This is a genomic window from Bacteroides sp. 90-K9/2 (assembly GCF_047310725.1).
GTDB classification, from domain to species: Bacteria; Bacteroidota; Bacteroidia; order Bacteroidales; family Bacteroidaceae; genus Bacteroides; species Bacteroides vicugnae.
In genome coordinates this window covers 323,132-366,555 of sequence record NZ_JBCGVL010000006.1, presented here as the reverse complement: position 1 = coordinate 366,555, position 43,424 = coordinate 323,132, and the positions used below count along the sequence as shown (strand labels likewise).

Annotated in this window: 36 protein-coding genes and 1 tRNA gene (1 of these 37 cut by a window edge); 13 read left to right on the top strand and 24 right to left on the bottom strand. The window is 43.3% G+C overall.

Annotated elements, in window-relative coordinates; translation table 11 throughout:
* Nucleotides 1-246: 246 nt before the first annotated feature.
* The 4 genes from AAHJ11_RS15900 to AAHJ11_RS15885 all read right to left on the bottom strand — a co-directional run bounded on the left by AAHJ11_RS15900 (nucleotide 247) and on the right by AAHJ11_RS15885 (nucleotide 6,716).
* The gene (locus tag AAHJ11_RS15900; RefSeq protein WP_195649402.1) at nucleotides 247-1,437 is read right to left on the bottom strand and encodes a THUMP-like domain-containing protein; all 1,191 of its coding nucleotides are present in this window, start codon (nucleotides 1,435-1,437) and stop codon (nucleotides 247-249) included.
* 68 nt (nucleotides 1,438-1,505) lie between these two features.
* Nucleotides 1,506-2,282 carry a M15 family metallopeptidase gene (locus AAHJ11_RS15895; RefSeq protein ID WP_322019574.1) on the bottom strand — a complete coding sequence of 259 codons (777 nt, stop codon included), beginning with the start codon at nucleotides 2,280-2,282 and terminating at the stop codon, nucleotides 1,506-1,508.
* A gap of 163 nt (nucleotides 2,283-2,445) precedes the next feature.
* The gene (locus AAHJ11_RS15890; protein ID WP_413579803.1) at nucleotides 2,446-5,373 is read right to left on the bottom strand and encodes a DUF6493 family protein; all 2,928 of its coding nucleotides are present in this window, start codon (nucleotides 5,371-5,373) and stop codon (nucleotides 2,446-2,448) included.
* The gene (locus AAHJ11_RS15885) at nucleotides 5,361-6,716 is read right to left on the bottom strand and encodes an SWIM zinc finger family protein (RefSeq protein ID WP_413579801.1); all 1,356 of its coding nucleotides are present in this window, start codon (nucleotides 6,714-6,716) and stop codon (nucleotides 5,361-5,363) included. The genes AAHJ11_RS15890 and AAHJ11_RS15885 overlap by 13 nt, the downstream gene beginning before the upstream one ends.
* Nucleotides 6,717-7,311: 595 nt before the next feature.
* Between AAHJ11_RS15885 and AAHJ11_RS15880 the strand changes: the two genes are divergently transcribed.
* From AAHJ11_RS15880 to AAHJ11_RS15840, 9 genes are all read left to right on the top strand, one after another.
* Complete coding sequence (locus AAHJ11_RS15880; RefSeq protein ID WP_148365742.1) at nucleotides 7,312-7,815, top strand: RNA polymerase sigma factor; 504 nt, start codon at nucleotides 7,312-7,314, stop codon at nucleotides 7,813-7,815.
* Between the two features lie 216 nt (nucleotides 7,816-8,031).
* Entirely contained in the window at nucleotides 8,032-8,808 is a 777-nt protein-coding gene (locus AAHJ11_RS15875; protein ID WP_217721027.1) for a Cof-type HAD-IIB family hydrolase, read from the top strand.
* A gap of 437 nt (nucleotides 8,809-9,245) precedes the next feature.
* Entirely contained in the window at nucleotides 9,246-10,745 is a 1,500-nt protein-coding gene (locus AAHJ11_RS15870) for a tyrosine-type recombinase/integrase (protein ID WP_413579799.1), read from the top strand.
* A gap of 155 nt (nucleotides 10,746-10,900) precedes the next feature.
* The gene (locus tag AAHJ11_RS15865) at nucleotides 10,901-12,193 is read left to right on the top strand and encodes an ATP-binding protein (protein ID WP_413579797.1); all 1,293 of its coding nucleotides are present in this window, start codon (nucleotides 10,901-10,903) and stop codon (nucleotides 12,191-12,193) included.
* 20 nt (nucleotides 12,194-12,213) lie between these two features.
* On the top strand, nucleotides 12,214-13,620 hold the full coding sequence (locus AAHJ11_RS15860; RefSeq protein ID WP_413579795.1) for a DUF6043 family protein: 1,407 nt from the start codon (nucleotides 12,214-12,216) through the stop codon (nucleotides 13,618-13,620).
* A gap of 141 nt (nucleotides 13,621-13,761) precedes the next feature.
* Nucleotides 13,762-14,067, top strand: coding sequence for a helix-turn-helix transcriptional regulator (locus tag AAHJ11_RS15855; RefSeq protein ID WP_373171670.1), 306 nt, complete (start codon nucleotides 13,762-13,764; stop codon nucleotides 14,065-14,067).
* Nucleotides 14,068-14,083: 16 nt separating this feature from the next.
* Nucleotides 14,084-15,277 carry a primase-helicase family protein gene (locus AAHJ11_RS15850; RefSeq protein ID WP_413579793.1) on the top strand — a complete coding sequence of 398 codons (1,194 nt, stop codon included), beginning with the start codon at nucleotides 14,084-14,086 and terminating at the stop codon, nucleotides 15,275-15,277.
* 172 nt (nucleotides 15,278-15,449) lie between these two features.
* Nucleotides 15,450-16,286, top strand: a complete 837-nt coding sequence (locus tag AAHJ11_RS15845) for a toprim domain-containing protein (protein WP_413579792.1) — start codon at nucleotides 15,450-15,452, stop codon at nucleotides 16,284-16,286.
* 255 nt (nucleotides 16,287-16,541) lie between these two features.
* Nucleotides 16,542-18,071 carry a mobilization protein gene (locus AAHJ11_RS15840; protein ID WP_413579790.1) on the top strand — a complete coding sequence of 510 codons (1,530 nt, stop codon included), beginning with the start codon at nucleotides 16,542-16,544 and terminating at the stop codon, nucleotides 18,069-18,071.
* A 91-nt stretch (nucleotides 18,072-18,162) separates the two neighbouring features.
* Here the strand turns inward: AAHJ11_RS15840 and AAHJ11_RS15835 are convergent, their stop codons facing one another.
* The 9 genes from AAHJ11_RS15835 to AAHJ11_RS15795 form a co-directional block, all read right to left on the bottom strand.
* Entirely contained in the window at nucleotides 18,163-18,852 is a 690-nt protein-coding gene (locus tag AAHJ11_RS15835) for a hypothetical protein (protein WP_413579788.1), read from the bottom strand.
* Between the two features lie 2 nt (nucleotides 18,853-18,854).
* Nucleotides 18,855-20,339, bottom strand: a complete 1,485-nt coding sequence (locus AAHJ11_RS15830) for a hypothetical protein (RefSeq protein WP_413579785.1) — start codon at nucleotides 20,337-20,339, stop codon at nucleotides 18,855-18,857.
* 1 nt (nucleotide 20,340) lies between these two features.
* Nucleotides 20,341-21,048, bottom strand: coding sequence for a DUF6939 family protein (locus AAHJ11_RS15825; protein ID WP_413579784.1), 708 nt, complete (start codon nucleotides 21,046-21,048; stop codon nucleotides 20,341-20,343).
* Entirely contained in the window at nucleotides 21,045-22,244 is a 1,200-nt protein-coding gene (locus tag AAHJ11_RS15820; protein ID WP_413579782.1) for a DarT ssDNA thymidine ADP-ribosyltransferase family protein, read from the bottom strand. The genes AAHJ11_RS15825 and AAHJ11_RS15820 overlap by 4 nt, the downstream gene beginning before the upstream one ends.
* 580 nt (nucleotides 22,245-22,824) lie before the next feature.
* A tRNA-Ile gene (locus AAHJ11_RS15815) sits at nucleotides 22,825-22,898 on the bottom strand.
* 90 nt (nucleotides 22,899-22,988) lie between these two features.
* Nucleotides 22,989-23,300: a DUF4491 family protein gene (locus AAHJ11_RS15810; protein WP_148365852.1), complete on the bottom strand. Its 312-nt coding sequence runs from the start codon at nucleotides 23,298-23,300 to the stop codon at nucleotides 22,989-22,991.
* A gap of 5 nt (nucleotides 23,301-23,305) precedes the next feature.
* The gene (locus tag AAHJ11_RS15805) at nucleotides 23,306-23,770 is read right to left on the bottom strand and encodes an Lrp/AsnC family transcriptional regulator (RefSeq protein WP_004302580.1); all 465 of its coding nucleotides are present in this window, start codon (nucleotides 23,768-23,770) and stop codon (nucleotides 23,306-23,308) included.
* 158 nt (nucleotides 23,771-23,928) lie between these two features.
* Entirely contained in the window at nucleotides 23,929-24,798 is an 870-nt protein-coding gene (locus tag AAHJ11_RS15800) for an FKBP-type peptidyl-prolyl cis-trans isomerase (protein ID WP_009001118.1), read from the bottom strand.
* A gap of 20 nt (nucleotides 24,799-24,818) precedes the next feature.
* A complete protein-coding gene (locus AAHJ11_RS15795) occupies nucleotides 24,819-25,403 on the bottom strand; it encodes an FKBP-type peptidyl-prolyl cis-trans isomerase (protein WP_008775241.1) in 585 nt (194 codons plus the stop codon).
* A 474-nt stretch (nucleotides 25,404-25,877) separates the two neighbouring features.
* Between AAHJ11_RS15795 and AAHJ11_RS15790 the strand changes: the two genes are divergently transcribed.
* Complete coding sequence (locus tag AAHJ11_RS15790) at nucleotides 25,878-26,576, top strand: SIR2 family NAD-dependent protein deacylase (protein WP_413579809.1); 699 nt, start codon at nucleotides 25,878-25,880, stop codon at nucleotides 26,574-26,576.
* A 20-nt stretch (nucleotides 26,577-26,596) separates the two neighbouring features.
* On the opposite strand, the gene AAHJ11_RS15785 is transcribed toward AAHJ11_RS15790, so the two are convergent.
* From AAHJ11_RS15785 to AAHJ11_RS15775, 3 genes are all read right to left on the bottom strand, one after another.
* A complete protein-coding gene (locus AAHJ11_RS15785) occupies nucleotides 26,597-26,821 on the bottom strand; it encodes a hypothetical protein (protein WP_004311131.1) in 225 nt (74 codons plus the stop codon).
* A gap of 13 nt (nucleotides 26,822-26,834) precedes the next feature.
* Nucleotides 26,835-27,185 (bottom strand): helix-turn-helix domain-containing protein, encoded by a 351-nt coding sequence (locus AAHJ11_RS15780; RefSeq protein ID WP_004302575.1) that lies wholly within the window; start codon nucleotides 27,183-27,185, stop codon nucleotides 26,835-26,837.
* A 70-nt stretch (nucleotides 27,186-27,255) separates the two neighbouring features.
* Nucleotides 27,256-28,032: a class I SAM-dependent methyltransferase gene (locus AAHJ11_RS15775; protein ID WP_122135737.1), complete on the bottom strand. Its 777-nt coding sequence runs from the start codon at nucleotides 28,030-28,032 to the stop codon at nucleotides 27,256-27,258.
* 440 nt (nucleotides 28,033-28,472) lie between these two features.
* On the opposite strand from AAHJ11_RS15775, the gene AAHJ11_RS15770 reads away from it, so the two are divergent.
* Together AAHJ11_RS15770 and AAHJ11_RS15765 are read left to right on the top strand one after the other, a co-directional pair.
* Entirely contained in the window at nucleotides 28,473-29,330 is an 858-nt protein-coding gene (locus AAHJ11_RS15770) for an SGNH/GDSL hydrolase family protein (RefSeq protein WP_074556639.1), read from the top strand.
* 92 nt (nucleotides 29,331-29,422) lie between these two features.
* Nucleotides 29,423-31,816 carry a glycosyl hydrolase 115 family protein gene (locus AAHJ11_RS15765; RefSeq protein ID WP_413579781.1) on the top strand — a complete coding sequence of 798 codons (2,394 nt, stop codon included), beginning with the start codon at nucleotides 29,423-29,425 and terminating at the stop codon, nucleotides 31,814-31,816.
* Here the strand turns inward: AAHJ11_RS15765 and AAHJ11_RS15760 are convergent.
* The 8 genes from AAHJ11_RS15760 to metG form a co-directional block, all read right to left on the bottom strand.
* A complete protein-coding gene (locus tag AAHJ11_RS15760; RefSeq protein ID WP_148365688.1) occupies nucleotides 31,803-32,552 on the bottom strand; it encodes a glycosyltransferase family 2 protein in 750 nt (249 codons plus the stop codon). The two genes, AAHJ11_RS15765 and AAHJ11_RS15760, sit on opposite strands and share 14 nt — an antisense overlap.
* On the bottom strand, nucleotides 32,545-33,810 hold the full coding sequence (locus tag AAHJ11_RS15755; protein ID WP_148365686.1) for a glycosyltransferase family 4 protein: 1,266 nt from the start codon (nucleotides 33,808-33,810) through the stop codon (nucleotides 32,545-32,547). The genes AAHJ11_RS15760 and AAHJ11_RS15755 overlap by 8 nt, the downstream gene beginning before the upstream one ends.
* Nucleotides 33,811-33,820: 10 nt before the next feature.
* The gene (locus AAHJ11_RS15750; protein WP_320978907.1) at nucleotides 33,821-34,939 is read right to left on the bottom strand and encodes a glycosyltransferase family 4 protein; all 1,119 of its coding nucleotides are present in this window, start codon (nucleotides 34,937-34,939) and stop codon (nucleotides 33,821-33,823) included.
* A complete protein-coding gene (locus AAHJ11_RS15745) occupies nucleotides 34,912-35,934 on the bottom strand; it encodes a hemolysin activation protein (RefSeq protein ID WP_258978690.1) in 1,023 nt (340 codons plus the stop codon). Before AAHJ11_RS15745 ends, AAHJ11_RS15750 begins: the two co-directional genes overlap by 28 nt.
* Nucleotides 35,931-36,794 carry a LicD family protein gene (locus AAHJ11_RS15740; RefSeq protein WP_320978908.1) on the bottom strand — a complete coding sequence of 288 codons (864 nt, stop codon included), beginning with the start codon at nucleotides 36,792-36,794 and terminating at the stop codon, nucleotides 35,931-35,933. The genes AAHJ11_RS15745 and AAHJ11_RS15740 overlap by 4 nt, the downstream gene beginning before the upstream one ends.
* A 79-nt stretch (nucleotides 36,795-36,873) precedes the next feature.
* On the bottom strand, nucleotides 36,874-37,935 hold the full coding sequence (locus AAHJ11_RS15735) for a hypothetical protein (RefSeq protein ID WP_320978909.1): 1,062 nt from the start codon (nucleotides 37,933-37,935) through the stop codon (nucleotides 36,874-36,876).
* Entirely contained in the window at nucleotides 37,922-39,379 is a 1,458-nt protein-coding gene (locus AAHJ11_RS15730) for a lipopolysaccharide biosynthesis protein (RefSeq protein WP_148365678.1), read from the bottom strand. The genes AAHJ11_RS15735 and AAHJ11_RS15730 overlap by 14 nt, the downstream gene beginning before the upstream one ends.
* Before the next feature lie 72 nt (nucleotides 39,380-39,451).
* On the bottom strand, nucleotides 39,452-41,491 hold the full coding sequence (metG, locus tag AAHJ11_RS15725; protein WP_320978910.1) for a methionine--tRNA ligase: 2,040 nt from the start codon (nucleotides 41,489-41,491) through the stop codon (nucleotides 39,452-39,454).
* 897 nt (nucleotides 41,492-42,388) lie between these two features.
* On the opposite strand from metG, the gene AAHJ11_RS15720 reads away from it, so the two are divergent.
* Nucleotides 42,389-43,424 carry the 5' portion of an acetate--CoA ligase family protein gene (locus tag AAHJ11_RS15720; RefSeq protein ID WP_320979509.1) on the top strand. The gene runs 1,025 nt beyond the window's last position, so only the first 1,036 of its 2,061 coding nucleotides appear in the window; its start codon is at nucleotides 42,389-42,391; its stop codon lies off the right edge, out of view.

The following is a 43,424-nucleotide window of genomic DNA, read 5'->3' as shown; positions in this document are numbered from 1 at the left end:
AAGCTATTCTTTTGTTACGATGGTGCAGCGGTTCACATACGTTACTCATATCGGTCAGCCTAACAGCCTATACATTGAATATTTCTGCATAGAACCATATTGTCAAGAGGGCTTCGCACCAAACAATTACTCGTAAAGCACGCCTCTTTAGGCTACTGTTGACGGAACAACAGGTTCAGACATTATGCTGAACAATTACTTGTACGACTTCTTGTCGCACCTTTTTTTGCAAAAATAGAAAATAGTTCAGACTTTCTCACAGCGGATCAGAACTTTTTGCCCATTATTTAATGTGCTGGCAAATAAGTAGGTATCTCCTCCTTCAGCCAAATGGATTCGTTTGCGGAGTTCGGCTACTGTGGCGGGGAAGTTACGGACTGTCACATTTGCTTTTTTCAGGTCTGCCAGATTCTCCTTTACTTCTTTTTTATTGAAACTGCACTGGTTGACAATACGGAATATTCTTCCGGGGAAGTTTTCAATGAAAGTATCGGAAGTATAAAGATGGCTGTTGGGATGCAATTTGCGGACAGGGTAAGCTGCTGCAATGCTACGGAAAGCACCGGCTTTCAGAAGGGAGGCATTCGGTTCGTAAAGATAGGTTTCTAAAGAATCCGTATACGTACATTCGCTGCATTGCTCCTGTTCGCGGGTAAATACAAAGTGTTGTTCTTCTTGAGTCCCTTTCGTGGAGAGGTTCACGCAATGAATGGAGATTTCTGACGGTGATGTTTGTCCGAGTAAGATTAGTAATTCCTTACATTCGTTGTTGACGGACAGAATGTGAACTTCTTGTGTATGTTTCAGCTCTTTCAGTGCCAACGAAAGATCGAGCATGGGGGAAAGTTTGATCATTACCCGGTTGGCTTTATGAAGTAAAAGCTCTTCAAGTTCGGCTACATTCGGTTCGCAGTCGGAGATGGCAACCGTTTTTCCGCCGTGCTCATTGCGGCGCGCGGGGTCGAGGAAGAGGCAGTCTACGGGGGACATTGCTTGCAGGTAGGCTACTCCGTCTTCGTTTCTTATGTTTATATGGTTTAGATTCAGTACGGGAAAGTTATGTGCCGCTATTTCGCAGAGTTCTTCCTGACGTTCTACGTAAGTGGCGGATTTGAATCCGGTGGCAAGAAAAGAACAGTCAATGCCGAATCCGCCGGTGAGGTCGGTCAGAGAATCTCCCTGCAAAAGACGTGCTTTGTAGCGGGCGGTGATTTCTGAAGAGCATTGCTCCAGCGACAGATGTTTCGGATACCATATCTTTTCCATCTCCCACCATGAGGGAATCTTTTCAGCCGCTACCTTCCTTCCTGCAATTTGGGTGATGGCAGTCGGCATATCTATATCCGGGTACTTTTTAGCTTGTAAAGCCAGTGCACGTACATCGTCCGATGAATGTTCTCGAATAAAAAGTTGGGTTTCAGGGGAGATTTGCATCATGGTGTTATTGTGTTATAGGATATTACAATGAATCGTCGAGCTCTGATTATGGGGTTGTTGAATGTCGGTTATGGTATTAACTTATACTTCTGTTTGGCTACGTCCCGGCTGCAAAAATTGAAATGCCACCATTCGCTGGGTAATGCACGGAATCCGGCCTCTTTCATCACCTTTCGTAGCAGTAACCGGTTCTGACGCTCCGTTTCACTTATTTTTCCATTATGTACCAATCCGATCTCGTCTGTGATGTGTGCTTCCACGCCTAAATGGTCTACTTTGGTTCCCATAGGCAGGGGCTGTCCCAGAGAGTCTTGGATACTGATGTCTACTGCCAGTCCGTAGTTGTGTAATCCGCCTCCACGGTTGGGGTTGGAGACATATTTATATTTGGACGTTCCTTTCACTACGTTCCACATCTTTTTCTGTACTGACATTGGACGTGCCGCATCGTAAATGATAAGACTGTAAGACGGGTGTAGTCTCTTCAATACTTTTTGTGCTTCTATCAGAGCGTATGCCGCATCCGGATGCAGGTAGGCTTCCGTTAAGTTGTCGTAAAGCACTTCACCCGTGAAATTATCAGCCTGTGTATACATTAGTTTTACGACGAGGCTGCTGTCCAGATCAGCTATATTGATGAGTCCTAATGAGTCCATGTAGAGAGCCATTTCGCTTCGCTCCGGTGGCGAGACGGTGGAACATTCTTCGCACGGTTGTATATTCTCCGGCGTATGTTCGTATTCTACGAGGGGGATGCTTTCCTTTTCTTCTTTATGACTCGAAAGGAAAGAGCATCCTGTCAGTAGCAGACAGAGGATGGGTAAACTATACTTCAGAATGATCATTCAGCCTTTTGTATTTAGTGTGCCAAAGATACTTCTTTTAGGCTTTAGCTTCAATAAGCTGCCTTTAAATTCTGGTTGTTTAAGTGATCGGGTAGTACCATCTTACTGTCACAATTGTACTAATACTGTGGCATAAAGTAAGGGATTAAGTCTTTTCAATCCATTATAGATTGCTGAGTGAAGTTGCCACCTTCTTCAGGTTGCTGTTCGTTGCCCATTCTTGCAGATGTTGTAAGAGTTGTTCGTCTGTAACTTTGCTATGGTTGATAGTCAGTAGTTCCAGATAGAGTTCGAGCAGCTGTTTGAGTCCGGTGACGGGTTTGTCAGGCAATCCGCTGATAAAGACTGTGAGTAGCTCTTCCAATTGACGGTTGTGGAAAGTACTTCGTTTGTACATGCTTTCGTATACTTGGGTGGTGAAGCGCTTTAGCGGAGCAAGCTCCATCGTGATGAGGCGAGCCAGGATTTCTCCTACCCGGCGGTTGTTTATTCTTCTTGCGGCAAGTCCCTCTACCCATAATTCCGCTGCATAGGAACGGACTGTCTTGTCTACGAAAAGTAGTGAACCGCCTAATAAGAGCAGGCTCATCTCCCGAAGCGGGCAGTGGAAAGAAAGGAGCATCCGCAAAGCACAGGTGAGGGTGCGTTTGCTGTCTTCCTGCGGAGTGCCGAAAGCCATGTAGCAGGTGATGATCTGGGCTATCAACGGTTCCGGCCGGTTAGGGAAGTAACATAGCAGAGGTTCCATGTAGCGGGAGTCGTCTATATTATATTTACTGTTGATAATCAGATGTTCCTGCCATAGCTGATGGCTGTTGAATTCGACGTATTTGTGCCATTTGTAGGAATCGAGTTCAAGCAGACGCCTGTCCGTTTCGTATGATTTCTCTTTTGGTTTCAATTTGTTCCACCCATAGTCTCCTGCCAGATAGTTGTGTGGCAACGTGCAGCAGGCGAAGGACTTGAATACTTCGAATTCAGTTTCCGGTGCTTTTACCAGTCCGGCGGCTACCCAGCCGGTCGGATGGTTGTAGGGCGGTTCGGGTTGTGTGTTCTCATCCAACAAGAACAGGCAGAGATGGAGGTATTCATCTTGCAATAGTTGCCGGGCGGTGGTGACGGCTTCTTCTTTGCCTTCCATGGCACAGCGGGCAATCGCTAGTTGGAAATCCCATGGACAGGGCTTTGTGCCTGCTTCCTGATATGCGGCGAGGCGGCGTATCAGTTCGGTGGCCTGTATGTATGCCGGAGTATGGGTAGGAGTGGAAAGTAAGGGCAATGTATTATTCTCCTTTAGTTGACGGATTACATTCAGCCATAACTGTTGGACGGGTGTGAAACAGGTTGCGTCGCTGTAGCCGGGTTTCCAGTCGGCAAGTCGTTTGAAAGAACGCTCGTCATAAGCTCCCCTGTTTTGATCTCTTCCTTTCAGTCTTTCTTCCAGCCGGGTGAACATATTTCTCAAGAATCCTGTGCGGGAGGTGTCTGTCGTCTGTGTCCATAGACGTTGATATTCCAACAGGAAGGTAGCCAGAAGCTCCTCGTATGGTTCCCAACTGTTGGCTACGATATTGGTTGCCCGTTGGAAAACAGGTCCCATCCGGTCGAAATCTTCTTTGTTCAGTTGAGGATGGAAGGCGATAATAGCGGCAACTGTTGTTTCTATCTCCCAGCTTTCCTCCATATCGAACAGGCGGCTAAGTTGGAACAGAAAATCTTCTTTGCTGGCAGGAAAGGGAATATGGTTGTCTTCCCTGCAAATGCGGACGGTTGCCGAAGACGGCTCCTCGTTAAAGGAGGTTTCGTCTGTAATATTTCCTCCGGTATGAATGATTTCTTCAAGATTCATGTCTGTCGCATTTGATACTCCGGCAGACTGTACTCTGAAAGATATGAGTATTGCTTGTACGCTTTGAAACATCTCCGGCTGATAGGATTGTAATGTCTCTTGGAGACTGGACGAAGAAGCGTCTCCATATTTTATGATGAAGTCGGCGGCTTTCTTTTGTAGGTTCTCGTCCTTCTTCAGGAACAGTTGGCAGAGAGTGATGCAGCAGACTTCTCTCATTTTGGGATGCCGTGCAACGATCTTCTCAAAGATAGTATGGATGGTAAGTAGCGAGTTTTTGGGGCTGGAGAAGAAAAGGGGAGCTGCACGTTCGATGAATTCCTGATAACGGAATCCCTCTTCGGATGCGATACTTTTCAGTTGTTGCAACATCACATTCACCGGTTTTGTATAAGAAGAGGTGAATATTTGCATCATCTCTTCTTGCAAGGATAACAGTTCTCCGGTAGTTGGTTGTAGAGTTTCAAAGAATCCGGCAAACCATCCTGCCATGTCTTTTTTGAAGCTCCGGTGAAAAGTGGCGAGTGTGGCTTTTAGTAGGCGTTCTCTATCCAGATGGCCGTCCAGCGAGAAACGGTAGAGGGCAGCACTGATACTTTCATCCTGTGCGGTAACTCCTTTTTTATAAGCCTCTTTGGCGCAATCATCCTGATAGCTGATGGACGATTCGTATTCGAAAATCGTCCAGATATGTTCTTTCAGGGTGATATCCCGCTTGAGTAATAACTCACTGTTGAAAGTATCGTTTCCTTTGGGCTCTTTATTTCTGATACGGGTAATCCAGGGGAATACATGTGCAATGCGGCTTGGAGCAATATCTTTGAGGTATCCCATATCCATGAGCTGCGTCAGCTGTTCGTAATTGAGATCGAAATTAAACCAAGTTTTGTCATCGTTGATGAAATCTGTCAGCCAGGTGGGGTAGTAAAGCGGGAGCAGTTTGCAAAGCGTATCAAACTTCACATGATAGGCCATATCCATTTCCCGTTTGTTGGCGCAGACAAACTGGACAGCAGATAGAAAATGTGCCCGTGCCGCACTGCAGGTTGTCTCACTACTGAAACCGGCAAACTTGCTTTTTATCCATTGTAAATCCCGGATAACCGGCAGCAGTTTCCGCCTTTCTTTCATTGGTAACTCCAGTAATCTCTTGACAAAAGGGATTAATATCTTCTCTTCGTTCTCCGGAGTATCCACATAAGCTTTGGATAATTTCTCCAGTTCTTTTTTTAATTCTTCCATTGTACTAGTTTCTTTACTGCCAGAATATGTTTGCAAGCTCCCCGTTCTCCCTGATTGCTACTGAACCAGGTGCAAGTGCAACGCTCTTTCTCACTTTCTCTGTCGAGAATGACCGTATGCCTGACGCCTCCGCTTCCTGCCACACGTGCTTCTGTCCGTTTCTCGTCATTCGATATGATTTCTACTTTTTCTTCTTCCAATAGTTTTTCTGCAGCTATCATTCGAGGATTGAGACTTAAAATACGTTCGGTTTTGAAGGGCAGACGACGGTAGAAGAAACTGTTTTCATCCAGATCGAATCCCAATAATCCCATTGCTGCCAGCCGTGCCGAGAGGGAATCCACCTTATCCAAGTCAATATGTTCTTCTATGGCAAAAAGAGTGGGGTTGAACTGTTGGTTGGCATAACTGTATTTGTCCATTGCCTCTATCCATCTTTCGGGGACGTCCTCGAGCAGAGATTCCAGTGCGGCGCCTTCTCCGGAAAATCCTCTCCAACATTCGCGGGAAAGAGAAAGGCTGAAGCGTACCGGACCAAAATAAAGTTGCCAAATGGTGGATTGCATGGTGGGATGTGCAAAGACTTTCAGCTCATCGGCAAACGGAAGCAAGGGCTCGAGCAGACGTAAGCGATGAAGTCCTCCAATGCAGACGGCATTCATGCTTTTCACCGGTGAAAAGGCGGGTTTTTGACCGCGCATCACTAAATAATAGTCGCATTTCACGCTACTTTTCGGAAGAGTCTGGAAGAGTTGCAAGGTTTGTATGCGATTGAAGGAGTAGAGCTGTTCTGCAACGGATTGATAAATCTGTACCGTGGTCAGTCCTTTTATCCATTTCACGGGAAGAGGTACTTTCCGTTCTATCACTTTCTCCCCTTTATGATAAAGCCCCACCTCTTTGGGACCGACTGACATTACCACATTCTCTTGTCTGCCTATTCCTCCTAAAGCGGAAATCATTCCGGGATTAAAATCTACGTTTGTTGTCCCGTTTTCCGGAAATTCTCCGTCGTGTCCGTCAGGAAGTACGTCGACCCTGGCATATACACCTGCACAATTAGAAAATCCTTCAAAGCGCAGGCGGTCATTTCCTGCGGTTACAATCGGATCTTTCAGCATGGCAAGCTGTGCCGGTGTCAGATTGAAACTGGATTGCACAACGTTGGATAATGCGATGAGGCAGCGTGCTGTCATGTAGGGTTGTGCCAACTTTCCCCAAAAGAAACAAGGTGCTTCTTTCTTTTCTATTTCGCTGTATTTGGCAAGAAACAGTTCGTCTTGATTGGCCGACCGTTGCAGGGCGGAAGGAGCTGCATATTGGTAAGAGATGGTATCAGTCATAGATAATAAATCGGAATTTGGTTGTATATTCTCCAAATATAGAAATTAATTCTTAGTGAAAAAAAGAAGTAGGAGAATTTACATCGCTTTGGAATTCTGATATTATAAAATATCATCAAATGAAGCATTTATATCTCTTTTGATGGCAAATATCAAATACAATTCTTAATAGTCAGACACAATTTTTTATACATAAAACAATTATTCTTTATAACTATTCTTAAATCCTACGTTTCTTTTTGCCAGAAAATAATATTTTTGTGCCCACAATTAGAATGTTCTAGCAACAGATTCTAAATTAAGTCTTATGAATTTTTAAAGATGAAAAAGACAGCTGTTTGTGAAAATCGCTAATATTGTTTGTTTTGTTTGTGTTATCCCATTTTGAGTCAGGTGTGGCTTCAAAATGGGATTTTCGCTATAAAGACAGTCTCAAAACCACCTGAATACTATCAGAAATGACCTAAATTCTATCAGCCGATAGATTTTCCCCTAAACAATGTCTGTTCTTCACCTGTCACATTTGTTGAAAACCCGTAAACTTGCAGCATCAAAATAATGATAACGAATACTCACAATTAAAAAAATAACGTATATGAAAAGTTTAAGCTTCAAGAAAGATCTGATAGGAGTACAGGATGAATTACTCCGTTTTGCATATAAACTGACGACCGATCGTGAAGAAGCAAACGATTTGTTGCAGGAAACCTCATTAAAAGCATTGGATAACGAAGATAAATATACTCCCGACACAAATTTCAAAGGATGGATGTATACGATAATGCGGAACATCTTTATTAATAATTACCGCAAAGTAGTGCGCGACCAGACATTTGTCGATCAGACTGAGAACCTTTATCACCTAAACCTGCCGCAGGATTCAGGTTTTGAAAGTACGGAAAGAGCTTACGATTTAAAGGAAATGCGCCGTGTAGTCAATGCTCTGCCGAAAGAATACAGAGTTCCGTTTGCTATGCACGTTTCAGGATTCAAGTACCGTGAGATTGCAGAAAAGTTGAATCTTCCGTTAGGTACTGTAAAGAGCCGCATATTCTTTACCCGTCAGAAATTGCAGGAAGAGTTGAAGGACTTCCGCTAACGTTTACTATCAATTTTCAGTTGGTATCAATAGGTATAGGGCAAAAGGAAACGAGATCCTTTTGCCTTTTTTATTTTATGTGTTGGAGGTCTGTATTTGTTATGGGAATTTTTTCAGTAACTTTGTCACTGGTTAATTGACTGCTCTGATTATCAGTCGAGGATAGTCGATTTGCTTCCCTTGATTTGTCGAAGAATGAATAAAGATATAAATGTTATGATAAAAGCGATCATGCTCGATGTGGATGGAACATTGGTAAGTTTTGAAACTCATAAAGTGTTGCCATCCTCTGTTGATGCCCTTAGGAAGATTCATGACGGTGGAATTCGAATAGCCATTGCTACCGGTAGAGCGGCGGGCGACCTTCATGAAATAGCTGATGTTCCGTATGACGGAATTATCGCGTTGAATGGAGCCGACTGTGTTTTGCGGGATGGCACTGTGATAAGAAAGCACCTTATTCCGAAAGATGATTTTAAGAAAGCCATGGAAATAGCAAAGGCCTTTGATTTTGCAGTCGCTATTGAATTGGATGAAGGTGTGTTTGTCAATCGTCTGACTCCGACTGTCGAACAGATTGCTAAAATCGTGGAACACCCTATTCCGGCCGTTGTAGACATTGAAGATCTGTTTGAAAAGAAAGAGTGCTGTCAGCTTTGTTTTTATATCGATGATGAGATGGAACAAAAAGTGATGCCGTTTCTGCCTAATCTTTCCTTGTCACGCTGGCATCCTTTATTTGCTGATGTGAATGTGGCAGGAATAAGTAAGGCAACCGGGCTTTCGGTATTTGCTGATTATTATGGGATCGGAATGACGGAAATAATGGCTTGCGGTGATGGTGGTAATGATATTCCTATGTTGAAAGCTGCCGGAATCGGAGTGGCGATGGGAAATGCATCGGAGATAGTCAAGGCTTCAGCCAATTTTGTTACTGATACGGTGGAGAATGACGGGCTTTGTAAGGCGCTGAAACACTTTGGAATTATTTAATATTGGGTACTCTAAAGCTTAATATTATAGGTGTTATTCCCCTATTGTTTATTCTTCTGTATTTCTGCCTCTGTTGTTTTTACCTGTTTAGGAACAATTAAAGAACAACAATGCAGCAATATCGGGTAGATATTGTATGATTTCAGTTATCTTTCCTCTAGTTGGAGGATAGCTATAAAAGGAAAAATTCCTGCAAGTGTTTCACTTACAGGAATTTTTCAGTGGACCAGCCTGGGCTTGAACCAGGGACCTCCAGATTATGAGTCTTTTTGCGTGGTGTTTCATGTAATTACATGGGATGTAAATATGCTGATAATCAGCAATTATTGGATTTTGTGGTTTGCAGGAAAATAACTATATTTGCGGTAGTTTTCATGCGAAAAGGTCACCTGAAGGTCACCAAAATTTGCGAAGTATTACTTGTAAGTTAACGCATTATGAGAAAAGAAGGAACTGATAAGGTCACCGGAATGGCCAAAGAGGAAGTGAAATCCTCTTCAAGAGGCGAGAAATGCCTAGCTAAATTTACCGCTGCGAATGGTAACGTATATGGTTCGTTGACTCTTGACATACGAAAAGCAGGAGATTACTCGCAACCGCTTCCTGTTGCCGTGCGTGTATGCCATGCCGGACAGAAAGTGTTTCTTCGTTTGGGCAAAACATACACTATGGAAAAATGGTTGGCTCTCTGTGATTATGAGAAAAGTGGCCGTCGTATTCAACTGACAGAGAGAAACGACATGAAGAATCTGATGGATAGGGTGGAGCTTATAGCCAATCAACTTATTTCAGAAAACAACTTCTCTCTTCGTAAACTACAAGACAGATTTCAAGGCAGAAAGGATGATGACAGCACCATTATTACGGTGTGGGATTCATATATCCAATCTAAGGCCAATGAGGGCAAAGTAGGTTCAGCTCGTTGTAGCAAGGATGTGCGCAACCGTTTTGTAAAAGACTTGGGAACAGACGTATCTTTTGCTGATGTTAACAGGGAGTTTATTATGAAGTGGGTAAGAATCATGAAAAAGAACGAACTGAGCACCACCACTATTGCCATCGCGCTTCGTAGCCTGAGAACCATTATCAATATGTGTATCTCAAATGGTCTGATGAAAGGAGACACCAAAGAGATGTTCAAAGACACAGGCTACAATAAAGCCCAAAGCCGTAAGCATGAGTTTCTTGATGTGGCTACCATGCGTAGACTTTATGACTTCTGGAAAGCTGACGAGGCAAAGGACAAAGACGGAAACGAGTTATTCCTTGGGCGAGAGAAGCATGCCATATTTCGCGATCTTGGATTATTCCTTTTTATGTATTTAGGTGATGGGCAAAACCTTGCCGATACTCTCCGTCTGACTTATGATGAACTATACTATGCCACTCATGGCAAACAACTGCGCTTTCTTAGGCACAAGACTCGTGAGCGAAACGAGAGTGCCAGCGAAGTGATATTTCCCGTTACCCCTGAAATTCAAGAGATACTTAATCGATACGGAAATGTCCCAAAACTTGGAAGGCGAGTATTCCCCATAATGAATGAGCTTCTTTCGCCCGAACAAGAAATATGGGTTATCCAACGCTACAATAGATACATACGTGAACACATGGCCAAAGTTGCCAAGCTTTTGGAAATGGAGCAAATGCCATCACCGACTTGGGCAAGACATAGCTTCGCCACCAACCTTAATAATTCAGGAGCTGTACCTTATAAATACATAAGCGACAGCATGGGACATAGTGGTGGCGGTGACATTACTTCCAATTATATCGGTGCTTATCCTCTTGCAAAAATGCTGGAGTATAATCATTATCTACTCAATGAGAAGCCCAAGGAGGCTGCTCCGGTTGTAGATAAGAAAGCCTTGCTTGAGATGCTGAAAGGTTTGAGTGAAGAGGAACGTATGGAGTTGATGGCTAATCTATCTGACTAATACGGTCTATTTATCACAAGAATACCAAATGAATTACCGCAAAAATGCGGAATAGATCACCACAAAAATGCTAAGCAAAATGCCGCAAAAATACCAAATAGATAGTTGTATTTCAAATAAAATCAGTACCTTTGCACTAAAATAAAGCAATCGTTATGAAATATTTATCAAGAGTAGCAGACAAAATGCTTCAAGAACGCTTGGAAACATTTGGAGCAGTGCTGATAGAAGGTCCGAAATGGACAGGTAAAACAACTACTGCAGAACAGCAAGCCAAAAGCGTAATTAAGCTACAAGACCCGGATAAAGCAGAAGAATATCTTACTACGGCAGCCACAAAGCCCTCTTTATTGTTGAAAGGAGAGCAGCCGAAGTTGATTGATGAATGGCAAGATGCCCCGATGATTTGGGACGCTGTACGTACAGCTGTCGATAATGCAGGAGGCAAGCCCGGACAATTTATCCTGACGGGAAGCAACACCGTAGACAAAACGAAGATTCGACATACGGGGACAGGGCGTATTACACGCATGAAGATTTACCCGATGAGTTTATGGGAATCTTTGGAGTCATCAGGAGAAGTCTCTATTCAGGAACTTTTCAACAACCCTGATTACGATATTGATGGTGCTTCAAGCAAATTAGATATTCCGGGTTTGATTCTGGCAGCCTGCCGGGGAGGTTGGCCTGCCACGTTGCAGATGTCTGCAAAAGCAAGTATGCTCATCGCCAAGGATTATGTAAATAGTGTCTGCGAGAATGATATTTCAGCAGTAGATAACAGACAGCGAAATCCCAAAATTGCTCGACAAATCATGAAGTCGTATGCTCGAAATATTAGTACACTAGCCAAGAAAAGCAATATCCTTGCAGATGTCACAGCATCGGAAGACATTAGTTTGTCCATGAATACCTTTGATGATTATATTGCAGCCTTGGAAAAATTGTTCGTTATCCAAGATATTGATGCGTGGTGTCCTGCTATCCGTAGCAAGACTGCTATCCGCAGTTCTTCCAAGCGTTGCTTCGTTGACCCATCTATTGCAGCGGCTGCTATGAATGTCAATGCTGAGGCTTTAGAGACTCAACTCAAGACATTTGGCTTCATCTTTGAGCAAATGTGTATAAGAGATTTGAAGATTTACACAGCAGATTTCAATAGCCATATTTCCTATTATAGAGACAGATATGGTCTGGAAGCGGATTTGGTGTTACATCTGGAAGATGGACGATATGCTCTCATTGAGTGTAAACTTGGTAGTAGCGAAATCGATGAAGGAGCTAAACACTTACTCGAACTCAAAAGGCTCATACAGGAGCACAACAAAACAGAAAAACAAGTACCTCTTCGGGAACCCGATTTGCTTATTGTTATGACAGGTGGAAGCATGGCTTACACTCGTCTTGATGGAGTGAAGGTCATTCCGTTGGCGTGTCTTAAGGATTAACCAATCAGCACATTATTTATATGGACGATGCTATAAAGGAACTTCACCATGATGACTATCCCTGTCAATCGAAAATGCAGGAATGGCTTGAGACGAATCGGGAAATCTATTCAGACTTTAAGGGCAAGATTCAATCAGTCTTAAAGAATCCGTTGTGTGATAACTACAATGAACTGATAGACGATGAAATGGCCACGCTCCAAAGCATAATCTTGGAGATTATGACCACAGAAGAAGAAAATGCCGATAAGATAATTGACAGATTTGCCAATGCCATAAAAGATGGAAATGTGTCCGCTTGTTGTCTGTATTGCTATTTGGAACTGGATAATGGGGTTGAGGAAATAGAAAATGCCATGACCAACTTTGAGCAATCTGAGGATGCAAAATATATCAAAGATGGTATTCATACCTATTTAGAGGACAAGAAACGTGAAACTCAGGAGGCGGTCAACAAGGAATTGAATTTACTGAGTTTGCGCCGCTGGCACTATGACCATCCCGAAGACTATCAAGAATTCACAAATCTTTTTACCAAAGCATACGAAGGTGACATGACTTTCGTTCTTAAAGGTATTACTTACTTGACTGAAATGCTATCACTCAATGGAATTAAAGGCATTGCAGAATTGCTTGAAAGTCTTTGTCCCGGAACAGAAAGCTACAATAAAGCCCAATTCGCAAGCAACCATCAGCAAGTCCATGAGAAACTGACAACCTTGTTCGATTCTACATTTAATCAAGAGGCTACGAAACAGAAGTTACTGCATAACAATCCTTTCATGTGCAGTGCGTTCTACTGGATGATATTTGATGATGGTTTTGTTAAGGTGGCAGATTTACTTTCTAAAACAATGATGGATGAGAACACCTCCGTTTGGATGAAAAGCTTTGGAGGACAATTCGTAAGGTCTTTAATGCTTACCAGCCTTGACAAAGCGGCTTATACCAAAGGCGCATGGAAGTCTATGGGTAAAAATGGTATGGCAAAAGTGCTCAGCTCCACCTTGCAAGAATCCAAAGGTCGCCGTGGACGCAAGCAAGCCTGTGTCCTGCTTGAAGAAATGCTTATACAACCTCATGCGGAACTTCTTGCCAATGAGATACAGATAATACTTACCGAATGGATGGAAACAAATGGTACAGATTCCGTTCTTGCCTATATCTTTGCTGCGTTGGCTAATGACGGCTTGCTTAATGACTCTTACAATTACCGAACTTTCCATACTGCCATTTTGGAGAAATTCCCGTCTCTTGGATTCAAATCGGGTTTTGATTGGGCAGAAGCCCTTTATAATGCTATTATCAATGAGCATGACTATAATTATAATTTGAGTTTGTCAGAAAGAGCCATTCAATCAGGAAAGGAACAAGCAAAATTGATGAGCATAAGACTACGCACTTTGCTTTCCCCTGATGTATATTGATTCCACCATAAACGCTTGATTAGTTAAAAAGAAACGCTATTCCGTTAAAAGCACCTCGGCAGAAATTGACACGATTTTTACCGAGGTACTTTCTTTGTGTTCCATAGTAATTTCGCAGCATAATCATTTAAACAACATATTATGCAAGGAAATTTTATCATGTTACAGAAGGATGACCTCAAGCAGGTTGTTTCCGAATTGGTGGAAGAGTTGGTAGGAAAGAAACCCCAATCCGATTTGACATCAGAAGAGAGTGACGAATACTATACGCGCGACCAAGTATGTGAACGTCTTCACATCACCTACACCACTTTGTGGCGTATGCAGAAAGAGGGCATTATCATCGTTCACAAGTTAGGTGGGCGTAACCTTTACTCAAAAAGGGAGATTGTTTCACTTGTGAAATCAAAAGTACAGGGTCACGGTTGTAGTGAATTGAACGTATAATCCCAAGAGAAACAATATGGAAGAATTATACATTCGGGTAGGTACCACCATATATAAGGTCGTGCAGCAGCCATTGGCCGATGGCACAACAGTCATTCGGCGAATACAATGGAGCTTTGGTACAATCCGGCAAGATTACGGCAAAGACAATATTCCTCCCATCACAAAGTATAATGGCTTTTGTACAGTGCCGAGCCATACTAACTACCAAAAGGAAATCGCTGGCTTTTACAATCTCTATGAACCAATCGACCACGTTCCGGCAGAAGGTGATTTCCCCGATATTGAGAAATTGCTGCATCACATCTTTGAGGAACAATACGAATTAGGAGTGGACTATATGCAATTACTTTATACGCTGCCTACACAGAAATTACCCATACTCCTATTGGTATCAGAGGAGCGCAACACAGGCAAGACCACATTCTTGAATTTCCTCAAAAGTATCTTTCAGGACAATGCCACCTTTAATACAAATGAAGATTTTAGAAGCCAGTTCAATGCAGACTGGGCTGGTAAACTTCTTATTGTGGTAGATGAAGTGCTACTGAGCCGCAGGGAAGATTCCGAAAGGTTGAAGAATCTCAGCACTGCCCAAACTTACAAAGTGGAAGCTAAAGGAAAAGACAGACAGGAGGTGAACTTCTTTGCCAAATTCGTACTCTGTTCCAATAATGAACTCTATCCCGTTATCATAGATCCGGGAGAAAATCGCTATTGGGTACGCAAAATCCGTCCACTCGAAAGCGATGACACTAATTTTTTATTGAAGCTCAAAGAGCAGATACCGGCATTTCTCTATCATTTACAGCATCGTCCTCTATCCACCATTAAGGAAGGACGTATGTGGTTCAATCCAGCTCTCATTAGGACTGAGGCTCTTGACCGCATCATTCAGTGTAACCGTAATCATACGGAGTTGGACATAGTGGAACTGATACGCGATATTATGGAAACGCAGCATGTGGACAAGTTCTCTTTTATTCCCCAAGATTTGATTCCTCTATTAACAATGAACGGGGTTAAGGTGGAGCAATGGCAAATACGAAAGGTGGTTAAAGATGTCTGGCGGCTTGTTCCGGCACACAATGCGCTTACCTATCTCACTTACCAGTGCGATTATGGCAAACCGGGACGAGTATCAGCTATCAGCAGGGTCGGGCGTTTCTATACGGTGACCAAAGATTTCATAGATTCTTTAGGAATGTAACCTTATGTTGAGTCGTTGAATTGTTGAGAACAACAAATTAATCTTTGATATTCAAACAAATACAATTCAACAGCATCTCAACAAAAAGCATAACTGGGCAAAAGAGAAAGCAGTTTTTCTTTTCACCAGCCATTTCTCTCAACAATTCAACATTTCAACAATTCAATCTCGTATGATGACTATACAAGAAGTAAAGACAATCCAAATATCCGACTTCCTCGCAGACAAAGGATATGAGCCTATAAATAAGAAAGGGTATAAGTGGTGGTACTTGTCTCCACTGCATACTGAGCAAACCGCTTCATTCAAAGTTGATTTGAACAAAAATTTATGGTACGATTTCGGATTGGGCAAGGGAGGCAACATCATTGATTTGGCTATGGCTCTGTTTCACACGCAAAACATTTCAGAAGTATTGCACAGAATGAACCATTCAATTATCATGCCAGCACCACCTGTCAAACTGGTAAGTTCCAGTGAGACGACTTCATTTAAGGATATTGAAGTAAAAGAACTGGCGCATCCTGCTCTACTGAATTACCTTTTGTCAAGAGGAGTTGACTCAGTTATGGCTAAAAGTCAGTGCTTGGAAATACACTACAAAAGTTGTGGCAAGAACTATTTTGCCATTGGATTCAGGAATGATGCTGGTGGTTACGAACTTCGCAATCCATACTTCAAAGGCTGTATAGCCCCAAAAGCAATAACCACCATAATAAATCACGAAACGAAGTGTCACGTATTTGAAGGGTTCATTGACTACCTTTCCTATCTCACTCTTTATGGCAAATGCGATGCAGTGGTGCTCAACTCCATCGTAAACATTCCACATGCCCTGTTCGTCCTTAATGGCTATTCAGATATATACTGCCATCTGGATAATGACAAAGCCGGACAGATGGGAACTCAACAGATGGTAACGGCATTGGGCGACAGGTGTACTGATGCGTCAAAGGAGTATGATGGATATAAAGACTTCAATGAATATTTAATGAGCAAACTAACATAAGGGAAAAAAGAATCTGCTCTGTGGTTAGTGACAGAGGCTTGGGTGCGTGGATGACAGGGCTTGCCCTGATATAGCCCACTATAACTACACGCTTCGCTTCCGTAGTTGTGGGCTCTCCCGAGGAGCTGGGCTTTACCCCGTCCCACTTAGGGCACTGCCCTAAGAACCCGGAGCAGGAAGTGCCCCTCTCCCTGCACCCTCCGATTAAGGCTATGCCCTAATAACCCATTGTGAAACCTGAATAAAAATAAATTTATGGCACAGAAGACATCCATCAACATCAAGCCCTGCAACATCGGCAGCAGCGAACCCCATAACAGGCGGACAGCAGAATACCTTGCCCGCATCCGCAAGGAAAAGTTCTACATACGCACTGACCTCATGCCGCAAAATGAAGCGTGGGTAGCACCCGACTTTGGCAACACATCGCTCAAGGAACGCTACAATCAGATAGCCGCAATGGTCAAGGAAAAGACAGGTCGGGCGATGCAGACCAAAGACCGTGAGCGAGTGAACAAGAAGACAGGAAAGGTGACCATTGTCCGTGGCAGCACTCCGCTTAAAGAGGGTGTGGTGGTAATAAAGGAAGATACCACAATGGAACAGTTGAAGCATTTTTGTGAGGTATGCAAGGGACGATGGGGCATCACACCATTGCAAGTGTTCATTCACCGTGACGAGGGGCATTACAGTAATCCCGAAGACATTGGCACTTGGAAGCCCAATCTTCACGCACATATCGTCTGGGACTGGATGAACCACGAAACAGGCAAATCCTACAAATTGGACGAGAAAGCCATGTGCGAAATGCAGACCGTTTTGGCTGAGTGTCTGGAGATGCAGAGGGGTATCTCAAAGAAACTGACAGGCAAGGAGCATTTGGAACGGAACGACTTCATCATCGCCAAACAGAAACAGGAAGCCGAACAGGTCAAAGCCGAAAAGGATGCCGCCCTTGCCGCCAAGGAGAAAGCCGAAGCCGATAGACAGTCCATTGAGGGCGAGAACAAGGCGAAAGAACAATACAGCCTTTCGCTTGATAATGAGATTGCTGACAAGGAAAGGCAGCTCAAAGACGAGCGCAAGGCTAAGATGGACAGCATACTGGATAGTGTCGGTAGCTTTGTCGGAGTCGGCAAATCTGCCACAGTTGAAAAGGAAAATGCCCAACTGAAAGCCGACATCGAGCGTATCAAGAAAGCCTTTCCCAATGCCGTAAAAAACAAGGTGGAAGAACTGACAAAGGCTCTGGTCGAAGCAAAACAGAGTGCCGAAGCCGAGCGAGACAGGGCTTTGGCGCAAAGTCGCTCATCAATCACAGAGAGGAACGAAGCTGTCAGGCAACTTCAAGAACACGAAGCGAATATGCAGCAGTACATTAGTCAGGCGGTTCTCACAGCCACGAAGAAGAAAGACAACACAATCCGCTTGTTGCAAGAGGCTTTGGAATCCGGTCGGAAAGTTCTGAATGCCATTGCCGATATTCTCTACCAAGCAAGCGAAGTGTTCAGACGAGCCATCAATGCGATTATCCATTTCGGAACGGAGCAGTACAAGTCATTGTTTGCCCCATCCGAAGCCGCAGACATCAAGAGCGTGATGCAGGAATATGGGAAAACAACCGAAATGCAAAAGGCTGTTGGCGACTGGCTGTGTGGCTATGCGGAACATAAGCAGCCCTTTGATGAAATCAAACATCGCCATACACTCAAAGAGGTAGGCGATGTGGCAGAGGGTAAGTATGACTGGAAGATTAAGAGAGAGCAAAGAAATCTCAGTAGATAATATCGCATATTACTATGAATAATCGACGCAACCCTCACAATGAAAGTTGCGCTGATTGTCATAGAATGCCTTCTGCTTATTGTGTACTGAGTCATAAGTTAAATTGGGTGGGTCTTGAAATCTTTGGAATAATCTGTATTATAAACCTCTTATTGTTTTCCTCAACTTTCATATCACGATTTATTCCATTAAAGCCACTGCCTGCAATAATAACCTCTGTATTATAGTTTCTGAAATTTAATCCTTTTGCTCTCCACCTTTGGTATAAAGCCAAGGCACGGCGATAACTCAATTTGTACATTTCAAGATTATCTGCATTATATGAATCTTCCCTTAATTGTTGCCATGGTATTGCCGCATTTCCTTCTATGACAAGCTGAAAATTAAGATTAGGATTCTTTTCATGCAACCGTTTTACGATTTCTTGCAACGAGTTTCCGACCCTATCTACAGTTTCAATATATTCAGGTTTTATCACATCATTATTAGGATTGAATATCTCTACACCGATAAAATCTTTGGCTACAAACATTTTCTTTTCTTCAACATACTTCAAATCCGAAGATTTGCTTAGTTCTTCAAACTGAGTTTCCAATTGAAGAATTTGTTGGAGTTGCTCATTGGAGGCATTCGCTTCTTTTAAGGCAGTATTTAACTGAGAGTTTGTCATTTTCATCTTACAAATACACACAACAAACAAAACCAACATGATGAAGAACAAACTTGTCATCAAATCAGAATAACTGAGCCAAAATGAATCCTTATGCTTTTCCCTTGCCATAGCTATTTCTTGATTTCGTTAAGGGCTTTGGTCATAGAATCTATGGCTTTCAGCATTGATTTGTGTAAATCAATTGACTCTATCTGAGCGTCTTTGTAATCTTTGCGGAGATTTAAAATTTCGCCCTTCAAATCCTTATAGCATTCTGCTTGAACTTGTGTATATTGCACCATCGTACCAAGCACTTCATGAAACTTGTCAAATGTATCAAAGAAGTCCTTATTATTCGCGATGAAGTTTTGTATATATTCTGTTGATGCAGCAAGCTGTGTGGACAGGCTTTCAGAAACATTCTTTCCCTCTGATATAAGCATATCAAATTCTTTTCTCCAGACATCTCTTGCCTCTCCCCCCGTAGGGAAATGAGTCGTGATAGCTTCTTGAAACTCTCTCTGGAGTTCCGCTGTCTTGTTTTGATTGCTGACCACAACGGAAAGACCAGCAGCAAACTCATTAAAGTTACTGATTAACGTCTGAATTTGATTAACCACTCCAGATACATTTGAAATGGTTGAATTAAGTTGCTCTTGGTAGGTGCGGAATACATTGAACGAGTCAGAAGAATCTTTCAACTGCATAAATGTTTCCGCTATTTTATTTGCTGTCTGTGTCAAACTCAGTTTGTTTATCTCCGACAAAACAAGATGTTGTTTTTCGAGGTTGTCATTTAGCAACTCGGCAGAATCCGCATAGGCATCGAGATTACGCCCGAATTTATCTACAAAATGACCAAGAACCCCTTTCAACGAGTTTAAGCTTGAAGCCATGCTATTTGAAAGTAAAGGCATCAGTTCCCTTCTTAAAAAATTGATGTACTCTTCCGTACCTTCATTGGATTTAGATATGGCATTCTTGTATGATATGGCACTATTATAGACCGTGAATCCCAAACCCAACAAACTTGCGAACATTGCAGCGACCACACCATACAACAGATGCTGTAATCCTTTCAAGTCACTTGCAGGACCAAAAATCTGACTAAAATCGACACCAATTAGTCCTGTTATGATACCCACAAAAGTACCCGCCAAGCCTAAATACAAAGGCACATTTAGACTGTTATGAATTTCATCTTCCAATGCGCCTTTTTGGTTATCACTAATATCTCTAAGGACACTTAGGTCGGCACTCGTCCCTGTATTTTTGCATAGGTATTCATTGGTTCTATGGATAATAACACCCAACCGCCCTTTAGGCATTCCTCCTTTTTGAAATACTATTAGCGATAAATTGGTAGAATCCTCATCGAATCCTTCTTCATCTTCGGTTCTTGAAGGAATGTTTGCTAAAAACTTCTGCAAGGAGAATTTATCTCGTAAAATATCAGAAGTTATGGATGTTTCTTTCAATGAAAGGTTATCTACATCCTTGAATAAGTCCCGCAACTCAACAATTCTTTTCTTTGTTTTTAAGAAATTGGAAACTTGTAATGCAATGACTACTAAAACGACAGCCACAGCAACAATCAAACCGATATACTCTTGCATATTATTCCTTTGTATTTAATTCGTCAAACATATTGCCAATTTGTGTATTCTTTTTTTTCTTGGCATTTTTTCTTAACTCTTTTTTTATCCCTTTCTCCTTGATTCTTTTCGCTTCTATTTCCTCTTCGTTCATAGGGGTGTAACCTTCTATTCCCTTGGGATAATTTCCTTCAATGTATAGTTTTACCAATCCGGCATGAGACAGAGGCTTTGAAACATCCCGAAAATTCGTGTTGGTATTATAGTCCAACAAGACTATATCCCGTATTTTATTTCGTTCTTTTATCCTTTCCACGACATGGTGGACTTCCGGCACATTATCTAGTACCCATTTGTATGTAGGCAAATAAATCAGCATCCTTGCCTCAAAATAGCCCAACAACTCTTTGCCGTAGGCACCTTTACGATGCCCTTTGGGGATGCCAAACTTTCTTACTGTCCGTTTCAAGTTTTGCATTGTATCATTCTTGAATGTAGAAAAATCCACATCCGCACTTTCAAACACTTTCAACCCTTGCCATACTGCCTCCACGCAAGTAGCCTTTAGCCCATCCGTAAAAGGAATAGGGATATTTCCGTGAGGATAGAACGGACTTAAAATTTGGGCATACCTTGTTTCTGAATTGGAGGTAATATCCAAGATGTCGGCATCGGGATACTCTTCCTTTATTCGTTCTATCTTTCTTTTTCTGTTTTCTACATATATCATATATTTTCAATGTATTTTAGTGGAACAAATGTCTTTACCATAACTTCCGCCTGATGCGGTTTGAAGTCCTCATCGTTTCTTGAAATATAATGCCTTTTTGTAGCTGCAAAATTTACCCTTTTCAAATCTTCCAAGCTACCTCCATGTGTATGAAGTTTGTCAGCCGCATTGATGTCAGAGAACAATGTTTCTTTCAATAATGCGACATCTATCTTGATACGCAAGACTATTATATCGCTACCCGATTGTTGCAAGCGATAGGCCATGGGGTGGTCATCGCAAAAACTCAAACGCACATAATCCTGCAACCCGTATTTCTTGTCTAATTCTCTTGAATCGTAGTCCCCGCCTTGACATGGGATGTTTATATTATTGTTCTTGCAATAATACCATGAGAACAGACCGCCATGTCTCTTTATTGAGGGAATATTTCTTGTGTCCGTGAAATGATATAAATAACTAATGCCGTTACTGACAAGCACTTGATAAAAATCGTTCCAATTTTCTTTTCTTTCAGTTGATAATTTTTCCAGCCGCTGCCTTTCGGCTTGCTCTGCCTGTTCCTTTTTTAGAGCCTCTGCAGCATGTTTGTCCGCTTCTGCTTGGCGTTTTTCACGAAGTTCTTCTGCCTGACGTTCCTGCTCTCTTTTGATTCGTTCCTGCCCCTCTTTTCTCTTGCGTGCCTCTTCCTCTTTACGTCTTTGCTCCTCCGCCAATCGGGCAATCCGTTTTTGTTCCAACGTATCTTCCAACTTCGTCAAAGCATCTTGCGCTTGAGTGTATCGTTGTCTTATGGCAGCATCTTTTATCCTTACCATTTTATCACGCAGGGAAAGCAGAGATTGTTTAGCCTCTATGGCTTTGCCTTGTGCAATACGTTTCTCGGCTTCTCCCAGCAAAGTTGAAATTTTCTCTTTCAAGAGTTTCAACTCATGCGCTTCTCTTTTTAGTCTCTCGTCTTTCAGCGACTTTAAAGTAGGTAACTCTTCCCATTTTCTTGAATGGAAAATTTTCGATATTTGACGAACACTTTTGGGTTGAATCTTTATGGAATACCAATCAGTAGAGGATTGCGTTAAACCTTCCTTTTCGTTCTTCGCAGTCTTCTCTCTTTCATCAAGTCTGTCGTATGTAGAATTAGGCACAGAAACACCTTCTTCGTCTTTCTGCTCTGGCGAAGGAGTATTCATTTGCATTCCCAATATTTTTTTCAGCCACTCAAACATAAACGTCTTCCATTTTGCTGATTACAAAAAAAGCGCAGACAATCGCCATACGCTTCACGGTTCACCACAAACCACAACTAAATATGGGATGTCTGCGCCCGTATAGGTGCAGTCCCAATATTAGTTGTTGCTCTTTTACTTGCGGTGGTGATTGTGAAGCTATCGAGCAATATGTCTTTGGACGGGTCACCCCAATCCGAATACAAAAGTATAAAATTTCATTGATAAACAGGAGAAAATACTTAAAATAAAGCTCCTATATATCAACTTTATAACAATTAATCTCTAATTTAGCCTACTAATGGGATTATTCTCCGTTTTCAACGGCTTACAAACATACTTAGTGGAAAATACTATTTCAATTGGAAATGTGCATCACGTTCTCTTATATAAAGTTCGCAATGAAATAAAAATCTATAAAAAAACTATGCAATTCCATGAAATTTCAAAAGGTCACCACTACATAGTTTCTCTTCAAAAAGGTCACCTGAAGGTCACCAACAAAAGAAAAAGCACCTACAAAATCTTTGTAAGTGCTTGATTATTAAAGTGGACCAGCCTGGGCTTGAACCAGGGACCTCCAGATTATGAGTCTGTTGCTCTAACCAACTGAGCTACAAGTCCGGTGTATCCTTTGTTGGATGCGGTGACAAAAGTAGTATTTTCCCTCGAATTATGCAAATCCTTTTGATAAAAAACTACGATACTTTATTTTTAGAACTTATATTTGCGCTTCGGGTTCTTGGGGAACCATCCTTTTTGTACCCGTTCTTCCTGTTCGAAAACCTCTTTAATCGTCCAGAAGGAAGAAAACGCAAACACGCCAAGCAAAGAAGATAAAATCACATTATCGATGCTTAATGAGGCGACCACACCGGCTATGCCGAGTATCAGGAATATCCACCAGCATTTTGTACCCCAATAGTATTCGGCCTTTACCACGACGGGGTGAAAAAGGCCGATAATCAAAAAGGTACATATTCCGATGAATAACCCTGCGAGGTGATATTCATTTAGAAACTCCATCACAATTATTTTTCAACGCGGATGGGGATTTCTTTCTTGATACTCTGTTCCAGAGAAATCAATGTCTCGGTAGCTACCACACCCGGTATTTCTTGCATTTTGTTATTCAGCAAATCCATCAGATGTTCGTTGTCGCATGCATAAAGCTTTGTCAGCATTGTGTACGGGCCTGTAGTGAAATGACATTCCACAATTTCGGGAATCTTTTGTAGTTCCGCTACGACAGATTTGTACATGGATCCTTTTTCCAGTTTGATACCCACGTAGGTACAAGTTCTGTATCCCAGCGATTTCGGGTTAACGTGGTAACCAGAGCCTACAATGACACCTAGGTCAATCAGTCTTTGCACACGCTGATGAATAGCTGCGCGTGACACTCCACATTCGGCTGCTACGTCTTTAAAAGGGATGCGGGCATTCTGGGAGATAATCTCTAAGATCTGCCTGTCGAGGTTGTCTATTCTTTCCATAATAATAAATTGTAAATTCCTGTTGTTATCAAATAGTAAGCAAATATAGAGATTTATTTTAATTATTCTTCTTTTCCGAGAAAAAAAATAGGAAAAAGCAAAAAAAGAGGCGCAAATGTTTTGCGCCTCTTTCCTTTTTCTATTTAGAAAGAACTTCCTTATTTTTCGATGCTTACCAGTTCAACTTCGAAAATCAAAGTAGAGAACGGTTTAATCTGGTTGCCGGATTCTCTTGCACCGTAAGCAAGGTCTTGAGGGATGTAAAGTTCCCATTTGGAACCTACAGGCATCATAGTCAATGCTTCTGTCCAACCTTTGATTACTTGGTTAGCACGGAAAGTAGCCGGTTCGTTACGTTTGTAAGAGCTGTCGAATTCTGTTCCGTCGATCAAAGTACCTTTGTAGTTTACTTTCACTTTGCAAGTGTCAGCAGGAATTTCACCCTTACCTTCAGTGATTACTTTGTATTGCAGACCGCTCGGAGTTGTTTTTACACCATCTTTAGTCTTGTTCTCAGCAAGGAATTTTTCGTTTTCAGCTTTGTAGTCAGCATATTTTTCTGCCAAAGCTTTTGCTTTGATAGTTTCCATAGCTGTACGAGTGTATTCTTGAGCTGCTTCCATGGTCATTACGCCGCCTTTTTCCAAAGTACCTGCGATGAAACCTGCCAGGAAGTTTTCTTTGCTGATAGTTTTAGTAGAGTCAGTGCCAAATAATTCCTGGTTGATACCTTTCATCATCTGGTTGCTGATTTGCTGACCGATTTGCAGACCTGCCATGTAAGCGATGTCTTTTTTGCTAGTCTTGTTTGCGCCTTCGTTCAAACCTTTGATGAAATCTGCCATGTAGGTAGTATCAACGTCCAGACGACCTGTCAGATAGCCTTTCAGACCTTGAGTCTGAGCCATACCGATAGAATAAGACAGTGAGTCGATGTCTGATTTCAGATTTGCTTTAGGAGCTTGAGCTGTACAAGAAGCAAGGCTTGCAGCAGCGGCGATTGCCATAAAAATACTAACTTTTTTCATTTTGCTTTGAAATTTTTTATTTATAATACTTCGAGTAATTCTACTTCAAAAATGAGTGTGCTATGAGGAGGGATCATTTCCCCGGCACCTCTTGCGCCATAGCCGAGTTCTGACGGAATATACAGTTTCCATTTAGAACCTTCCGGCATCAGCTGCAACGCTTCCACCCATCCCGGGATTACTTGGTTGACACCGAATACAGCCGGTTCTCCGCGTTGGATAGAACTGTCGAACAGCGTACCGTCGATCAATGTTCCTTCATAGTGGCATCTTACCTGGTCGGTAGCTTTCGGCTTTTTGCCTGTACCTTCTTTGATAATTTCATATTGTAGTCCGCTGGGAAGAACAACTACCCCCGGTCCTTTTTTGTTTTCTTCGAGGAAAGCCTGTCCTTGCTCGATAGCAACGGCACCCATTTTAGCTTCCAGTTCTTCGAAATACTTGTTTACTATTTCGCGGGCTTCATTGTGGCTGATAGCCGTCTGATTGCCTTCCAATACGTCTTTGATTGCTTGTGCGAAATCATCTACCGCAAGGTTTCCGATTCCCATACTTGATAAGTTTTGACCAATTCCGAGGCCAATAGCGTAACTGAATTTATCCATATAATGTTTTTTGTTGGCGATTGAAATGCATCACCATCATGGTTTTAGCTTTCAATCAATTGCAAATTTATGAATCGCAAAAGTACGTGTTTTATTTGAATGATTTAGCATTTGCTATTTAAAAATTCTTATATCTGTGAAAGTTAATCGCTTTTCTTTTAAGAATTAGTCCTTTTATTCGTAGGATTTAATCGGCTTATTCTTATTATTTAGGTTGGTTTATGTAGATAATTAATCGTCTGACAGTTGTTGAACTTGCGTCTGACAATTGTTGTTTTTTCGTCTGACAACTGTCAGACGAAAGAATAACAGTAGTCAGACGAATAGTTGTTGCCATAAATAATGCTAACTATCTGTATCTTTCATCTTAAAGTTCTGCATAAACCGGATTATATTAAGCGTAAGAAAGTGTTCTTTTATTCGATGATTCTGATTACATTTGTGTGGCTATTAAAAAAAGAAGGAGGAATAGTAATGAAGAATCTGGTAGTTTTGACGGGTGCGGGTATGAGTGCCGAGAGTGGGATTAGTACATTTCGCGATGCAGGCGGTTTGTGGGATAAATATCCTGTAGAGCAGGTGGCTACTCCTGAAGGTTATCAGCGTGACCCGGCTTTGGTGATTAATTTCTATAATGAACGTCGGAAACAGTTGTTGGAAGTAAAGCCGAACCGTGGACATGAATTGTTGGCAGAACTGGAGAAAAACTTCCATGTAACGGTGGTGACACAGAATATCGATAACTTGCACGAACGTGCCGGGAGCAGCCACATCATTCATCTGCATGGCGAACTGACGAAGGTGTGTTCCAGTAGAGATCCTCATAATCCCCATTACATAAAAGAACTGAAACCGGAAGAATATGAAGTGAAGATGGGAGACAAGGCCGGCGACGGCACTCAATTGCGACCTTTTATCGTATGGTTTGGAGAAGCTGTGCCGGAAATTGAAATAGCCATCCAATATGTGGAGAAAGCGGATATTTTCGTTATTATCGGTACGTCGCTTAATGTATATCCTGCAGCGGGGTTGCTTCATTATGTACCGAGAGGAGCAGAGGTGTATCTGATTGATCCGAAACCGGTAGATACGCATACTTCCCGTTCGATACATGTAATTCAGAAGGGAGCTTCTGAAGGAGTGGCTGAATTGAAACAATTGTTGGGAGTTTGAGAGGTTTTCTCTTCCCGGTTTTATTCCAGTTCGGTGGCAAAAATATGATTGTTCCGGAGTACTTCCGATATTTCGAGTGCAGAGATATCCCTGCACTCGATTCTTAATATTTTCTCCCAGTCCTCAAAGTCCACATTCCATTTGTCTATTTGGGGGAACTCTGCCAAAAGCTCTCCTATGCGCTTGATGTCACGCCTTTGGGTGATAGAAGTTCGAAAAATCAGAATCTTATTTTCTTTTTCCATATTCTTTAGAGTTTTATTTTAATGAACGGAACTCCCGGATCGTCATACTGAAATGTAACCTGAAATTGCGACTTAAAAGTGAAAGGCTGCTAAAGCCGCAAAGGCGGGCGATTTCGGTGGCGGAAAGTTCCTTGTTTCGTTTTAATAATAGGGCTGCTTTTTCAATCCGGGTGCGTTTGATATAATCCGTAGGCGTTTCGCCCGTCAGGATTGTAAATACGCGATGGAAGTGGAAAGGAGAAAAGCAGGCGATACCTGCCATTTTCTGTAATGATAACGGCTGGTCTATGTGATTGTGAATATAGTCGGTCACTTTATTGATCCGTAACTGATATTCCTGTTTATTGATATCTTTCGTCTCCATGTTTTCTGCAAAGTAAAGGATAATAAATGCCGGAGAGTTGTCCTATCTTGCTAACTTCTCCGGCAGATAATCAATCTCTTTTTTGTCCTATATAGAATACGTAGCCGTAGTATTCCTTATACTTATTATATAGGCTCTCTTCATACCGTTGCCCGGTGATGAGGTCTGCGGCTGCGTCATTTCCTGCATATTCCTTTAAGAAAGCTTCCTGAACCGGGAATTGGGGAGCATAGAAATGCTCGGTCCAGCAATTTTCCGGTAAAATGAAATGGGCTGTCGGGATATATCCTGCTTTTTCCATTTGCATTATCTTTCTTGGGATCGTATCGATTTCCGGGTAATTGGCCATCCAGAAGTCTTCTATTTCGGAGGGACGTTCCGGGGTGAACCACGAGGCTTCCGTTACAGCGATAAATCCGTTCTTTTTCAGGAATTTGTTCCATTCGTTCATGCCGCGTTCGAATCCTATATTGTAGATAGCGCCTTCGGACCAGATCAGATCGAGCTCTTCCTCTTGAAACGGCAGAGCGTCCATGGAGCCGACGATACCCTTTACTCTGTCTTCACAATGGGCTTCTATTGCATTTTTGTTGAATAGCTCGATAAAGTCGGGGAAAAGGTCGATACCTGTAATTTGTCCTTTCGTATAGTTGGCTAATGCCATTGTCTGACCGCCCGTGCCACAGCCAATGTCGGCTATTCGTGCCTTGTCGGACAGTTCGTTGATGAAGCTTACGGCTTTTTGTGTGACTTCAGGACTTCCGGGACCTTGACGTTTTAATGCCTTGAAGTAATTACATATCAGTGTAAAATCGAATTCGTGGATTGATTTAAAATCGTTACTCATTGTTTTAATGTTTTAGTTGTACGGCGAATGGAGGCATATAATGATGCTTGCAACCATTTGACCATACAAATAGTTTGAAAATTTAGATATAGAAAATAACTCTGACAAGAGTATGTCAGAAAACATAAGGGATAATCTGTAATGAGAGGAGGTTTACAGATTATTTACAGAACGGAATCCTTATGGAATGAAAATGAGTTAAACATCCAATTTTTCTTTTAGTTTGTGGCAAAGATAGGGTTTTAGCTGTAAAACTCAATGATAACTTGATTGAAAAAAGACTGTATACCTGCATTTTAGCAAGAATAGTCAAATAGGAATATGTTTATATATCCGGTTGTATGGATGAGATTGATCGCCCAAATTGATTGAAACTACATTTTTTTGAGTTATTTTTGTCGAATATTGAATACAAATCTCTCATTTAATGTATGATACCGATGAAAAGCAAATTATTACTCACATGTACCATCCTGTTTTTCTGTTCCTCTTTTCTGTGCGGACAGAATCAATCTTCTAAAGTGGCAAACTCTGTTGAAACGAATAATGGATGCATCCGGCACCCGTGGCAAGGAAAAAGAGTGGGATATTTGGGAGACTCTATTACAGATCCCAACTGTTATGGCGACAAGATCAAGAAATACTGGGATTTTCTGCAGGAATGGCTGGGAATTACTCCTTATGTATATGGTATCAGTGGCAGGCAATGGAATGATGTGCCCCGGCAAGCCGAGCTGTTGAAGAAAGAACACGGCGGAGAAGTAGATGCTATCGTGATTTTGATGGGTACGAATGATTTTAATGACGGTGTACCTATTGGAGAATGGTTTACGGAAACAGAAGAACAAGTGATGGCAGCCCGTGGACAAACCCAAAAGCTGGAAACCCGTAAGAAACGCACTCCTATAATGGATGGAAGCACGTATAAGGGACGTATCAACATAGGAATCAATAGACTGAAACAACTCTTCCCGGACAAGCAGATTGTGTTGCTGACCCCGTTGCACCGCTCATTGGCCAATTTTGGAGAAACGAACGTGCAACCGGATGAAAACTACCAGAACAGTTGTGGCGAATATGTGGATGCCTACGTGCAGGCTGTTAAAGAAGCCGGCAATGTGTGGGGAGTCCCCGTGATTGATTTTAATGCGGTAACCGGATTGAATCCGATGGTGGAAGAACAACTGATTTATTTCTATGATGCGGGATATGACCGTTTGCATCCCAGCACGAAAGGACAGATACGCATGGCACGAACGCTGATGTATCAGTTGCTGGCGTTGCCTGTTACATTTTAAATAGGCCGGACAGAATTCTATGAAATTGTACACTATTCTATAGTACATTTTCTGCAAACCTGTAATTTTGTCTTCTATAAATAATAGAACCTATGAGACATAAACTTCTGTTTTCTTTTTTCATCTTTTTGATCGTTGCTTTACCGATTCGTAGTAAGGATTTTGTTTTGACTTCCGGTCAAACAGTTGTCATCGCTTGCAGCCCTTCTGAAGAACTGGTTGTACGAACTGCATTGGAAATGCTGGGGCGTGATATTCAGACAGTATTGTCGTCGACTACCCAAGCGAATGAGAAAACAGGTGAAATTGTGATAGGAACGGTGGGACAGAGTGAGCTTATCGGCCGGATCGGCGTAGATGTTTCTACGTTAAAAGGCAAGAAGCAGGCTTTTCTATTATCTGTTTCTCCGGAGGGTAAATTGGTAGTAGCCGGCAGTGACAAACATGGAACGGCTTATGGAATACTCGAAATATCCCGCTTGCTGGGTGTCTCTCCCTGGGAATGGTGGGCGGACGTGACTCCGGAAAAGAAGAAACTTTTTAAATTACCTTCCAAATTCCAAAGCCTTCAGGCTCCTTCAGTGGAATATCGTGGTATCTTTATTAATGATGAAGATTGGGGCTTGATGCCGTGGAGTAACCGGACTTATGAACCTTCAAAAGTGAAAGGGGAAATCGGTCCGCGTACCAATGAGCGTATCTTCGAACTGCTGCTTCGTCTGCGTGCCAATACCTATTGGCCTGCAATGCACGAATGTACACTTCCTTTCTTCCTGACCGAAGGCAACCGGGAAGCTGCCAAGAAATATGGAATCTTCATCGGTGCTTCCCACTGCGAACCGATGGCTTGCAATGCTGCCGGTGAGTGGAAACGAAGAGGGGAAGGGGCTTATGATTATGTGAATAATGCTCCGGCTGTTTATAAATTCTGGGAAAACCGTGTAAAAGAAGTGGCAGATCAGGAAATACTCTATACGCTGGGTATGCGTGGTGTACATGATGGCAAGATGCAAGGAGCGAAGACGGTGGAAGAACAGAAGGCGGTAATAGACCGTGTGTTTGCAGATCAACGCGGGTTGATTGAAAAATACGTAGATAAAGATGTAACTAAAGTACCGCAGGTTTTTATCCCTTATAAAGAAGTACTCGACATTTATCATGCCGGATTACAGGTGCCTGATGATGTAACATTGATGTGGTGTGACGATAACTATGGCTATATCCGCCATTTTCCTACAGCCGAAGAATGTGCACGTAAAGGAGGGAATGGAGTCTATTATCATGTTTCTTATTGGGGACGTCCGCACGACCATCTCTGGTTGGGTACGATGAGCCCGTATCTGATCTTCCAGCAAATGAAACTGGCTTACGATCAAGGCATACAGAAGATGTGGATACTGAACGTCGGAGATATCAAGCCTGCCGAGTATCAGATAGAGTTGTTTATGGATATGGCCTGGAATATAGAAGCTGTGGCCTCGGAAGGAGTGACCTCTCATTTGAAACACTGGCTGGAACGGGAATTGGGAGTTTCGTGTGCAAAGGCGGTATTGCCTGTGATGCAGGAACACTATCGTCTGGCCTATATTCGTAAACCTGAATTTATGGGAAATACGAGGGAAGAGGAGAAAGATCCTGTTTATCGTGTTGTCAAAGATCTCCCATGGAGTGAAAAAGAAATCAACGAACGTTTGCAGGCTTATGATAAATTGTCGGAGGCAGTGGAACGGGCAGCTTCGAAAATCCCATCCGGCAGACAAAGTGCCTATTTTGAATTGGTGAAATACCCGGTGCAAGCTGCTACACAGATGAACTGGAAATTGCTATATGCACAACTAGCCCGCCACGGAAAAGCGGATTGGGAGAAAAGTGATCTTGCCTATGACAGCATTGTAGTATTGACAAAACAGTATAACTCACTGGAAGATGGAAAGTGGAATCGCATGATGGATTTCCAACCCCGAAAACTTCCTGTATTCAATCGCGTGGAAAGAAAAACGGCTACTTCTCCGATGATGAAAGAGCGTGTAGCCATCTATAAATGGAACGGATTGGATGGGAAGAATATCCCGAATGGTAAGAATACATTGAATGTACGGAAAGGAACTTCTGCAATTTGTGAGGGTCTGGGATATGAAAGCAAAGCGGCAGGCATTGACAAGGGAGATGCACTGATGTTCTCTTTTGACAACTGGAAAACAGACTCGGTAGAGGTTGACATCCGCTTGTTGCCTAATCATCCTGTGAGGGGAGAACAATTACGTTTCTCGGTATCGTTGGACAATGCTGTGCCTGAAGTGATTTCTTATGAAACGAAAGGGCGAAGTGAAGAGTGGAAAGAGAATGTGCTGCGCAATCAAGCCATCCGAACGGTTCGGCTTCCGATATCCGGAAAGAAATCCCACCAATTAGTGATTAAGGCATTGGACGAAGGGGTGATATTAGACCAGGTGATGCTTTATATGCCTTCGCCTACTGGTGAGTAACTGCACGGATTACGAACCATGCATGATGCGCCACGGTTCCAATCAGCCCGTAGTGCTTTGCCATGATCCTAAATCTTTCTTTGAGGGATGCTTTCTGATTCCGGGTAGTCATTCCCTCCTCCAGATAGTCGATGATTGTCAGGTGAGTATTGTGCAAAGTACGTGCTTTCTTCATGATGCGGATGCACCAGTCGAAATCTGCAGAAAAGCGATATTGCAGATTATATGGCTCTACAAGCGTGTGGCGGGGGAAGAATGCCTGGTGGCAGACTAACATTCCCTGTTTGAAACTTTTCCAGGTGAGCGTTTCAGGGGCGGACAATCTGCGCATCCGCAGGAAATGCCTGTCCTTGTCTACGATAGCGGTTTCCCCGTAAAGTATATCAGGTAGTTCGTTGCCGTTAATGGTGTGCACCATTTGTTGCAGAGTGTCGTCTTCATGAAAACAGTCGCCTGCATTCAGGAAACAGAGATAATCACCGCTGGCAAGGGCGATTCCTTTGTTCATGGCGTCATACAGTCCTTTGTCGGGTTCACTGACGACGGTGTGTATGTGTGAGCGGTAGCGGTTGATAATAGAGAGGGTTCCATCCTTGGAAGCTCCATCCACGATAATATATTCTATATGATGATAGGTTTGTGCGATAACACTTTGAATTGTGTCTTCCAATACCTTTTCAGCATTGTACGTTACCGTAATGATAGAGAACTTAGGAGTAGGATGGACACTATGCATATTTCCCCGTTATTTTATTGTAGACATCTGTGTATTTCTTTGCAACGATGCTCTCCGAATAATTACCCAGCACTTTGCGGCAGGCCTGTGCGGAGAGTTCGTTATATCCCGGTTCCGTCAATATCCAATGTATGCCGTTGGCAAAATCTTCCGAAGATTTGTATTGTGCCACATAGCCGTTGTGCAGATGATCGATCATTTCGGGGATACCTCCCACATTAAAACCGACACAGGGCACTCCGCAGGCCATTGCTTCCATAATCATATTGGGAAGATTCTCTTCCAAAGACGGGATGGCGAAAAGGTCTACGGCATTGTAGATATTCACCACTTCATGCTCATTCTTGATATAAGGGAGCGGGTATACATGGAAAGGAAGTTGTTCCTGCAATTGCTGCGATTGGTTGCCGAATACGACTACACCCAATGAGTCTTTCCATTCCGGATGTTTTTCTGCCAACAGTTTGCAGGCTTCGATTAAATAGTCGACTCCTTTGCGTTTGTCGGTGATCTTTAGCGAACCAAACAGAATCAGTTTCTTACCTTCCGGCAGCATGAACTTGGCACGCGCTTCCTTCTTGTTCATAGGTTTAAACAGGTTGGTGTTGATGGCGTTCGGTATATTGGTGACGCTTTTTCCTTCGAACAATGCACTGGTCTGGGCTTGTTTCTTCAGCCAATGGCTGCACGTGACGAAATGAATGGGAGCGTAGCTGTATAACTTCTGTTTTTTGTGGAACGTGCGATAGGATAAATCTTTTCGTCCCCCGCCTTTGTAGATGTACGGACAGTCATGACATTCCTGCTGATAGTTGTTGCACTCCCGCGCGTAATGGCAGATGCCGGTGCATGGCCACATATCATGCATGGTCCAGACTACGGGTTTGCCGGAGGTCAGTATCTTTTGTATATCGTTCAGTGAGAGCATTCCCTGGTTGATCCAATGCAGATGGATCACGTCGGCCTGGCGGAATTCCGGGAGTGAGGTGATGTCTGTACCTGTGTTGGCGATATCTACGTCGAACAAATGGTAACGCCGGAAACGGTTGGCGCTCCAGATCACGATACGTTCCCACATGAACTTCCACACTTGCAGCCAGTTGCTTTTCAAACGGACGACGCTGATCTGGTCGGTCTGCTTGTCGCGCACCAGCATTTTGGCTTTGATACCGTTGTTTTTCAGTGATTCCAACAATCGGCTTGCTGCGATGGCTGCTCCTCCTATTCGTTCAGATGTATTTATAATCAGGACTCTCATGGGCAAAAGTTTATGCAAATGTACGGTTTTTAGAGGAAATGTTTGATATTTCCAGCAAGCTTTCTGCTATTTCGCGTGAAAAGATTTCGAGGTTGAAACGTTCTTCCGCCAGTTTGCGGGCATTCTCTCCCATGCGCCGTGCCTCTTCGGGGTGGTCGGCGATGTAGCGGATAGCGTCTATCCAGCCTTGTACGTCGTTATATTCTACGGTGATGCCTATTCTTTCCTTGTCGATGTCTATTTCGAAGTTGGGGTTACGCGAACAGATGACGGGGATGCCGAGGGCGAATGCTTCCACGAGCGTGGTCAGTCCTACGGTATAGGGGAAGTCCAGACAGCAGATCACGATGCAACTTTTGCGTGCCACCAGTTTTCCCAGTTCGTAGGGAATCACTCCGTCGGTATAATGGATGTGAATGGAGTCGGGCAATGCATACGGGTCGATGATCTTTTTATAGTTGATGTTACCGCATGAGACGGCAATGTACAAATCCAGTTTCTCGTTCGTTGCGGCAAATGCCTGGAGCAAAGTGTCTACGTCCCGGTTTTCTTTGCCGGTGGAGATAAATCCTTCGGGCTTCCGGTCGGGCATTTCTGCAAGCAGGTGGTCGTAGAAAGGAAGATCCGGTCCCCAATGGATGAGTTTCAGTTTGTGGGACGGGGCTTTCCGGGTTTTCTGCGAGTCCTGAATCAGTTTCCGGCTGAACAGGAACATTTGGTCTATGCCTTTGTAGAAAAGGCGGGAGATTTGTTCGCGCCACGGTTTGGGATTGGTCACGACTGCCGTATGATGCCAGATCACGATAGGTTTGCGATACAGTCCCAGGGCACGGAGGAAGATGACGGGTTCTATGCCCCGAAAAGAGGTGGCGTAGAGGACGTCGTATTTCTCCTTGCAGAAGAGAATTTCTTTGGTGGCGTAAAGCATGAGTTTCAGACGACCGGAGAAATAGTTGCATTTGTGCATCACGGAGTGTATTCCGTAATTCTCCAGTAAAGGAAGTCCGTATAGGATATGTCCGGGGAATTTGTATTCTTTCCATTCCTCGTAGCTTTCCCGCGTGAGGCGGGTATGGTAAAAATAAATAGTAAGCAACTTATTTAGTGGTGCTTGTTTCTTTTCAGCCATTTGTTGATTCGGTTTTTGACAGCTTTCGTAATGAGGGAGAAATTACCGTATTTCAGGTTGAGGAACAGTTCTTCGAACGAACGTCCGATCTTGATCCACGGATGATCCCAGCCCATGATGCGGTAAACGCTCTCTTTGTAGGCAACGTTTTCGATGACGTAGCGGGGATGTTTCAGTGGAAAGTCCACCTCATAGCGCTTCATCGTGAAGATGCGGCGGTAACCTTTGGGCAGGGTATGAATCGAGCCGGCGAAGTGGGTGGAATCTGCCGTTGCTCCGAGGTTGTTGATCATGTTGCGGGTAGGCACGATGCTTAGTCCGGAGTTGAACAGTATGGAGGCGTGGAAGATTGTTTCATAAAAGGCTTTCTGCTGTTCCCGGTGACGCTGGCACATGTAGATAAAGTCGCTCCGGAATTTGCGTTCTTTGATAAGCTGTTCCAGTTGTTGCATGTTGAAGGAATCGTCCAGGAAGCTGTAGAACTCATCCCATTGGTCGACTACCCGTTTCCAGCTTGCCCATCCCCAGATAGAGAAGGTGGTGGTAAAGAAATAGTCGTAGGGCATGTCTTGGGTGATTTCTTCGGGGTTAAATCCGGCAATCATGCTGATGCGGGTGTCATGTTCGTATTTATCCAGCATCTCCTTGCAGAATTGGAAAAAGGAGACGGCGGGCACATCGTCGTCTTCCAATACGATGCACTTGTCGACTTTCGAAAAGGCCCATTTCTGCGAAATGTATTCCGAAGGGTCGCAGCCGAAATTCTTTTCCTGATAAAGCCGTTCTACTTCACATTCCCAGTCTATCTGTGATACGATTTCACGGCAGGCTTCTATTCCGGGCAGGTCACGTTCGTTTCGTGCTCCGTCCTGATAGAGGAAGAGTCGGGACGGACGCGCTTTCTTCACTTGCTCGAACACTTGCGACAACTGTTGCGGGCGGTTGAAGAACAGGATAAGTACCGGGACGTCTACTAAAGCGGATTTCATATTCATAGTTCTTGTTTTGGGGTTGTACTGAATGACAGAGCGGCAGGATAGTGGTTGTTCACTTTTTCCTGCTCTTCTTCTGTAAATCGATGCAGGGTTGGATAGTTATAACGCAAAAATCCTTCCAGATCATCGGGAGCGGTCACTGTGAGAGGCCCGAATTTCACCGGTTGCAGGTGGCGGATGCTTTCTACAGTTACGTGGTCGGCAGTGGCCATTACGTTGTTATAGTAACGGGTGTTTCGTGAGTTGAAACAGCTTTGAACTGACACCAGCATGCGGTAGATTGCTTTTTTAGAGAAAAGCAGGTCGACTACCCTGTTCAGGAAACAGGAGAAGGCTCCCCGGTTCGTGGGGTTCTCTATTTCACATGTACCGAAGTGTTTCCACATCCATATCTCTTTTCCCATCAGGCAGCATTTGAGGAAGCCGAGTGCTTCGGATTGTATTCTTCGCAGCAGCTTGTTGTCGGGAATTTTGTCGAATGGGAATATATCGACAAAAATGCCCGGATGCATCGGGACATTCTTGAACATTTCTTCTACAAAAAGGGTGTTGTTCTTTTTGACTTTGGCAAAATAATACGGGGTATGAGGGTCTGTTTCTATCCATGAAAGGAAGTAGGAAGGACCTAGTTCTCCGGGAGCTACTTTCAGAAATTTGTTGTAGTTCTCCCGCGTCATGCCTATGTCAATATCATCATCCCAGGGGAGAATCGCTTGGTCGTAGAGTGCACCGATGGCCGTGCCGCCAATCACAAAATAGGGAATGTTGTGCTTCTGACACACCCGGATGGTTTCTCCCAATATGTCGTAGAGTTCGGCATGTAATAAATCAAGCTCTTCGGCTGTATATTTCTTGTTCATCGGAAATGGTTAATGCACGTTGTGCTACAAAAGTAGTAATTATATTGCTAAGTTACTATAACTTTGAGTTACTATCATTTTAAGTTCCCTTGCATGTTGAGTTTCCTTGTATAAATTCGGTGGCCACTTGTCCGCGTTCCGGTATGGGGAGGACGGATGCTTGCGGAAAGTCCTTGAGCAGACAGTCTGCCGGATGGATGTCCGGATAGAATTTCTTCAATAGGAACAGGCTGGGGCCGGTGGTGATGCTTCCTATAAAGACGGAGGCGTCCATCAATATCTGTATCGAGGAAAGGAAACGTGCCATTTGTTTCTGTTTCAGTTCTTTGGTGGTCTGCGTGAAGGTGCTGTTGACATAGCCTTTTTCGTCGGGGCTGCAAAGGGTGTACCAGTGTATGTCCGGGGCAAGGGTTTGTACTTGTTCGAAAAGGCGGTAATCGTCCGTTAATACAAAGACGTCGCGTAGGGCGGTCTTTTCTTTAATAAGCCGTATGTAATGTTCCGGTGGAAGCAGGTTGGTTTCGGTGATCTTGTCTCCTCCCCGTATCTGGCATCCTGCGTATTGGGGTGGAAGTTGCAGGTCGGCGGCACATTGGCAACATTCCTGTGCGGTGGTGTCGTTGAGTTTCCAGGTGATTTCCGTCAGTTTTTGGAAGGTATGGAGATAGTCGCCGTCTATTCCCAGTTCGGGAATATGGAAATGCTGGTTAGGGTTGAATGTCAGTTGAAAGTTGAGCAAGACCGGTTTGCCGTATGTGAAAAAGGCAATCGTTTTTCCGATGATGTTCTTACAGGTTACTTTCAGTTTCCATTTCAGTAACTTCGTCTTAGGCAGCTTTTTGTCTTTCATCAATGCCTGCCAGGAGGGGAGGCGATGGGTGTTATAGGTGTGATGAAACGGTTCGTGCACTTGCTCGCAGAAGGGGGCGAAACAATCTTCCCAACCTTTTTCCCATCCGAAGTTGGCGTCGTCGGAGTAAAGCTTGAACTGTATTTTGTGTTGCAGGCAATAAAGCATTGCGTGAAGCATATAGGTATATTCGGTGAAGAAACCGGCATCTATGCCTATGTGATAAATCATCGTCTTTTTGAAAGAACTATTCAGAAGGCGGTATCGGGTGGCAAGGTCATTTGGGTTCATGTGTCTTCTTTTTGATGAAATATTGGATGCTTTCTTTAAAAGTAACCGATCGGCTGCCCCACATGGCTGCTACGTAGAGTGCTGCAGCAAGCACTATCTTGCTTGCCAGGCGGAGATAAATATTCTCGATGGAGCGGGTGGTGTAATAGGTGATTACCATAACCGTAGCCGCAATGATAGCGTAAGGAAGTATGTCCATCAGGGCATGGCGAAGCTTCAATCCTATTTCCAAGTGTACGAAGTAGTGCCATGTCAGTAGCCACAATATGTTGATAGATACATAGACGGTAAGCATGGTAAAGATCCCGTAAGAGTGGGCTAATAGAACGCTTGACAGTAAGATGATGCCGAGCGCTATGGTGTTCCACATGTAGATGCGGGATTTTCCTTTACTGATAATCAGTTGTTGATAGAGGTATGCGATGGGAGCAAAGGCTCCGCTGATACACAGTATCTGCATGATTAATATGCTGGAATACCACTTGTCGGTGATGGTGATGATAATCAGCTCTTCCGATACGATTCCCAATCCCAACATGGCGGGAAACGAGACAAAAGCGGTGAAACGCAGCATTTTGCGGAATACCCGTTTTTGCCGTTCAAGGTCGTCGGACACTTTGGTGAGTACCGGTTGCGCTACTCCGTTTATCATGCCGGAGATGAAGAGTTGTCCCATGCCGCACCATTTGTTGGCCTGGTTGTAATATCCTACTTCTTTTTCGCTGTAGAATTTACCCAGTATCACGGAAAACAGATTGTTGTTGATGTGATTGAATACATTGGTAACCAGTAGTTTCCCACTGAATCCGAACATTTCCTTAATCGGGGTGAAGTTGAATTGCAAGCTCGGTCGCCAACGGGTGAAATGCCAGTAACAGGCTGTGTTGATGGTTACGTAAACGATGCTTTGCGTAGCAATACCCCAGTAAGAGAAACCAAAGTAGGCAAGAGTGACTCCGGTGATTCCGGACACGGTGAGTCCGATAACCGAAGATAATGCCCGCTGTTTGACCATCAGGTTACGCAGGAGATAGGCGCTGTGGGATATTCCCAGACTGGCAATGAAGAAGCCGATAAAAGAATAACGTGCCAATGGTGTCAGTTCGGGAGTATCGTAAAAGTCAGCGATAAGCGGTGCACAGAGGAATAACAGCAGGTACAGCGACAGACTGATGGCCGCGTTGAACCAGAATACGGCATTGTAATCATTGTGCGTCACTTCTTTCTTATTAACAAGGGCAGCTGTGAAACCACTTTCCTGTATCGAACTGGCAATGAGGGAGAAGATGGCCAACATTCCCACCATTCCATAATCTGACGGAGTGAGCAACCGCGCGAGGAATATTCCGAAAAGCAGATTTAGCAATTGCTGTATGCCGTTGCTGAATCCTCCCCAAAATAGTCCTTTGGCTGTCTTTTCTTTTAGTGACTGATTCTCGCTCATATTATTTGCAAAGAATACATGAAAAGGCTATACGTGATGATAGCTTTTCATGTATTCCCTATTCTAATTTTATTATTTTACTTCGCTACCCGGCTTCACTTCACGTCCCGGCATGATAACTGCCAGACTGCCGTCGTTGTTTTCGGCACTAAGAATCATGCCTTCGCTGACGATACCTTTCAGTTTGCGCGGAGCAAGGTTGGCGATGAAGCAAACCTGTTTGCCTACCAGTTCTTCCGGTTGATAATGCTTGGCAATACCCGATACGATGGTACGTGTTTCCAGTCCGTCGTCGATTTTGAATTGCAGCAATTTATCCGCTTTCGGCACTTTCTGACATTCAAGAATGGTACCTACGCGGATATCCAGTTTCTCAAAATCCTCGAAGGCAACGTTTGCCCGGATAGGATTGGCTTTGTAGTTGGCTTCCTCGTTTGCTTTCTTTGTATCGAGCAATTTTTGTACCTGTGCTTCGATAGTAGCGTCTTCAATCTTCTCGAACAGCAGTTCCGGTTTGTTCAACTGGTGGCCTACGGGAAGAAGGTCGTCACGTCCCAGTTCAGACCATTCGAAAGTATTCATGTTCAGCATTTTGCGGAGTTTTTCCGAGCTGAACGGCAAGAATGGGTCAAAGGCGATGGCAAGGTTGGCAACCAGTTGCAGGGAAATGTTGAGGATGGTTCCTACACGTTCCATATCTGTCTTAGCCAGTTTCCACGGTTCGGTGTCGGCCAGGTATTTGTTTCCGATACGTGCCAGGTTCATGGCCTCTTTCTGTGCATCGCGGAATTTGAATACGTCGAGCAGTTTTTCTACTTCTGCTTTCACATCTGCGAATTCTTTCAGCGTTTCCTTGTCGTAGTCGGTCAGTTCGCCCTGTGCGGGTACGCGACCGTCGAAGTATTTTTGAGTCAGCACCATTGCACGGTTTACGAAGTTGCCGTATACGGCTACCAGTTCATTGTTATTGCGTGCCTGGAAGTCTTTCCAAGTGAAGTCGTTGTCTTTCGTTTCCGGTGCGTTGGCGGTCAGTACGTAGCGGAGTACGTCTTGCTTTCCGGGGAAATCAGCCAGATATTCGTGCAACCATACGGCCCAGTTGCGGGAAGTAGAGATCTTGTCTCCTTCGAGGTTGAGGAATTCGTTGCTCGGCACGTTGTCCGGCAGGATATAGCTGCCTTCTGCTTTCAGCATGGCGGGGAATACGATGCAATGGAATACGATATTATCTTTTCCGATGAAGTGAATCAGACGCGTTTCTGGATCTTTCCACCATGTTTCCCAGCTGTCGGGAAGAAGTTCTTTAGTATTGGAGATGTATCCGATCGGAGCGTCAAACCATACATAGAGCACTTTTCCTTCTGCTCCTTCTACGGGAACAGGGATACCCCAATCAAGGTCACGGCTCACGGCACGTGGTTGCAGACCCATGTCGAGCCAGCTTTTGCATTGACCGTATACGTTCGGACGCCATTCTTTGTGATCTTCCAGAATCCATTTGCGCAGCCATGCTTCATGCTTGTCGAGAGGAAGATACCAGTGTTTGGTTTCTTTCATCACCGGCTTGCTACCGCTGATGGCACTTTTCGGGTTGATAAGATCTGTAGGAGAAAGCGAGGTTCCGCACTTTTCGCATTGGTCGCCGTAAGCGCCTTCCGAATGGCAGTGAGGACATTCTCCGGTGATATAACGGTCGGCAAGGAATGTTTTTGCTTCCTCGTCGTAATATTGTTCGGATGTTTTTTCGATAAATTCGCCTTTGTTGTATAATGTTTTGAAGAAATCCGAAGCCAGTTGGTGATGCGTCGGTGAAGTGGTGCGACTATACACGTCGAATGAGATACCGAATTCTTCGAATGATTTTTTAATCAGCGAATGGTAGCGGTCTACTACATCCTGTGGAGTAATTCCTTCTTTCTTGGCACGGATGGTGATAGGCACTCCGTGTTCGTCCGAACCTCCGATGAATAATACATCTTCTTTTTTCAGACGCAGATAGCGCACATAGATATCTGCCGGCACGTATACACCCGCTAGGTGACCGATATGGACAGGACCGTTCGCATACGGCAGTGCCGATGTGACGGTGGTTCTTTTGAATTTCTTTTCCATTATATAGTGTGATTTTTGTTGTTTTCAGCTTTGCAATGTGCAAAGATAGTGACTTTTCACCACAGATTACACGGATTAACACAGATTTTTCATTCTCATAGCCGTGGTTGTCTCATAAGAATGATGTAAACTTGATAGCTATTCTAACATAAAGCTATTTGCTGATATGTTGGATTTATTCTCACATGTTCTGTTTTTAAGATTAAAATAAAATATTAGTATCTAAATTTCGTTCTAATAAAATAAATGCTGTATAAGATATTGCAAGAATATGCAGAGATAACTAGGTGGCTTTGAATATAAATAAGCAAATATGTATAATTATTGGCAGAATTGAATACCGTTCCTTTTAAAGGAAGCTTCTGTTGCTTTTAAAGGAACGATTCATTGGTTAGAGAGAAACATGTCTTTGCTTTTAAACAAAGAGGTAAAAGAGTCTTTTGGGTACAGATTTTCTTCTGGTTGCTCCTGAAATAGTGAGATGCTAATGGTGTTAATTTGAAATGTGGAATTGAGATAATCGATTCCTTTTTATATATAATCTCTTTGAACTATTAATATAATTTGTTTTAATCCCTATTTCGTGTGAATTTGAAATTTACAAATGGTTTCTCTTTCCCTTTTTTGATACATATTGATCTTTGTAGCGTATATTCCAGATTCTCCATCAGTTTTATATCCGTTTTTTCTGCATAAAAATAATTTCATCCCTGATGATCTGAATTTCATGAAGAGATGACGGCTTCATTTTTCAAAAAGTTAGTATAATCTATTTGTAATCTTAATCTTTTTCTTTTTTACAGTCTGTTTCTATATACAATTCTTCCCTTTTTCTTTCTTTTTTCTCATAAGAAAGAATATATTTGTATTTAAGTTAAACGAAAACCAAAGCATGATATGATAACAACCCAGTTGCTTCGTCCTGAAAGCATTGTTGTAGTAGGGGCATCGAATAATGTGCATAAGCCGGGTGGCGCAATATTAAAGAATTTGATAAACGGAGGTTATCAGGGAGAACTTCGGGCGGTGAATCCGAAGGAGAAGGAGGTGCAGGGAGTTCCCGCTTTTGCTGATGTGAATGATCTGCCGGATACGGATCTGGCGGTGTTGGCTGTGCCTGCTTCAATGTGTCCTGATATAGTAGAAACATTGGCTAGTAAGAAACAGACCAGAGCATTTATCATACTTTCGGCAGGTTTTGGTGAAGAGACTCACGAAGGGGCATTGTTGGAAGAACGCATTCTGGAAACAGTCAATAAATACGGGGCTTCATTGATTGGACCTAATTGTATCGGATTGATGAATACATGGCATCATAGCGTGTTTAGCCAGCCAATTCCTAATTTGAATCCGAAAGGGGTGGATTTGATTTCCAGTTCCGGTGCTACGGCGGTATTTATTCTGGAAAGTGCTGTGACAAAAGGTTTGCAATTTAATTCTGTCTGGTCGGTGGGAAATGCCAAGCAGATCGGGGTAGAAGATGTATTGCAATTTATGGATGAAAACTTTGATCCTGAAAAAGATTCCCGTCTGAAACTACTTTATATTGAAAGTATTCAGAATCCGGACCGGTTGTTATTTCATGCCTCCTCTTTGATTCGAAAAGGATGCAAGATTGCAGCAATCAAAGCTGGCAGTTCGGAGAGCGGAAGCCGGGCGGCATCTTCTCATACAGGCGCAATTGCGAGTTCCGATTCGGCAGTGGAGGCTTTGTTCCGTAAAGCGGGGATTGTACGCTGTTTCTCCCGCGAGGAATTGACTACCGTAGGTTGCGTGTTTACTTTGCCCGAATTGAAAGGAAAGAATTTTGCCATTATCACCCATGCCGGAGGGCCGGGAGTGATGCTGACAGATGCGTTGAGTAAAGGCGGGCTGAATGTTCCTAAACTGGAAGGAGAAATAGCCGAAGAACTAAAAGCTCAACTGTTCCCCG

Coding starts and splice junctions, on each gene's coding strand:
- AAHJ11_RS15900 (WP_195649402.1), bottom strand. CDS start 1,437: ATGATGCAAATCTCCCCTGAAACCCAACTTTTTATTCGAGAACATTCA.
- AAHJ11_RS15895 (WP_322019574.1), bottom strand. CDS start 2,282: ATGATCATTCTGAAGTATAGTTTACCCATCCTCTGTCTGCTACTGACA.
- AAHJ11_RS15890 (WP_413579803.1), bottom strand. CDS start 5,373: ATGGAAGAATTAAAAAAAGAACTGGAGAAATTATCCAAAGCTTATGTG.
- AAHJ11_RS15885 (WP_413579801.1), bottom strand. CDS start 6,716: ATGACTGATACCATCTCTTACCAATATGCAGCTCCTTCCGCCCTGCAA.
- AAHJ11_RS15880 (WP_148365742.1), top strand. CDS start 7,312: ATGAAAAGTTTAAGCTTCAAGAAAGATCTGATAGGAGTACAGGATGAA.
- AAHJ11_RS15875 (WP_217721027.1), top strand. CDS start 8,032: ATGATAAAAGCGATCATGCTCGATGTGGATGGAACATTGGTAAGTTTT.
- AAHJ11_RS15870 (WP_413579799.1), top strand. CDS start 9,246: ATGAGAAAAGAAGGAACTGATAAGGTCACCGGAATGGCCAAAGAGGAA.
- AAHJ11_RS15865 (WP_413579797.1), top strand. CDS start 10,901: ATGAAATATTTATCAAGAGTAGCAGACAAAATGCTTCAAGAACGCTTG.
- AAHJ11_RS15860 (WP_413579795.1), top strand. CDS start 12,214: ATGGACGATGCTATAAAGGAACTTCACCATGATGACTATCCCTGTCAA.
- AAHJ11_RS15855 (WP_373171670.1), top strand. CDS start 13,762: ATGCAAGGAAATTTTATCATGTTACAGAAGGATGACCTCAAGCAGGTT.
- AAHJ11_RS15850 (WP_413579793.1), top strand. CDS start 14,084: ATGGAAGAATTATACATTCGGGTAGGTACCACCATATATAAGGTCGTG.
- AAHJ11_RS15845 (WP_413579792.1), top strand. CDS start 15,450: ATGATGACTATACAAGAAGTAAAGACAATCCAAATATCCGACTTCCTC.
- AAHJ11_RS15840 (WP_413579790.1), top strand. CDS start 16,542: ATGGCACAGAAGACATCCATCAACATCAAGCCCTGCAACATCGGCAGC.
- AAHJ11_RS15835 (WP_413579788.1), bottom strand. CDS start 18,852: ATGGCAAGGGAAAAGCATAAGGATTCATTTTGGCTCAGTTATTCTGAT.
- AAHJ11_RS15830 (WP_413579785.1), bottom strand. CDS start 20,339: ATGCAAGAGTATATCGGTTTGATTGTTGCTGTGGCTGTCGTTTTAGTA.
- AAHJ11_RS15825 (WP_413579784.1), bottom strand. CDS start 21,048: ATGATATATGTAGAAAACAGAAAAAGAAAGATAGAACGAATAAAGGAA.
- AAHJ11_RS15820 (WP_413579782.1), bottom strand. CDS start 22,244: ATGCAAATGAATACTCCTTCGCCAGAGCAGAAAGACGAAGAAGGTGTT.
- AAHJ11_RS15810 (WP_148365852.1), bottom strand. CDS start 23,300: ATGGAGTTTCTAAATGAATATCACCTCGCAGGGTTATTCATCGGAATA.
- AAHJ11_RS15805 (WP_004302580.1), bottom strand. CDS start 23,770: ATGGAAAGAATAGACAACCTCGACAGGCAGATCTTAGAGATTATCTCC.
- AAHJ11_RS15800 (WP_009001118.1), bottom strand. CDS start 24,798: ATGAAAAAAGTTAGTATTTTTATGGCAATCGCCGCTGCTGCAAGCCTT.
- AAHJ11_RS15795 (WP_008775241.1), bottom strand. CDS start 25,403: ATGGATAAATTCAGTTACGCTATTGGCCTCGGAATTGGTCAAAACTTA.
- AAHJ11_RS15790 (WP_413579809.1), top strand. CDS start 25,878: ATGAAGAATCTGGTAGTTTTGACGGGTGCGGGTATGAGTGCCGAGAGT.
- AAHJ11_RS15785 (WP_004311131.1), bottom strand. CDS start 26,821: ATGGAAAAAGAAAATAAGATTCTGATTTTTCGAACTTCTATCACCCAA.
- AAHJ11_RS15780 (WP_004302575.1), bottom strand. CDS start 27,185: ATGGAGACGAAAGATATCAATAAACAGGAATATCAGTTACGGATCAAT.
- AAHJ11_RS15775 (WP_122135737.1), bottom strand. CDS start 28,032: ATGAGTAACGATTTTAAATCAATCCACGAATTCGATTTTACACTGATA.
- AAHJ11_RS15770 (WP_074556639.1), top strand. CDS start 28,473: ATGAAAAGCAAATTATTACTCACATGTACCATCCTGTTTTTCTGTTCC.
- AAHJ11_RS15765 (WP_413579781.1), top strand. CDS start 29,423: ATGAGACATAAACTTCTGTTTTCTTTTTTCATCTTTTTGATCGTTGCT.
- AAHJ11_RS15760 (WP_148365688.1), bottom strand. CDS start 32,552: ATGCATAGTGTCCATCCTACTCCTAAGTTCTCTATCATTACGGTAACG.
- AAHJ11_RS15755 (WP_148365686.1), bottom strand. CDS start 33,810: ATGAGAGTCCTGATTATAAATACATCTGAACGAATAGGAGGAGCAGCC.
- AAHJ11_RS15750 (WP_320978907.1), bottom strand. CDS start 34,939: ATGGCTGAAAAGAAACAAGCACCACTAAATAAGTTGCTTACTATTTAT.
- AAHJ11_RS15745 (WP_258978690.1), bottom strand. CDS start 35,934: ATGAATATGAAATCCGCTTTAGTAGACGTCCCGGTACTTATCCTGTTC.
- AAHJ11_RS15740 (WP_320978908.1), bottom strand. CDS start 36,794: ATGAACAAGAAATATACAGCCGAAGAGCTTGATTTATTACATGCCGAA.
- AAHJ11_RS15735 (WP_320978909.1), bottom strand. CDS start 37,935: ATGAACCCAAATGACCTTGCCACCCGATACCGCCTTCTGAATAGTTCT.
- AAHJ11_RS15730 (WP_148365678.1), bottom strand. CDS start 39,379: ATGAGCGAGAATCAGTCACTAAAAGAAAAGACAGCCAAAGGACTATTT.
- metG (WP_320978910.1), bottom strand. CDS start 41,491: ATGGAAAAGAAATTCAAAAGAACCACCGTCACATCGGCACTGCCGTAT.